Annotated in this window: 51 protein-coding genes and 1 riboswitch (2 of these 52 running past the window's edge); of the genes, 18 read left to right on the forward strand and 33 right to left on the reverse strand. The window is 73.1% G+C overall.

Translation table 11 applies throughout. The annotated features are described in order from the left end of the window. Positions 1-906, forward strand: partial view of a zinc metalloprotease gene (locus CP977_RS09280; protein ID WP_229991573.1) — the 3' portion only. 108 nt of this gene lie to the left of the window's left edge; 906 of the gene's 1014 nt are visible here — the last part of the coding sequence; its start codon lies off the left edge, out of view; it ends in the stop codon at positions 904-906. Positions 907-988: 82 nt separating this feature from the next. On the opposite strand, the gene CP977_RS09285 is transcribed toward CP977_RS09280, so the two are convergent. The 6 genes from CP977_RS09285 to CP977_RS09310 form a co-directional block, all read right to left on the reverse strand. After that, positions 989-1570: a dienelactone hydrolase family protein gene (locus tag CP977_RS09285; protein ID WP_062756522.1), complete on the reverse strand. Its 582-nt coding sequence runs from the start codon at positions 1568-1570 to the stop codon at positions 989-991. Positions 1571-1635: 65 nt separating this feature from the next. Next, a complete protein-coding gene (locus tag CP977_RS09290) occupies positions 1636-3222 on the reverse strand; it encodes a Na+/H+ antiporter (RefSeq protein ID WP_062756520.1) in 1587 nt (528 codons plus the stop codon). 79 nt (positions 3223-3301) lie between these two features. Next, entirely contained in the window at positions 3302-3769 is a 468-nt protein-coding gene (locus CP977_RS09295) for a GNAT family N-acetyltransferase (protein ID WP_062756517.1), read from the reverse strand. After that, positions 3766-4707 carry an RluA family pseudouridine synthase gene (locus CP977_RS09300; protein WP_062756515.1) on the reverse strand — a complete coding sequence of 314 codons (942 nt, stop codon included), beginning with the start codon at positions 4705-4707 and terminating at the stop codon, positions 3766-3768. Before CP977_RS09300 ends, CP977_RS09295 begins: the two co-directional genes overlap by 4 nt. 17 nt (positions 4708-4724) lie before the next feature. Then, a complete protein-coding gene (gene lspA / locus CP977_RS09305; RefSeq protein WP_062756513.1) occupies positions 4725-5309 on the reverse strand; it encodes a signal peptidase II in 585 nt (194 codons plus the stop codon). 132 nt (positions 5310-5441) lie between these two features. Then, positions 5442-6230 carry a TraR/DksA family transcriptional regulator gene (locus CP977_RS09310; RefSeq protein ID WP_152369899.1) on the reverse strand — a complete coding sequence of 263 codons (789 nt, stop codon included), beginning with the start codon at positions 6228-6230 and terminating at the stop codon, positions 5442-5444. 549 nt (positions 6231-6779) lie between these two features. Between CP977_RS09310 and ileS the strand changes: the two genes are divergently transcribed. Beyond that, positions 6780-9923, forward strand: coding sequence for an isoleucine--tRNA ligase (gene ileS, locus CP977_RS09320; protein WP_152369900.1), 3144 nt, complete (start codon positions 6780-6782; stop codon positions 9921-9923). Positions 9924-10093: 170 nt separating this feature from the next. Here the strand turns inward: ileS and CP977_RS09325 are convergent, their stop codons facing one another. The 16 genes from CP977_RS09325 to rsmH form a co-directional block, all read right to left on the reverse strand. Further along, positions 10094-11191, reverse strand: coding sequence for a DivIVA domain-containing protein (locus tag CP977_RS09325; protein WP_062756506.1), 1098 nt, complete (start codon positions 11189-11191; stop codon positions 10094-10096). A gap of 64 nt (positions 11192-11255) precedes the next feature. Beyond that, positions 11256-11546: a YggT family protein gene (locus CP977_RS09330; RefSeq protein ID WP_017238790.1), complete on the reverse strand. Its 291-nt coding sequence runs from the start codon at positions 11544-11546 to the stop codon at positions 11256-11258. 81 nt (positions 11547-11627) lie between these two features. Further along, positions 11628-12248: a cell division protein SepF gene (locus CP977_RS09335; protein WP_030205527.1), complete on the reverse strand. Its 621-nt coding sequence runs from the start codon at positions 12246-12248 to the stop codon at positions 11628-11630. Between the two features lie 122 nt (positions 12249-12370). Further along, positions 12371-13090, reverse strand: coding sequence for a YggS family pyridoxal phosphate-dependent enzyme (locus CP977_RS09340; protein ID WP_062756503.1), 720 nt, complete (start codon positions 13088-13090; stop codon positions 12371-12373). Next, positions 13090-13866: a peptidoglycan editing factor PgeF gene (pgeF, locus tag CP977_RS09345; RefSeq protein WP_152369901.1), complete on the reverse strand. Its 777-nt coding sequence runs from the start codon at positions 13864-13866 to the stop codon at positions 13090-13092. Before pgeF ends, CP977_RS09340 begins: the two co-directional genes overlap by 1 nt. Further along, on the reverse strand, positions 13863-15080 hold the full coding sequence (ftsZ, locus tag CP977_RS09350) for a cell division protein FtsZ (RefSeq protein WP_030205535.1): 1218 nt from the start codon (positions 15078-15080) through the stop codon (positions 13863-13865). Before ftsZ ends, pgeF begins: the two co-directional genes overlap by 4 nt. A gap of 278 nt (positions 15081-15358) precedes the next feature. Next, entirely contained in the window at positions 15359-16165 is an 807-nt protein-coding gene (locus tag CP977_RS09355; RefSeq protein WP_152369902.1) for a cell division protein FtsQ/DivIB, read from the reverse strand. 34 nt (positions 16166-16199) lie between these two features. Next, the gene (murG, locus tag CP977_RS09360) at positions 16200-17294 is read right to left on the reverse strand and encodes an undecaprenyldiphospho-muramoylpentapeptide beta-N-acetylglucosaminyltransferase (protein ID WP_062756495.1); all 1095 of its coding nucleotides are present in this window, start codon (positions 17292-17294) and stop codon (positions 16200-16202) included. 6 nt (positions 17295-17300) lie between these two features. Further along, on the reverse strand, positions 17301-18641 hold the full coding sequence (gene ftsW, locus CP977_RS09365) for a putative lipid II flippase FtsW (protein ID WP_062756493.1): 1341 nt from the start codon (positions 18639-18641) through the stop codon (positions 17301-17303). 55 nt (positions 18642-18696) lie between these two features. Further along, the gene (murD, locus tag CP977_RS09370) at positions 18697-20136 is read right to left on the reverse strand and encodes a UDP-N-acetylmuramoyl-L-alanine--D-glutamate ligase (RefSeq protein WP_062756491.1); all 1440 of its coding nucleotides are present in this window, start codon (positions 20134-20136) and stop codon (positions 18697-18699) included. Continuing rightward, positions 20118-21188: a phospho-N-acetylmuramoyl-pentapeptide-transferase gene (mraY, locus tag CP977_RS09375; protein WP_062756489.1), complete on the reverse strand. Its 1071-nt coding sequence runs from the start codon at positions 21186-21188 to the stop codon at positions 20118-20120. The genes murD and mraY overlap by 19 nt, the downstream gene beginning before the upstream one ends. Continuing rightward, on the reverse strand, positions 21185-22609 hold the full coding sequence (locus CP977_RS09380) for a UDP-N-acetylmuramoyl-tripeptide--D-alanyl-D-alanine ligase (RefSeq protein WP_109185751.1): 1425 nt from the start codon (positions 22607-22609) through the stop codon (positions 21185-21187). The genes mraY and CP977_RS09380 overlap by 4 nt, the downstream gene beginning before the upstream one ends. Before the next feature lie 4 nt (positions 22610-22613). Further along, entirely contained in the window at positions 22614-24305 is a 1692-nt protein-coding gene (locus tag CP977_RS09385) for a UDP-N-acetylmuramoyl-L-alanyl-D-glutamate--2,6-diaminopimelate ligase (protein ID WP_152369903.1), read from the reverse strand. Between the two features lie 16 nt (positions 24306-24321). After that, on the reverse strand, positions 24322-26307 hold the full coding sequence (locus CP977_RS09390; RefSeq protein WP_104860554.1) for a peptidoglycan D,D-transpeptidase FtsI family protein: 1986 nt from the start codon (positions 26305-26307) through the stop codon (positions 24322-24324). A gap of 7 nt (positions 26308-26314) precedes the next feature. Continuing rightward, positions 26315-26881, reverse strand: a complete 567-nt coding sequence (gene ftsL / locus CP977_RS09395; RefSeq protein ID WP_109185753.1) for a cell division protein FtsL — start codon at positions 26879-26881, stop codon at positions 26315-26317. Next, the gene (gene rsmH / locus CP977_RS09400; protein WP_062756482.1) at positions 26878-27834 is read right to left on the reverse strand and encodes a 16S rRNA (cytosine(1402)-N(4))-methyltransferase RsmH; all 957 of its coding nucleotides are present in this window, start codon (positions 27832-27834) and stop codon (positions 26878-26880) included. Before rsmH ends, ftsL begins: the two co-directional genes overlap by 4 nt. Positions 27835-28230: 396 nt before the next feature. On the opposite strand from rsmH, the gene CP977_RS09405 reads away from it, so the two are divergent. The 4 genes from CP977_RS09405 to CP977_RS09420 all read left to right on the forward strand — a co-directional run bounded on the left by CP977_RS09405 (position 28231) and on the right by CP977_RS09420 (position 33854). Then, a complete protein-coding gene (locus CP977_RS09405; RefSeq protein WP_152369904.1) occupies positions 28231-28794 on the forward strand; it encodes a beta-class carbonic anhydrase in 564 nt (187 codons plus the stop codon). 202 nt (positions 28795-28996) lie between these two features. Further along, positions 28997-30013: an AAA family ATPase gene (locus tag CP977_RS09410; RefSeq protein ID WP_062756478.1), complete on the forward strand. Its 1017-nt coding sequence runs from the start codon at positions 28997-28999 to the stop codon at positions 30011-30013. Beyond that, positions 30013-31365 carry a DUF58 domain-containing protein gene (locus CP977_RS09415; protein WP_062756476.1) on the forward strand — a complete coding sequence of 451 codons (1353 nt, stop codon included), beginning with the start codon at positions 30013-30015 and terminating at the stop codon, positions 31363-31365. The genes CP977_RS09410 and CP977_RS09415 overlap by 1 nt, the downstream gene beginning before the upstream one ends. Beyond that, positions 31362-33854, forward strand: a complete 2493-nt coding sequence (locus CP977_RS09420; protein WP_152369905.1) for a transglutaminase TgpA family protein — start codon at positions 31362-31364, stop codon at positions 33852-33854. The genes CP977_RS09415 and CP977_RS09420 overlap by 4 nt, the downstream gene beginning before the upstream one ends. Before the next feature lie 195 nt (positions 33855-34049). Here CP977_RS09420 and CP977_RS09425 read toward each other — a convergent pair whose 3' ends face one another. The 3 genes from CP977_RS09425 to CP977_RS09435 form a co-directional block, all read right to left on the reverse strand. Beyond that, the gene (locus CP977_RS09425) at positions 34050-34451 is read right to left on the reverse strand and encodes a DUF3040 domain-containing protein (protein WP_062756474.1); all 402 of its coding nucleotides are present in this window, start codon (positions 34449-34451) and stop codon (positions 34050-34052) included. A gap of 272 nt (positions 34452-34723) precedes the next feature. Further along, entirely contained in the window at positions 34724-35512 is a 789-nt protein-coding gene (locus tag CP977_RS09430; protein WP_152369906.1) for a methyltransferase, read from the reverse strand. Between the two features lie 65 nt (positions 35513-35577). Further along, positions 35578-36096, reverse strand: a complete 519-nt coding sequence (locus tag CP977_RS09435; RefSeq protein ID WP_109185755.1) for an SAV_6107 family HEPN domain-containing protein — start codon at positions 36094-36096, stop codon at positions 35578-35580. Positions 36097-36239: 143 nt separating this feature from the next. Between CP977_RS09435 and CP977_RS09440 the strand changes: the two genes are divergently transcribed. The 5 genes from CP977_RS09440 to CP977_RS09460 all read left to right on the forward strand — a co-directional run bounded on the left by CP977_RS09440 (position 36240) and on the right by CP977_RS09460 (position 42341). Further along, positions 36240-37193 carry an ATP-binding cassette domain-containing protein gene (locus tag CP977_RS09440; RefSeq protein ID WP_152369907.1) on the forward strand — a complete coding sequence of 318 codons (954 nt, stop codon included), beginning with the start codon at positions 36240-36242 and terminating at the stop codon, positions 37191-37193. Next, complete coding sequence (locus CP977_RS09445; protein ID WP_152369908.1) at positions 37165-39252, forward strand: YhgE/Pip family protein; 2088 nt, start codon at positions 37165-37167, stop codon at positions 39250-39252. Before CP977_RS09440 ends, CP977_RS09445 begins: the two co-directional genes overlap by 29 nt. A gap of 43 nt (positions 39253-39295) precedes the next feature. Then, a complete protein-coding gene (locus CP977_RS09450) occupies positions 39296-39904 on the forward strand; it encodes a TetR/AcrR family transcriptional regulator (protein WP_062756464.1) in 609 nt (202 codons plus the stop codon). Between the two features lie 321 nt (positions 39905-40225). Then, complete coding sequence (locus tag CP977_RS09455) at positions 40226-40864, forward strand: DUF4126 domain-containing protein (RefSeq protein WP_062756462.1); 639 nt, start codon at positions 40226-40228, stop codon at positions 40862-40864. A 43-nt stretch (positions 40865-40907) separates the two neighbouring features. Further along, positions 40908-42341 carry a phytoene desaturase family protein gene (locus CP977_RS09460; protein ID WP_183953173.1) on the forward strand — a complete coding sequence of 478 codons (1434 nt, stop codon included), beginning with the start codon at positions 40908-40910 and terminating at the stop codon, positions 42339-42341. A gap of 22 nt (positions 42342-42363) precedes the next feature. On the opposite strand, the gene CP977_RS09465 is transcribed toward CP977_RS09460, so the two are convergent. From CP977_RS09465 to CP977_RS09485, 5 genes are all read right to left on the reverse strand, one after another. After that, positions 42364-43173, reverse strand: a complete 810-nt coding sequence (locus tag CP977_RS09465; RefSeq protein WP_152369909.1) for a hypothetical protein — start codon at positions 43171-43173, stop codon at positions 42364-42366. 54 nt (positions 43174-43227) lie between these two features. Next, positions 43228-44145 (reverse strand): methylenetetrahydrofolate reductase [NAD(P)H], encoded by a 918-nt coding sequence (gene metF, locus CP977_RS09470; protein WP_062756456.1) that lies wholly within the window; start codon positions 44143-44145, stop codon positions 43228-43230. A gap of 181 nt (positions 44146-44326) precedes the next feature. Next, positions 44327-44980: a thiamine phosphate synthase gene (gene thiE, locus CP977_RS09475; protein ID WP_152369910.1), complete on the reverse strand. Its 654-nt coding sequence runs from the start codon at positions 44978-44980 to the stop codon at positions 44327-44329. 253 nt (positions 44981-45233) lie between these two features. After that, complete coding sequence (locus CP977_RS09480; RefSeq protein WP_053640476.1) at positions 45234-45599, reverse strand: Rv2175c family DNA-binding protein; 366 nt, start codon at positions 45597-45599, stop codon at positions 45234-45236. 77 nt (positions 45600-45676) lie between these two features. Further along, positions 45677-46909 carry an NAD(P)/FAD-dependent oxidoreductase gene (locus CP977_RS09485; protein WP_152369911.1) on the reverse strand — a complete coding sequence of 411 codons (1233 nt, stop codon included), beginning with the start codon at positions 46907-46909 and terminating at the stop codon, positions 45677-45679. Between the two features lie 93 nt (positions 46910-47002). Beyond that, positions 47003-47115, forward strand: a riboswitch (TPP riboswitch). On the opposite strand from CP977_RS09485, the gene thiO reads away from it, so the two are divergent. The 5 genes from thiO to CP977_RS09510 all read left to right on the forward strand — a co-directional run bounded on the left by thiO (position 47113) and on the right by CP977_RS09510 (position 52257). Further along, positions 47113-48312: a glycine oxidase ThiO gene (thiO, locus tag CP977_RS09490; RefSeq protein WP_152369912.1), complete on the forward strand. Its 1200-nt coding sequence runs from the start codon at positions 47113-47115 to the stop codon at positions 48310-48312. Its footprint overlaps the riboswitch before it by 3 nt. Continuing rightward, a complete protein-coding gene (gene thiS, locus CP977_RS09495; protein ID WP_079131239.1) occupies positions 48309-48548 on the forward strand; it encodes a sulfur carrier protein ThiS in 240 nt (79 codons plus the stop codon). The genes thiO and thiS overlap by 4 nt, the downstream gene beginning before the upstream one ends. A gap of 5 nt (positions 48549-48553) precedes the next feature. After that, a complete protein-coding gene (locus CP977_RS09500) occupies positions 48554-49348 on the forward strand; it encodes a thiazole synthase (protein WP_030205605.1) in 795 nt (264 codons plus the stop codon). Positions 49349-49452: 104 nt separating this feature from the next. Continuing rightward, positions 49453-51399: a Stk1 family PASTA domain-containing Ser/Thr kinase gene (pknB, locus tag CP977_RS09505; protein WP_183953175.1), complete on the forward strand. Its 1947-nt coding sequence runs from the start codon at positions 49453-49455 to the stop codon at positions 51397-51399. Positions 51400-51405: 6 nt separating this feature from the next. Beyond that, entirely contained in the window at positions 51406-52257 is an 852-nt protein-coding gene (locus CP977_RS09510) for a deoxyribonuclease IV (RefSeq protein WP_062756450.1), read from the forward strand. Between the two features lie 24 nt (positions 52258-52281). Here CP977_RS09510 and CP977_RS09515 read toward each other — a convergent pair whose 3' ends face one another. Then, positions 52282-52938 carry a sulfite oxidase-like oxidoreductase gene (locus CP977_RS09515; RefSeq protein ID WP_062756448.1) on the reverse strand — a complete coding sequence of 219 codons (657 nt, stop codon included), beginning with the start codon at positions 52936-52938 and terminating at the stop codon, positions 52282-52284. Positions 52939-53122: 184 nt separating this feature from the next. Here CP977_RS09515 and bfr point away from each other — a divergent pair, with 184 nt between their 5' ends. Beyond that, on the forward strand, positions 53123-53599 hold the full coding sequence (gene bfr / locus CP977_RS09520) for a bacterioferritin (RefSeq protein ID WP_062756446.1): 477 nt from the start codon (positions 53123-53125) through the stop codon (positions 53597-53599). Between the two features lie 27 nt (positions 53600-53626). Here bfr and CP977_RS09525 read toward each other — a convergent pair whose 3' ends face one another. Both CP977_RS09525 and CP977_RS09530 read right to left on the reverse strand, forming a co-directional pair. Then, entirely contained in the window at positions 53627-53887 is a 261-nt protein-coding gene (locus CP977_RS09525; RefSeq protein ID WP_062756444.1) for a (2Fe-2S)-binding protein, read from the reverse strand. A 122-nt stretch (positions 53888-54009) separates the two neighbouring features. Further along, complete coding sequence (locus tag CP977_RS09530) at positions 54010-55362, reverse strand: class II 3-deoxy-7-phosphoheptulonate synthase (RefSeq protein WP_062756442.1); 1353 nt, start codon at positions 55360-55362, stop codon at positions 54010-54012. 179 nt (positions 55363-55541) lie between these two features. On the opposite strand from CP977_RS09530, the gene CP977_RS09535 reads away from it, so the two are divergent. After that, positions 55542-57671, forward strand: partial view of an N-acetylmuramoyl-L-alanine amidase gene (locus tag CP977_RS09535; RefSeq protein ID WP_062757138.1) — the 5' portion only. 654 nt of this gene lie beyond the right edge of the window; only the first 2130 of its 2784 coding nucleotides appear in the window; it begins with the start codon at positions 55542-55544; its stop codon lies off the right edge, out of view.

The raw sequence follows: 57671 nt of genomic DNA on the forward strand, positions 1-57671 counted from the left end.
TCCCTCTCCGCCGAGGAGTGCGAGGACGGCGTCCACTCCGACTCCCACTCCGACGCCTTCTCCGGCGCCCGCAAGGCGCGCGGCGCCGACCAGCACGCCGCCGAGCCCAACGAGGTCTCGGCCGCCCAGGCCAAGGCCATGGACGCGGACCTCCGGAAGAGACTGTCGTCGCTCTCCCCGGCCGCGACCGCCAGTGCCGCCCGGGCCGCCGCCTCGGGCCGGGCCGCCGCCGTGGTCAACGTTCCCGTCTACTTCCACGTCATCCACTCCGGGACGACGGGCAAGCTCTCCGCCTCCGCCATCAACAGCCAGATCGCGGTCCTCAACGCGGCCTACGGCGGCCAGGGCACCGGCAACGCGAACACCAACTTCCAGTTCACGCTGGCCGGCACCGACTACACGAACAACTCGACCTGGTACAACCTGGCCTCCGGCTCCACCGCCGAGAAGCAGATGAAGCAGACCCTGCGCAAGGGCGGTGCGGGCGCGCTGAACTTCTACACCGCCAAGCTGAGCGGCGGCCTCCTCGGCTGGGCGACCTTCCCGTCCTCGTACAAGTCCCAGCCGAAGATGGACGGCGTCGTCGTCCTAGACGCCTCGCTCCCGGGCGGCTCGGCGGCCAACTACAACCAGGGCGACACCGGTACGCACGAGGTCGGCCACTGGATGGGGCTGTACCACACCTTCCAGGGCGGCTGCGGCGGCAGCGGCGACTCCGTCGCCGACACCCCGGCCGAGTCGAGCCCCGCGTACGAGTGCCCGACGGGCCGCGACACCTGCACCACGGCGGGCGCGGACCCGATCCACAACTTCATGGACTACACGTACGACTCCTGCATGTACCAGTTCACCGCGGGCCAGGTGTCCCGGATGAACCAGCACTGGACCGCGTACCGCGCGGGCTGACCGGCTCGGTACACACACCGGGGGCGCGACGGGAAGAGCCTCCCGCCGCGCCCCCGGCGCACGTCCGTACAAAGTTACGGAGTCACTCCGCGTCCGCCAGCTCCTCCAGGAACGCGAGCGCCACCGCCCAGGTCCGCTCGGCCGCCTCCGCGTCCCAGTCCGGCAGCTCCGGGTCCGTGTAGAGGTGCCCGGCGCCCCGGTAACGGTGGATCTCCACGTCCGCCCCGGCCCGGCCCATCCGGAGGTACCAGGCGGACAACCAGTCGTCCGTCTCGAAGGGGTCGGGCTCGGCCACGTGCAGCTGTACGGGCAGCTCGTCCACCGACGCGTTCGGCGCGAGGTCCGAGGTGCCGTGCAGGAGCAGCAGGCCGCGCGCCTTCTCGTCGCCGAGGGCCAGGGTCTGCGCGACCGACGCGCCCAGCGAGAGGCCGGCGTAGACGAGGCCGCGCTCCGAGTACGGGGCGGCGGCCAGGATCGCGCGCTTCAGGAGCTCGTCCTTGCCGATCTCGTCCCGCTTCGCCATGCCCTCCTCGACCGAATCGGTGGTCCAGCCGTCGAAGAGGTCCGGCGTCCACACCCGGTGCCCGGCCTCCCGCAGCCGGTCGGCCGCGGCCTCCACGGCCGGGCGCGGTCCGTACACCGAGTGGAAAAGCATGATGTCCATGGACGCCATCCTGCCACCCGCGGCGGACCGGCCCCGAAAGCCGGGCCCACCGCCGGCCGCCCCGCTCACCGCATGCTGCGCACGTCCAGCTGGCGCAGGACCCGGTCCACCACCTCGGGGTCGGCGCCCGGTTCGCTGCGCGCCGCCAGGACCTCGTGCCGGGCGGCCGACATCAGCTCCTTCTGGATGCGCTGCACCGCCTTGAAGCGGTCCACCCGCTCCGTGAAGGCGGCCCGCCGTTCGTCGTCCACCATGTCGGGGCTGATCCGCGCCCCGATGTCGAAGGCGCCGCGGTGGAGCCGCTCCTGCACCTCCTCCGGCAGGTCCTCGACCTCCTCGATCTCCTTGAGCCGCCGCTTGGCCGCCTTCGCGGCCCGGATCGCCAGCTCCCGCTCCAGGGCCCGCTCGGTCTCCGTGTCGGCCTTCACGCCGAGCCGCCGGACCAGGGCGGGCAGGGTGAGCCCCTGGAGGACGAGGGTGGTGAGGATCACGCAGAAGGCGATGAAGACGATCTCCGCGCGTCCGGGGAAGGGTTCGCCGTCGTCGGTGGTGAGCGGAACGGCGAGCGCGAGGGCCACCGAGGCCACGCCGCGCATCCCCGCCCACCACATGACGACGGTCTCCCGCCAGCTCACCGGGATCTCCTCGTCCACGTCCCGGAGCGTGTGCATCCGCTGCGCCAGCCAGGTGGCGGGCAGCAGCCACAGGAGCCGGACGACGACGACCGTCCCGGCCACGGCCGCGCCCCAGCCGAGCATCTCCAGGACGTGCCCGTCGGCGTACCCGAAGACGTGGACGACCTCCAGGCCGATGAGGCCGAAGGCGATGCCGGTCACGAGGGTGTCGACGATCTCCCAGAAGGTCTGCCCGGCGAGCCGGCCCATGACGTCGTCGGCGTCGGCCGCGTGCTCGGCCAGGAAGAGCGCGGTGACCAGGACGGAGAGGACGCCGGAGCCGTGCAGCTCCTCGGCGAGCACGTAGCTCACGAAGGGGACGAGGAGGGTGAGGCCGGTCTGGAGGGTGGCGTCGCCCAGGTATCCGATGAGCTTGTTGGAGAGCCAGCCGAGCCCCAGGCCGACGGCCACGGCGACGACGGCGGAGAGCACGAGCGCGCCGGCCGCCGCGGGCAGGGAGAAGGAGCCGCTGACGGCGGCGGCGATCGCCACGTGGTAGAGCACGATCGCGGTGACGTCGTTGAAGAGCCCCTCGCCCTCCAGGATCGACACGAGCCGGCGGGGCAGGCCGAGCGAGCCCGCGACGGCGGTCGCGGCGACCGGGTCCGGCGGGGCGACGAGGGCGCCGAGCGCGATGGCGGCGGCCAGCGGGATGCCGGGCACGAGCGCGTTGGCGACGGCGCCGACGGCGGCCGTGGTGACGAAGACCAGGGCCACCGCGAGCAGGAAGATGGGCCGCTTGTTGGCCGCGAACTGGCGCCAGGAGGTCCGCTGCACCGCCGCGTAGAGGAGGGGCGGCAGCACCAGCGGAAGGATGTACTCCGGCGGGATCTCGACGTTCGGTACGAAGGGCAGGAAGGCCAGCACGATCCCGACGAGGGTCATCAGGACGGGCGCGGGCAGCCCGAGCCGCTCACCGAGGGGGACGGTGAGCAGGGCGCCGAGGAGCAGCAGGAACAGCAGGGCCAATTGATCCACGGGCTCAGCCTGCCACGAACGCCCGTTTTCACACGTGTTGCCCCCGGCGGGCGCCGGGGGCGGCCGGAGAGCGGTGCGGCTACAGCGCCTTGCGCATGGCCCGGTGCGGAATGCCCGCGTCCGGGAACTCGGGGCCGTACGCCTCGTACCCCAGCCGCTCGTAGAAGCCGAGGGCGTGGGTCTGCGCGTGCAGGTCGACGGCGGTCAGACCCCGCTCGCGCGCCACGTCCTCGATGCCCCGGACCAGGGCCGCGCCGACCCCGAGGCCGCGCGCCGCCTTGGCGACGGCGAGCCGGCCGAGCGAGCCCACGGAGGCGTCGGCGCCGGTCTTGCCCAGCGCGTCGGCGCCGTGCAGCAGGCGCCCGGTGCCGAGCGGCAGGCCGTCGGCGCGGACCGCGAGGACGTGCACGGCGGTCGCGTCGTACGTGTCGTACTCCAGCTCCCGGGGCACGCCCTGCTCCTCGACGAAGACCTCGCGGCGGACCGCGAAGCAGGCCTCCCGGTCCTCGTCGCCCAGGGCCTCGCGGACGTCGTACGCGGTGGTCACCGGCTCTCCGCCTCGATCCGGTCCAGGGCCTTGCGCAGGTCCTCGGGGTAGGTGCTGGCGAACTCGACCCACGAGCCGTCGCCGGGGTGCTCGAAGCCGAGGCGGACGGCGTGCAGCCACTGCCGGGTCAGGCCGAGGCGCTTGGCGAGGGTCGGGTCGGCGCCGTAGGTGAGGTCGCCGACGCAGGGGTGGCGGTGGGCGGACATGTGCACCCGGATCTGGTGGGTGCGGCCCGTCTCCAGCTTGATGTCGAGCAGCGAGGCCGAGCGGTACGCCTCGACGAGGTCGTAGTGCGTGACGGAGGGCTTGCCGTCGGCGGTGACCGCCCACTTGTAGTCGTGCTGGGGGTGCCGGCCGATGGGGGCGTCGATGGTGCCGCTCATCGGGTCGGGGTGCCCCTGGACCAGCGCGTGGTAGCGCTTGTCGACCGTGCGCTCCTTGAACTGGCGCTTGAGCGAGGTGTACGCGTACTCGGACTTGGCGACCACCATCAGGCCGGAGGTGCCGACGTCGAGGCGGTGCACGATGCCCTGGCGCTCGGCGGCGCCGGAGGTGGAGATGCGGTAGCCGGCGGCGGCGAGGCCGCCGATGACGGTGGTGCCGGTCCAGCCGGGGCTGGGGTGGGCGGCGACGCCGATCGGCTTCATGATCACGACGATGTCGTCGTCGTCGTGGACGATCTCCATGCCCTCGACGGGCTCCGCGACGATCTGCACGGGCGCGGCCGCGCCCGGCATCTCGACCTCCAGCCACGCGCCGCCGCTGACCCGTTCGGACTTGCCGACGACGGAGCCGTCGACCTGGACCTTCCCTGCGGCGGCCAGCTCGGCCGCCTTCGTACGGGAGAACCCGAACATACGGGCGATGGCGGCGTCGACGCGCTCGCCCTCCAGGCCATCGGGAACGGGCAGCGTGCGGATCTCGGGACTCGTACTCACCCGTCGAGTATGCCTTGTCAGTCCTTGTGGACGGTCCCGTCCGGGTCCAGGCCCCGGAACGACAGGATCACGATGAGGATGCCGCCGCAGACGATCGCCGAGTCGGCGAGGTTGAAGACGGCGAAGTGCGCGGGGGCGATGAAGTCGACGACCGCGCCCTCGAAGACGCCGGGCGAGCGGAAGATCCGGTCCGTGAGGTTGCCGAGCGCGCCGCCGAGCAGCAGGCCGAGCGCGATGGCCCAGGGCAGGCTGTAGAGCTTCCGGGCGAGCCGGATGATCACGACGATCACGGCGGCGGCGATGCAGGTGAAGATGATCGTGAAGGCCTCGCCCATGCCGAAGGCGGCGCCCGGGTTCCGGATGGCGTCGAAGCGGAGCAGGTCGCCGATCACCCGGATCGGCTCGCGGCCCTCCAGCTTCTCGACCACGAGGATCTTGCTGCCGAGGTCGAGCAGATAGGCCAGGAGGGCCACCACGAACAGGGCGAGGATCCTGCGCCTGCCCCGGGGACGCTCGACGGGAGCCTCCGTGCCGTCGGAGGCGGCCGACTCGTCGGCCCCTGCTGAATCCGGCGTACCGATGATGCGCTCCGCCTCTGCCACGTGAGTGAGTCCCTCGACCTCGATGCCTGACCGTGCACCGAGGGTACGGCACAGGCGTACGAGAACGGCATCCGAGACCGCCGGTCACGCGGCGCCCGGGCGGCACGGGCCGGGCCCCGGGCGCCGCCCGCCTCAGCCGCGCCGCTCCTGCCGCTGCTTGTCCTCGACGCAGAGGGTGGCCCTCGGGAAGGCCTGCATGCGGGCCTTGCCGATCGGCTTGCCGCACACCTCGCACAGGCCGTACGTGCCGGCGTCGAGCCGCTCCAGGGCGTGCTCGGTCTGCTCCAGCATCTCCCGGGCGTTGGCCGCGAGGGCCAGCTCGTGCTCGCGGGTGATGTTCTTGGTGCCGGTGTCGGCCTGGTCGTCCCCGGCGCCGTCGCCCGAGTCCCGCATGAGGCCCGTCAGCTCCTCCTGGGAGTGGGCCAGCTCGCTGCGGAGCCTCAGCACCTCCGCCTGGAGACCGTCGCGGGCCTCGGCGACCTCCTCCGGCGTCCAGGGGTCCTCGCCCGGACGGACCGCGAGCTCACCGGCACGGGCCGGGGGCACCGCGGCCCCGTCCTCGACGGTCGTCACGCCACCCGCGGTCTTCTTCGCTGCCACCGTCCTGGCTCCTGTCTGCTTCCGCGCGGACGCCTTCCTGGCGGGCGCGCCCGGAGCGGCGGCGTCCTCGGCGGAGGCCGCCTCGGCGGGGGCCGCCGCTCCCGTCTTCTTCTCCACGACGGCCTTCTTGGCCGCCGCGGCCTTCTTCGCGACCGTCTTCTTCGCGGCCGCCACCTTCTTCGCGACCGCCTTCTTGGCGCCCGCCCTCCCGGTCCCCTTCTCCTCGGGGGCCTCCGGTTCCTCCGCGACCGTGGGGTGCCCGGCGACCGCCGTCCGTTTCCCGGCCGTGGTCTTCTTCGCGGCGGTCTTCTTCGCCACCATGTCGCGGCCCCTTCACATTTTGTGATCTTGCTCGCGAATCGTGCTGGGACGATAAATCGGCCCGGGGCCCGCGGCAACGGGGCACGCCGCCGTGCCCACCCGCCCCCGCTCCCCGCCGGGGCGGCCCGCTTCCGTTGTGCCCAGCTCCCCGGCCGGTTATCCGCCCCTCCCCTCCCCCACATGGCCCCACCCCGGGCCCGGCGGCCCCCGTGTGGCCATTCGGGTCACGGAAAACCGGTCCGCCCTCCTTCCCCGGGCGCCGTACACTGGGCCCAGCGAAAGGCTTGGATGGGGACGAGTAGCGTCGTACGCAGCCATGAGCGACCCGGGGACGGTGAGAGCCCGGGGGCGAGCCCGATGTGAAGCATCACCCCGGAGCCGCCGGAAGAAAGCCGCACCCCGGGGTGCGGCGACTAGACCCGGCGTCGCGACCCCAATGAGGGGGCTTCGGGCGGTCGCGCCCGGGGCCAAGGAGGGTGGTACCGCGGGAGCAGCGCTCTCGTCCCTCCGACGGAAGCAGAACCGTCCGTCCGGAGGAGAGTCCGCCGCATGACAGCGCCGCAGTACCGCCAGGTGCCCGCCCAGGTCGACCTGCCCGCCCTCGAGCACGCCGTGCTCGACTTCTGGCAGGAGAACAAGGTCTTCGCGAAGACCCTGGAGCAGTCCGAGGGCCGCCCCGAGTGGGTGTTCTACGAGGGCCCGCCGACCGCCAACGGCATGCCGGGCGCCCACCACATCGAGGCCCGCGTCTTCAAGGACGTCTTCCCCCGCTTCCGGACCATGCGCGGCTACCACGTGGCCCGCAAGGCCGGCTGGGACTGCCACGGCCTGCCGGTCGAGCTCGCCGTCGAGAAGGAGCTCGGCTTCTCCGGCAAGAAGGACATCGAGGCGTACGGCATCGCCGAGTTCAACGCCAAGTGCCGCGAGTCCGTGACCCGGCACACCGACGCCTTCGCCGAGCTGACGACCCGGATGGGCTACTGGGTCGACCTGGACGACGCGTACCGGACCATGGACCCCTCGTACATCGAGTCGGTCTGGTGGTCGCTCAAGCAGATCTTCGACAAGGACCTGCTGGTCCAGGACCACCGGGTCGCCCCCTGGTGTCCCCGCTGCGGCACCGGCCTCTCGGACCACGAGCTGGCGCAGGGCTACGAGACGGTCGTGGACCCCTCGGTCTACGTCCGCTTCCCGCTGACCTCCGGCCCGCTGGCCGGCCGCGCGGCGCTCCTGGTCTGGACGACGACTCCGTGGACCCTGGTGTCCAACACGGCGGTCGCCGCCCACCCCGAGGTCACCTACGTGGTCGCCACCGACGGCGACGAGCAGGTCGTCGTCGCCGAGCCGCTGGTGGACAAGGCGCTCGGCGAGGGCTGGGTCACCACCGGCGAGACCTTCACCGGCAAGGACATGGAGCGCTGGACGTACGGGCGCCCGTTCGAGCTGATCGAGTTCCCGGAGCCCGCGCACTACGTCGTCAACGCCGAGTACGTGACGACCGAGGACGGCACGGGTCTGGTCCACCAGTCCCCCGCCTTCGGCGAGGACGACCTCAAGGTCTGCAAGGCGTACGGCCTGCCGGTCGTGAACCCGGTCCGCCCCGACGGCACCTTCGAGGAGGACGTGCCGCTGGTCGGCGGCGTCTTCTTCAAGAAGGCCGACGAGAAGCTGACCGCCGACCTGGACGCGCGCGGCCTGCTCTTCCGGCACATCGCGTACGAGCACAGCTACCCGCACTGCTGGCGCTGCCACACGGCGCTGCTCTACTACGCGCAGCCGTCCTGGTACATCCGCACGACCGCGGTCAAGGACCGCATGCTCGCGGAGAACGAGGGGACGAACTGGTTCCCGGAGTCGGTCAAGCACGGACGCTTCGGCGACTGGCTGACCAACAACGTCGACTGGGCCCTCTCCCGCAACCGCTACTGGGGCACCCCGCTGCCGATCTGGCGCTGCGAGGACGGGCACCTCACCTGCGTGGGCTCGCGCGCCGAGCTGACCGAGCTGACCGGCACCGACCAGTCGGGCCTGGACCCGCACCGCCCGTACATCGACGCGGTCACGTTCGCCTGCCCCGAGGACGGCTGCTCCCTGGAGTCCGTCCGCGTCCCGGAGGTCATCGACGCCTGGTACGACTCGGGCTCGATGCCGTTCGCGCAGTACGGCTACCCGTACGAGAACAAGGAGCTGTTCGAGAGCCGCTACCCGGCGCAGTTCATCTCCGAGGCGATCGACCAGACCCGCGGCTGGTTCTACACGCTGATGGCCGTCGGCACCCTGGTCTTCGACAAGTCGTCGTACGAGAACGTGGTCTGCCTGGGCCACATCCTCGCCGAGGACGGCCGCAAGATGTCCAAGCACCTGGGGAACATCCTCCAGCCGATCCCGCTGATGGACCAGCACGGCGCCGACGCCGTCCGCTGGTTCATGGCGGCCGGCGGCTCGCCGTGGGCGGCCCGCCGGGTGGGCCACGGCACGATCCAGGAGGTCGTCCGCAAGACCCTCCTCACGTACTGGAACACGGTCGCCTTCCAGGCGCTGTACGCCCGGACGTCCGGCTGGGCGCCGAGCGCGGCGGACCCGGCCCCGGCCGACCGCACGGTCCTCGACAAGTGGCTGCTCTCCGAGCTGAACACGCTGGTGGCCGAGGCCACCGAGGCGATGGAGGCGTACGACACCCAGCGCACCGGCAAGCTCCTGTCGGCGTTCGTGGACGACCTGTCCAACTGGTACGTGCGCCGCTCCCGCCGCCGCTTCTGGCAGGGCGACAAGGCGGCCCTGCGGACCCTGCACGAGGTCGTGGAGACGGTCACGCGCCTGATGGCCCCGCTGACCCCGTTCATCACCGAACGGGTCTGGCAGGACCTGGTGGTGCCGGTGACCCCGGGCGCCCCGGAGTCGGTCCACCTGGCCACCTGGCCGGAGGCGGACGCGTCCCTGATCGACGGCACGCTCTCCGAGCAGATGCTGCTCGTCCGGCGCCTGGTCGAGCTGGGCCGCGCGACCCGTGCCGAGTCCGGCGTGAAGACCCGCCAGCCGCTCTCCCGCGCCCTGGTCGCGGCCAACGGCTTCGCGGCGCTCTCCCCCGAGCTCCAGGCCCAGATCACGGAGGAGCTGAACGTCTCCTCCCTGGCGTCCCTCTCCGAGGTCGGCGGCTCGCTGGTCGACACCACGGCCAAGGCGAACTTCCGGGCCCTGGGCAAGCGCTTCGGCAAGGGCGTCCAGGACGTGGCCAAGGCGGTGGCGGCGGCGGACGCGGCGGCCCTCTCCCTGGCGCTGCGTTCCGGCGAGGCGCCCCTGGAGGTGAACGGCGAGACGATCACCGTCACCCCCGAGGAGATCATCATCACGGAGACCCCCCGCGAGGGCTGGTCGGTCGCCTCGGACGCGGGCGCGACGGTCGCCCTGGACCTGGAGATCACCCCGGAGCTGCGCCGCGCCGGCCTGGCCCGCGACGCGATCCGCCTCATCCAGGAGGCCCGCAAGAACAGCGGCCTCGACGTCGCCGACCGCATCGCCCTGCGCTGGACCTCGGACTCCGAGGAGACCACGGACGCCCTGACGGCCCACGCGGCCCTCATCGCGGACGAGGTCCTGGCGACGGACCACGCCAACGGCGAGGCCGACGACACCTACGGCGCCCCGTTCACGGACGACTCCCTCGGCCTGACGTTCCGCCTCCGCAAGGCGTAACCGGCCCGACGAAGGCCCGGCACCCCGTCCTGGGGCGCCGGGCCTTCCGCTTCCCCCCGTCGTACCTCCCGTACGGCTCCGGACACGACGAAGGGCCGGCCCCCGGTTTCCCGGGAGCCGGCCCTCGTAGCCTGCCGACGGCTACGCGCTCGTCGCGCGACCGCCCGCCGTCAGTTGTCGTCCTCGTCGATGAGGAAGCCCCGCATGGGCGCCGGAGCCTGCTGCATCGGCTGCGGTGCCTGCGGACGGACCGGAGCCATCGGCTGGGTCATCGCCGGGGACATCTGCTGCTGACCGCCGCCGTAGGACGGGCCACCGCCCATGGACGGGCCGCCACCCATGGTGCCGCCGCCGTAGGACGGCGCACCGGCGCCGGCCGAGGCCATCGACGGGGCCGGCGGCAGGGAGGCCGCGGCCGGGGTGCGCGGCGGGGCGAGCGAGTCGTCGGCCTGGGTCTCGAGCTGGCGCAGCTGCGACTCCAGGTACGACTTCAGGCGCGTGCGGTACTCGCGCTCGAAGCCCCGCAGGTCCTCGACCTTGCGCTCGAGGGTGGCGCGGGCGGACTCCAGGGAGCCCATCGCGACGCGGTGCTTCTCCTGCGCGTCCCGCTCCAGGGCGTCGGCCTTGGCGCGGGCGTCCCGCTCCAGGCCCTCGGCGCGCGAGCGCGCCTCGCCGACGATCTTGTTGGCCTCGGAACGGGCCTCCGCGATCGCCTGGTCGGCGGTCTGCTGGGCCAGCGAGAGGACGCGCGCGGCGCTGTCGCCGCCCGGACCCTGCGCGGGCTGCTGCTGCATCTGCTGCGGGTGGCCCATCGGACCGCCCTGCATCGGGCCGGGACCCATCGGCCCACCCTGCATGGGGCCGCCCTGCATCGGGCCGGGGCCCATGGGCCCGCCCTGCATGGGGCCGCCCTGCATGGGGCCGGCGGGAAGCTGAGGAGCACCGGAAGGCAGCTGCGGCGGGCCCATCTGCGGCGGCTGCTGCTGGACCGGCGGTCCGGATATGGCGGCGGGTACCGGGGCCCCGGGACCGACGGGACGATCCTGCTGCTCCGGGGGCTTGCGCATGCCCTGCTGCTGCTGGTTCTGCGCGGCGGCGCGCGTCGCGGCGGCCAGCTTGGCGCGCAGGTCCTCGTTCTCGCGGAGCAGGCGGGTCAGCTCGGCTTCGACCTCGTCGAGGAAGGCATCGACCTCGTCCTCGTCATAGCCTTCTCGAAGGCGGACGGTCGTGAACTGCTTGTTCCGCACGTCCTCGGGAGTCAGCGGCATCTCTTCTTCACCTCTACGTAGTCGTCGGCAGTCGGCAAGACCGTACCGTCCACAGGCACCTCACTCACCTCGCGAAGCTGCTCACGATGGAGATCAGGATGTAGACGATGATCATCAGAACGAAGAAGGACAGGTCGAGTGCCACGCCCCCGAGACGCAGCGGCGGGATCAGCCGCCGCAGGAGCTTGAGCGGTGGATCGGTGACAGTGTAGGTGGCCTCAAGGACGACCACCATCGCCTTACCGGGTTGCCATGAACGGGCGAACTGGAAGACGTAGTCCATGACAAGCCGGACGATCAGGAGGACGAGGAAGCACATCAGCACGATGTAGACCACCTGTAGTGCGACGCCCATCCCGCGTTTCCCTCTCCCCTGGCTTGCGTGCTCTCGCTCGTCCGGCCGCCCTCGCGACCGGTCCGTCCGGTTCCTGTGTTCTCAGCTCTGGTTGAAGAATCCGCCCTCTGCGATCCGGGCCTTGTCCTCCGCCGTGACATCGACGTTAGCAGGCGACAACAGGAACACCTTCTGCGTCACGCGCTCAATGCTGCCATGGAGCCCGAAGACGAGTCCGGCGGCGAAGTCGACAAGTCGCTTCGCGTCCGTGTCGTCCATCTCCGTGAGGTTCATGATCACCGGGGTGCCCTCACGGAAGTGTTCCCCGATGGTACGGGCCTCGTTGTAGGTCCGGGGGTGCAACGTGGTGATGCGGTAGGGCTCCCGCTCGGACACGACCTTGGGCATGATCACCGGTGCGTTCTTCTCCAGGCTCGGGCGTTCGGGTGTGATGGATGCCACGGGGGCAATTCGGGCCGGACGTCCGCTTTCGGCGAGTACCGGGACGGAATGGGCGACCGGCTCCCGGGGGGCCGGGGGCTTCACCACGCGCACCGGTTCCTCGTGCTCCACCTGCCGCGGGGGGACGTGACGCCGGTCGCGCTCCGGCTCCGGCTCCAGCTCGGGTTCGAAGTCGTCGTCGGGGTCGAAGCCCCGGCCGTCGTACCCATCGTCCTCCACGAGGCCGAGGTAGACCGCCATCTTGCGCATCGCGCCGGCCATTCTCCGATTCCTCCGCTCTGTGGTGGATCGGCCTTGTCACCAAGTGCCGGCGATCCACGGGCCGTCCCGCCGTTCTGCGGAATGACCATATTTTCTGCTGTGGTCCGACTTGCTTCGCGACGTTACCCGAGCTTGGGGCGGACACCGAGTACCGCCGTACCGACGCGTACGTGTGTCGCCCCGGCGGCGACGGCCTCTTCGAGGTCTCCGCTCATCCCCGCGGACACCATGTTCGCAGCCGGACGGGTCGCGCGCAGGGCAGTCGACAAATCCATCAGCCGGTCGAACGCCGCGCGGGGCTCCCCGGCGTACGGGCCGGCGAGCGGGGCGACCGTCATCAGGCCGTCGAGCCGCAGCCCGGGCGCGTCGTCCACGGCCGCCGCCAACTCCTCGATCCCGTCGGGCGACACGCCGCCGCGGTCGCCCCGCTCGCCGGACTCCGCGTCGAGCGCGACCTGGATCAGGCAGCCGAGTTCGCGCTCCCTCTTCTCCGCCGCGGCGGAGAGCGAGGAAACGAGCTTCGATCGGTCGACGGACTGCACGACATCGGCATAACCGACCACCGACTTGACCTTGTTCGTCTGCAACTGGCCCACGAAGTGCCAGGTGAGGTCGAGATCGGCACAGGCGGCCGCCTTGGGCGCGGCGTCCTGGTCCCGGTTCTCGGCGACGTGCCGGACGCCCAGGCCGTGGAGGATTCTCACGTCGCTCGCGGGGTAGGTCTTGGTCACCACGATCAGGGTGACGTCCTCGCGCGCGCGTCCTGCGGCGGCGCAGGCGGCGGCGATGCGCGCCTCCACCCGGGCCAGGTTCTCGGCGAGTTCCGCCGTGCGGTCCGTCATCAGCTCTTTCCTGCCGGGGATCCGGGGGCCGCGCCCCGGGAGGACTCGACGTCCAACCAGACATATCCCGCGAGTCGCCCCGTGGCGCGGTCGCGGCGGTACGAGTAGTGGTCGCGGGACTCCAGGGTGCAGACCCCGGCGTCCTCGACGTCCCGGACCCCGAGCCGCGCGAGCTGCGCGCGCACTCCGGCGGCGACGTCGACGGCGGGGGTCCCCCAGGAGGTCTCCGCGGCGGCGGCCGGTTCGACGGCGGCGACCTCGTCGCGCATCGCCTCCGGCACCTCGTAGCACCGTCCACAGACGGACGGTCCGGTGCGGGCGGCGATCCGGGCGGGGTCGGCGCCCAGGCCGGTCATGGCCTCTACGACGGCCGGGACGACCCCGGCGACCATCCCGGGCCGCCCGGCGTGGGCGGCGGCCGCGACCCCGGCGACGGGGTCGGCGAGCAGGACCGGGACGCAGTCGGCGGTGAGGACGGCGAGGGCGAGCCCGCGCCGGGTGGTGACGAGGGCGTCGACGGAGGGGATCTCCGCGTCTCCCCAGGGGCCTTCGACCTCGGCGACGTCCGCGCCGTGCACCTGGTTCATCCAGACCACCCGGGCCGGGTCGAGCCCGAGGGCCCCGGCGGCGAGCGCCCGGTTGGCGAGCACGGCGCCGGGGTCGTCGCCCACCGCGCCGCCGAGGTTGAGCTCCTCGTACGGAACGGCGCTCACCCCGCCCCACCGGTCGGTGAAGGCGAAGTGCGCGCCGTTCGCGGCGGAGCGCCGTCCTATCACTTCAGGAAGTCCGGGACGTCCAGCTCCTCGGCCTGGCTGTCCGCGTACGGACGGGCCGGGGGGACCACCGGCGGGGCCGGGGTCAGCGGGGCCTCGTTGACGACCGGGGCCGGGGGCTCGACCGGCGCGGGGGCCGGGTCCTCGCGGGGGGTCACCGTGCCGAGGCCGCCCAGCGGGCGGGAGGTCTCGGTGGCGCGGGGCGCCGGGGCGGGCTCCTCGCGCTTGGCGGAGACCGAGCCGATGATGTTGTCCCGGCGGGCCGGCGGCTGGCCGCCGTCGAAGCCGGCCGCGATGACGGTGACCCGGACCTCGTCGCCGAGGGCGTCGTCGATGACGGCGCCGAAGATGATGTTGGCCTCGGGGTGGGCCGCCTCGCTGACCAGCTGCGCGGCCTCGTTGATCTCGAAGAGGCCGAGGTCGCTGCCGCCGGAGATGGAGAGCAGCACGCCGCGGGCGCCGTCGATGGAGGCCTCCAGGAGCGGCGAGGAGATCGCCATCTCCGCGGCGGCCACCGCGCGGTCGTCGCCGCGGGCGGAGCCGATGCCCATGAGGGCCGAACCGGCCTCGGACATGACCGACTTGACGTCGGCGAAGTCGAGGTTGATCAGACCCGGGGTGGTGATGAGGTCGGTGATGCCCTGGACACCGCTCAGGAGGACCTGGTCGGCCGACTTGAAGGCGTCGAGCACGGAGACCTGGCGGTCCGAGATCGAGAGCAGCCGGTCGTTGGGGATGACGATGAGGGTGTCGACCTCTTCGCGGAGCTCGGCGATGCCGTCCTCCGCCTGGTTGGCGCGGCGGCGGCCCTCGAAGGTGAACGGCCGGGTGACCACGCCGATCGTGAGGGCGCCGAGCGAGCGCGCGATGTTGGCGACGACGGGGGCGCCGCCGGTGCCGGTGCCGCCGCCCTCGCCGGCGGTGACGAAGACCATGTCGGCCCCCTTGAGGACCTCCTCGATCTCCTCGCGGTGGTCCTCTGCCGCCTTGCGACCGACGGCCGGGTTCGCCCCGGCCCCGAGGCCGCGGGTGAGTTCACGGCCGACGTCGAGCTTGACGTCGGCGTCGCTCATCAACAGCGCTTGCGCGTCGGTGTTGATCGCGATGAACTCGACGCCCTTGAGACCGACCTCGATCATTCGGTTGATGGCATTGACACCACCGCCGCCGACACCGATGACCTTGATGACTGCGAGGTAGTTCTGCGGTGCTGCCACGTCGAAGGCCTCTCGCCTCGAGTTACGTGTCGCCACCGCGCGGTTGGCCGCGCTGCGACGACGGATGCCGATTGGGACGGTCCGAAACGCCGACCCAAACCCTAACGTTGAAGTTTAGGGTTACCAGTGTCTCTGTTCGCTGGACTCTTCCGAACAGGACACTAAGTCGACAAGCGGCGCACGTTCAACGAACACGCCGAACCTCCCGTTTTTCTTTTCACCCTATGTGATCACCCGTAGCGCTGGCCAACCAGGGTGCTGGCCAGCGGTGATGCGCGTCAACTCCCCGACGAGGCGGGTGCCGTTGGAGCACTTACATCGAAGTGCCCCGCTTTGGGAGCGGCCTTCATGAGGGCGGTGAGGACCCGGGCCTTGACCGGCCCGTGCTCGCCGCTGCCCCAGAGGACGGTGCGGCCGCCGGTCAGTTCGACGGTGATGGAGTCGTACGAGGCGACGCGGACGACCCGGGCGTCCCGGGCGACCTCCGCCGGGAGTTCGCCCCGGACCCGGACCGCCTCCTCGAGCAGCCGGTCCGCGCCGAAGCGGCGCAGGCTCGGGGAGGCGGCGGCGTCGAGGACCAGCAGCGGGACGCCCCGGGGCGCGGTGGCGACGGTGGCGAACCGGACGCCGTTCGCGTCCACTTCGGTGAACTTTCCGCCCTTTTCGATGAGCAGGACCGGTTTCCGTTCCGTCACTTCGAGTCCGATTCCGTGCGGCCAGGACCGCACGACCTCGATCGACTCGATCCGCGGCAGCAGTCGCCGGGTCCGGGCCTCGATCGCGTCGGTGTCGACGGAGGCGAGGGGGGCGCCGAGCGGGACGGCGGCGGCCTTCTCGACCTCGGCCGGGGTCAGGACCCGCGTGCCGGAAGTCTTCACACGTTCCACACGGAACCAGTCCGAGCCGTAGAGCGCCCAGACCGCACCGGCGACGACCGCGGCGAGGCCGAGCGCGGAGAGCAGGAGGCGGGGCGCGGGCGCCCGGAACCTGCGATTCCGGGCACCCGGCCGGGACGGGCCGCCGTCCGACGACCCCTTCGACCCGCGTGCGCCGCTCTTCTCGGCGGTCGTCGGTGCGGTTGCCACCCGGCGCCTCCTGCCTTCCGTCCGGAGCGCCGCGCTACGCCTGACGGCGGGCGGCGATCGCCTCGTACACCATGCCGACGAGCAGGTCGTCGGCGTCCCGGCGGCCGAACTCGGCGGCGGCGCGGGACATCTCGTACAACCGGTGCGGATCGGCCAGTACGGGCAGGACGTTGCCCTGCACCCACTGCGGCGACAGCTCCGCGTCGTCGACGAGGAGCCCGCCGCCGGCCTTGACCACCGGCTGGGCGTTGAGCCGCTGTTCGCCGTTGCCGATGGGCAGCGGGACGTACGCGGCGGGCAGTCCGACGGCGGAGAGCTCGGCGACGGTCATCGCGCCCGCACGGCAGAGCATCATGTCGGCCGCGGCGTACGCGAGATCCATCCGGTCCACGTACGGTACCGGTACGTACGGCGGCATACCGGGCATGTTGTCGACACGCGGCACCTCGTTCTTCGGGCCGACCGCGTGCAGGATCTGGATGCCGGAGCGCTGGAGGACCGGGGCGACCTGCTGGATCACCTCGTTGAGGCGCCGGGCGCCCTGCGAGCCGCCCGAGACGAGCAGCGTCGGCAGGTTCGGGTCGAGCCCGAACGCGGCGCGCGCCTCGGGGCGCACCCGGGCCCGGTCGAGGGTGGCGATGGTGTGCCGCAGCGGGATGCCGATGTAGCGGGCGTCACGGAGCTTGCTGTCCGGGGTGGCGACGGCGACCCCGGCCGCGTACCGCGAACCGATCTTGTTGGCCAGGCCGGGCCGGGCGTTGGCCTCGTGGACCACGATCGGCACCCCGAGCCGCTTGGCGGCCAGGTAGCCGGGCAGCGCCACGTAGCCGCCGAAGCCGACCACGCAGTCCGCCCCGGTGCGCTCCAGGACCTGCTCGGCCGCCTTGATCGTGCCGCGCAGCCGTCCGGGGACGGTGATCAGCTCGGGGGTGGGCTTGCGGGGCAGCGGTACGGCGGGGATGAGGGCCAGCTCGTAGCCCCGCTCGGGCACGAGCCGGGTCTCCAGGCCCTTCTCCGTGCCCAGCGCCGTGATCCCCGTGCTGGGGTCCTGCCTGCGCAGGGCGTCCGCGAGGGCGAGCGCGGGCTCGATGTGGCCGGCGGTCCCCCCACCGGCGAGTACGACATGCACCGAAATTCACCGCTCTCCGGACGGGCGCTTCTTGACGCGCCGTCGCATCGACTTCCATCTCTTCCCGACCCGCTTGCCCCAGCCGGGGCGGCGCATGGCCAGGGCCGCTTTCGCGGCGGGTTCCTGTCGCGCGAAGGCGATGAGGAGCCCGACGGCGAACATGGTCGGCAGCAGGGCCGACCCTCCGTAGGAGAACAGCGGGAGCGGGACACCGGCGATCGGCAGCAGGCCGAGCACCGCACCGATGTTGACCACGGCCTGCGCCGTGATCCAGGTGGTCACACCTCCCGCGGCGAACCTCACGAAGGGGTCCTCCGTGCCTCCGGCCACGCGGATACCCGCATAGCCTAGAGCCGCGAACAGGGCGAGTACCGACAGCGTCCCCGCGAGGCCCAGCTCCTCACCGGCGACCGCGAAGATGAAGTCGGTGTGCGCCTCGGGCAGTTGGCCCCATTTCTCCACGCTCGCACCGAGCCCGGATCCGAACCATCCGCCCGACGCCAGAGCATAGATTCCGTGCGCGGCCTGGAGGCAGGGGGCTCCCTCGCCGCCGGGGTCGGACGCGCCGATGCACTGGAAGCGGTCCATCCGGTGCGGGCTGGTCCTGATGAGCAGCGTCCCGAGGGCGCCGGCCACCGCGAGCACCCCGACGAAGAGCCGGGTGGGCGCGCCGGCCGTCCACAGCAGGCCGAAGAGGATCGTCGTGAGGACGATCGCGGTGCCCATGTCCCCGCCGAGCATGATGAGTCCGAGCAGCATGAAGGCCACCGGGACCAGCGGCACCAGCATGTGCTTCCACTGGGTGAGCAGCTTCATGTCCTGCTTGCGGGCGAGCAGGTCGGCCCCCCACAGGATCAGCGCCAGTTTGCCGAACTCGCTGGGCTGGAGCATGAACGGGCCGCCCAGCGAGATCCAGTTCTGGTTGCCGCCGATGTTGTGCCCTATCCCGGGGATCTGCACGAGGACCATCAGGAAGACCGCGCCGACCAGGATCGGGTAGGCGAGCGCCCGGTGCAGCTTCACCGGCATCCGGGAGGCGGCCAGGAGCAGTCCGGTGCCGAGGAGCGCGGCGAGGAACTGCTTCCGGAAGAAGTACGACGGCACCAGCTCGTAGCGGAGCGCGGTGATCATCGAGGCGGAGTAGACCATCACGAGCCCGAGGCCGGTGATGAGCATCCCGGCGCCGATGATCACGTAGTACGCCGTGAGAGGGCGGTCCCAGGCCTTCCTGGCCCGCTCGTGGAGCCCGCGGACGCCTCCGCCGCGCGGCCGCCGCGGGGGCGCGGGAGTCCGCCCCCCGCCGCGTGCGGCGGAGGGCCGGCGCGTTCCGGCGGTCTTGCTCGGCATGGTCGCCGTCCCCTCCGGTCGTGTCCGGTGCGGCCGGACCCTCCCACTGGTCGGGTCAGGCGTCCCCGGTGGCGGCGAGGGCGCGGACCGCGTCCGCGAAGGCCTCGCCGCGCGTGTTGTAGTTGGTGAACATGTCCATCGAGGCGCAGGCCGGGGCGAGCAGGACCGTGTCCCCGGGGCGGGCGAGCCGGGCCGCCTCGCGGACCGCCTCGGACATCGCCCCAGTGTCGGTCCGGTCGAGGTCGACCACCGGGACCTCCGGGGCGTGTCGCGCCAGGGCTTCGCGGATCAGGGCCCGGTCGGCGCCGATCAGGACGGCCCCGCGCAGCCGCTTCGCGGACTTCCGGACGAGTTCGTCGAAGGTCGCGCCCTTGGCGAGGCCGCCGGCGATCCAGACGATCGGGTCGTAGGCGGCCAACGAGGCTTCCGCGGCGTGGGTGTTGGTGGCCTTGGAGTCGTCCACGTACGTGACTCCCCCGACCTCCTCGACCAGTTCGATGCGGTGCGGGTCGGGCCGGAAGGCCTTGAGGCCGTCCCTTACGGCCTTGGCGTCGACGCCGAAGGCGCGGGCCAGGGCGGCGGCCGCGAGGGCGTTGGCGATGTTGTGCGGGGCCGGGGGCTGCACGTCGGCGACCTCGGCGAGCTCCTGGGCGTTCTTCTGCCGGTTCGGGGCGAAGGCCCGGTCGACGAGGAGGCCCTCGACGACGCCCAGTTCGGAGGGGCCGGGGGTGCCGAGGGTGAAGCCGATCGCGCGGCAGCCCTCCTCGACGTCGGCCTCGCGGACCAGGTCCTCGGTGACCTTGTCGGCCGTGTTGTACACGCAGGCGACCTGGTTGCCCTCGTAGATCCGGCCCTTGTCGGCGGCGTACGCCTCCATGGAGCCGTGCCAGTCGAGGTGGTCGGGCGCCAGGTTGAGGACGGCGGCCGAGTGGACGCGGAGCGAGGGCGACCAGTGGAGCTGGTAGCTGGAGAGCTCGACGGCGAGCACGTCGTACTCCTGCTCGCCGAGGACGGCGTCGAGGAGCGAGACGCCGATGTTGCCGACGGCGGCGGTCCGCAGTCCGGCCGCCTCCAGGATGGAGGCGAGCATCCGCACGGTCGTGGTCTTGCCGTTGGTGCCGGTGACGGCGAGCCAGGGGGCGGCTCCGGGGCCCCGGAGCCGCCAGGCCAGCTCGACGTCGCCCCAGACCTCCACGCCCGCCTCGGCGGCGGCCGCGAAGAGGGGCTTGTCGGGGCGCCAGCCGGGGGTGGTGACGATCAGCTCGGTGCCGGTCGGCAGGGTGTCGCCGTCGCCGAGGCGGACGGTGATGCCCTCGGCCTCCAGTGCGGCGGCCTGGGCCCGGGAGCGCTCGTCGTCGCCGTCGTTGACGACGGTCACGCGGGCGCCGAGGCCGTGGAGGACGCGGGCGGCCGGGATGCCGGAGACGCCGAGTCCCGCGACGGTGACCTGCTTGCCGTTCCAGTCGAGCCGCTGTGTCACTTGTCCGCTGCCCATCCCGCGTAGAAGAGACCCAGGCCCACGATCACGCACATGCCCTGGATGATCCAGAACCGGACGACGACCAGGACCTCGGACCACCCCTTGAGTTCGAAGTGGTGCTGGAGGGGGGCCATCCGGAAGACGCGCTTGCCGGTCATCTTGAACGAGCCGACCTGGATGACCACGGACATCGTGATCAGCACGAACAGGCCGCCGAGCAGCGCGAGGAGGAGCTCCGTACGGGAGCAGATGGCGAGGCCGGCGAGGGCGCCGCCGAGGGCGAGCGAGCCGGTGTCGCCCATGAAGATCTTGGCGGGCGAGGTGTTCCACCACAGGAAGCCGAAGCAGGCGCCCATGAGGGCGGAGGCCACGACCGCGAGGTCGAGCGGGTCGCGGACCTCGAAGCAGGCGTTCGGGTTGGTGAGGGTCAGCGCGTTGGCGCAGGACTCCTGGAACTGCCAGAGCCCGATGAAGGTGTACGCGCCGAAGACCATCACGGAGGCGCCGGTGGCCAGGCCGTCCAGACCGTCCGTCAGGTTCACGCCGTTGGACATGGCCAGGATCATGAAGAGCGCCCAGACCACGAAGAGCACCGGGCCGATGGTCCAGCCGAAGTCCGTGATGAAGGAGAGCTTCTCGGAGGCCGGGGTGAGCCCGCGCGAGTCGGAGAACTGGAGCGCGAGCACCGCGAAGGCGATGCCCACGATCAGCTGTCCGGCCATCTTCGCCTTGGCCCGCAGACCGAGCGACCGCTGCTTGACGATCTTGATGTAGTCGTCGAGGAAGCCGACCAGGCCCATGCCCGCCATCAGGAAGAGGACGAGCACGCCGGAGTACGAGACGGGTTCACCGGTGATGACCTTGGCCAGCGCGTACGCGATGAGCGTGGCCAGGATGAAGGAGATGCCGCCCATGGTGGGCGTGCCCTTCTTCCCGGCGTGGCCGCGCGGGCCGTCGTCCCGGATGAACTGCCCGTACCCCTTGCGCGCGAGCAGCTTGATGAGCAGCGGGGTGCCGATCAGGGTCAGGAAGAGCCCGATGGCCCCCGCGAAGAGGATCTGCCTCATCGGCCGGTGACCTCGCCCTCGGTGTCGAGGAGAGCCAGGGCGACCTGTTCGAGACCGACCGACCTGGAAGCCTTCACAAGGACGACGTCCCCCGGGCGCAGCTCACTGCGCAACAGGTCGACCGCCGCCTGCGCGTCGGACACGTGCACCGACTCCTCACCCCACGAACCCTCGTTATATGCGCCCAGTTGCAGCCAGGACGCTTCCCTGTCCCCGACCGCCACGAGCTTGCTGACGTTGAGCCGGACGGCGAGCCGTCCGACCGCGTCGTGCTCGACGAGCGATGCGTCCCCGAGCTCGGCCATCTTGCCGAGCACCGCCCACGTACGGGCCCCCCGGGCCTGTGCGGCCCGGCCCATGGCCGCGAGCGCGCGCAGGGCGGCCCGCATGGACTCGGGGTTCGCGTTGTAGGCGTCGTTGACGATCGTCACGCCGTCCGGACGCTCGGTGACCTCCATGCGCCAGCGCGACAGGGAGCCGGCCTCGGAGAGCGCGGTGGCGATCTCTTCGACAGGCATGCCCAGCTCGTGCGCGACGGCGGCCGCGGCGAGCGCGTTCGACACGTGGTGCTCACCGTACAGGCGCAAGGTCACGTCGCTGCACCCGGTGGGTGTGTGAAGGCGGAAAGAGGGCCTCCCGGTCTCGGTGAGGTGGACGTTCTCGGCACGTACGGCCGCTTCGTCCGCTTCGCCGAACAGGGTCACGCGGGCCTTGGTGCGGTCGGCCATCGCGCGGACGAGGGGGTCGTCGGCGTTGAGGACCGCCACGCCCCCCTCGGCCTCGGTGGGGAGCGACTCGACCATCTCGCCCTTCGCCAGGGCGATCTGCTCCCGGCCGCCGAACTCGCCGATGTGGGCGGAGCCCACGTTGAGGACGAGGCCGATGCGGGGCGGGGTGAGGGTGGTGAGGTAGCGGATGTGGCCGATGCCCCGGGCGCCCATCTCCAGGACCAGGTGCCGGGTCTCGTCGGTCGCGGTGAGCGCCGTGAGGGGCAGGCCGATCTCGTTGTTGAGCGAACCGGGCGTCCACACGGTGGGCGCGTGCCTCTCCAGGACCTGGGCGATCAGGTCCTTGGTGGAGGTCTTGCCCGCCGAGCCGGTGAGGGCGACGACGTCGGTGCCGAGGCGTTCGACGACGGCGCGGGCGAGGGCCCCGAGGGCGGTCTGGACGTCGTCCACGACGATCGCGGGCACGCCGACGGGGCGGGCGGCGAGCACGGCCGTCGCACCCGCCTCCACGGCGCGCCGCGCGTAGTCGTGGCCGTCGACGCGCTCACCGGCGAAGGCGGCGAAGAGGCTGCCTTCCCGCACCTCGCGGGAGTCGATGACGACGGGCCCGGTGATCCGGGCGGCCGGATCCGGTATGTCGTGCGCCTGCCCGCCGACGATTTCGGCGATCTCGGCGAGGGAGAGGGCGATCACTGCTTCATCCCTGACTGTTCTGGTGACTGGCTTCGGCACTGCCGCCCGACGGGGCGGTCCGGGCCTTCTGTTCGAGGATCGCGGCGCGCAGGACCTCGCGGTCGTCGAAGGGGCGGACGGCCCCGGCGATCTCCTGGCCCTGCTCGTGGCCCTTGCCCGCGACCAGGACGGTGTCGCCCGGCCGGGCGCGGGCGACGGCCGCGGCGATCGCGGCGGCGCGGTCGGCGAGGACGAGGACCTCGCCGCGCTCCTCCGCCGGGACGGCGGCGGCGCCGGCGAGCATGGCGGTGAGGATGGCGAGGGGGTCCTCGGAGCGGGGGTTGTCCGAGGTCAGGGCGGCGGTGTCGGCGAGCCGCGCGGCGGCGGCGCCCATCGGTCCGCGTTTGGTGGTGTCCCGGTCGCCGCCGCAGCCGATGACCACGTGCAGCCGGCCCTCGGTGACCTCGCGCAGGGAGCGCAGGACCGATTCGACGGCGTCCGTCTTGTGCGCGTAGTCGACGACCGCGAGGTACGGCTGTCCGGCGTCGACGCGCTCCAGGCGTCCGGGGACGCCGGGGACGGCGGCGACGCCCTCGGCGGCGGCCTTCGGGTCGAGGCCGGCGGCGGCGAGGACGGCGATCGCGGCGAGGGTGTTGGCGACGTTGAACGGGCCGGGCAGCGGGGCGGTGGCGGCGATCCGCTCGCCCCCGGGGCCGACGGCGGTGAACGTCGAGTCGTGGGAGCCCAGGACGAGGTCCTCGGCACGCCAGTCGGCGTCGGTACGGCCCTCGGCGGAGAAGGTGAGGACCGGGACGCCGGCCTCCTCCACGAGCCTGCGGCCGTACGCGTCGTCGAGGTTGACCACGCCCAGGCGGCTGCGCTCGGGCGTGAAGAGCCCGGCCTTGGCCCGGAAGTAGTCCTCCATGTCGGAGTGGAACTCCATGTGCTCCGGGCTGAGGTTGTTGAAGACGGCGACGTCGAAGACGCAGCCGTCGACCCGGCCGAGCACGAGGGCGTGGCTGGAGACCTCCATGGCGACGGCCTCGACGTCCCGTTCGCGCATGACGGCGAAGAGGGCCTGGAGGTCGGTGGCCTCGGGGGTGGTGCGCTCGGACTTGACGCGCTCGTCGCCGATCCGCATCTCGACGGTGCCGACGAGTCCGGTGCGCCGTCCGGCGCCGCGCAGTCCGCCCTCCACCAGGTAGGCGGTGGTGGTCTTGCCGGAGGTGCCGGTGATGCCGATCTTCAGGAGGTCGGCGCCGGGCCGTCCGTAGATCTCGGCGGCGAGTTCGCCCATCCGGCCGCGCGGGTCCTCGACGACCAGGACCGGCAGGCCGGTGGCGGCGGCGCGTTCGGCGCCCGCCGGGTCGGTGAGGATCGCGGCGGCGCCGAGTCCGGCGGCCTGGGCGACGAAGTCGGCGCCGTGGAGGCGGGCGCCGGGCAGGGCGGCGTACACGTCGCCGGGGCGCACGGCCCGGGAGTCGTGGGTGATGCCCGAGACCTCGGCGTCTCCCGGGGGGTCGATCCCCAGGTGCGCGGCCAGGTCGCCCAGGGGTGTCGGGCGGACCCGCTCCGGCCGTGGCGGGGTGGTTCGGTACTGATCAGCGTGTGGCACGGCGGTGAGCGTACCGGGCCCACCCTGTGGGGGGCCAAAAGAGGCCGGGGCCTCGCCGGAGTTCGATTTCCGGTTCCCGGAATGGGGGGTGATCGTTGTCACTGGTGCTCCCGGAGTGTCACGGGGTGGGGTCGAAGGTGACCGGCAGTCGGGCGGGCGGGCTGCCCGTGGGGGCGATGTGGAGGGTCTTGAGGGCGAACTCCATGACCTTCTTGTAGATGGGTCCGCAGATCTGGCCGCCGAAGTAGCTTCCCTTGGTGGGGTTCTGGATGGCGCAGTAGACGGTGACGCGCGGCGCGTCGGCGGGGGCGAAGCCGGCGAAGGAGGCGGTGTAGCCCTTGTAGCGGCCGAGTTCGGGGTCGACGCGGTTGGCGGTGCCGGTCTTGCCGGCGACGCGGTAGCCGGGGATCGCGGCGCGGGTGCCGGTGCCCTCCTCGTCGTCGACGACGGACTCCAGCATGGCGGCGAGGGTCTTGGCGGTCTTCTCGCTGACGACGCGGGACTCCTCGGGCCGGGGGGCCGGGGCGAAGCGCCCGTCGGGTCCCCTGGTGCCGCGCACGAGGGTGGGGGCGGTCCGTACGCCTCCGTTGGCGATGGTCGAGTACACGGAGGCGGCCTGCATGGCGTTGACGGAGAGGCCCTGGCCGAAGGGGATCGTGTACTGCTGCGAGGTGGACCAGTCCTTCGGCTTGGCGAGGATGCCGGGGGTCTCCCCGGGGTAGCCGAGGCCGGTGGGGCTGCCGATGCCGAACTTGCGCAGGTAGGAGTGGAGCACCTCGTTGGACCCGGCCTGGGTGGTGCCGAGCCGGCCGGTGGCGAGGATGGTGCCGATGTTGCTGGACTTGGCGAGGACGCCGTTGAGGGTCAGGTACCAGGTCTCGTGGTCGACGTCGTCCTTGAAGAGCCGGTCGCCGCGGTGGAGCCGGTTGGGGACGGTGACGTGGGTGCCGGGGGCGGCCTTGCCCTCCTCCAGGACGGCGGCCATGGACATGACCTTGCTGGTGGAGCCGGGCTCGTAGGCGTCCTGGAGGGCGGCGTTGCCCATGGCGGCGGCGTTGGCGGCGGAGAGGTCGTTGGGGTCGAAGCCGGGGGCGTTGGCCATGGCGAGGACCTCGCCGGTGCGGGTGTCCTGCACGATGACGTAGCCGCGGTCGGCCCTGGACTTCTCCACCTGCTCGGTGATGGCCTGCTGGGCGGCCCACTGGATGTCCCGGTCGATGGTCAGTTCGATGTTCGTGCCGGGGACGGCGGGGGTGCCCCGGGAGCCGGCGGTGGGCACCTGGCGGCCGCCGGACTGGGTGAAGCGGATCTTGCCGTCCTTGCCGGCGAGGTCCTCGTCGAGCATGGACTCCAGACCGCCGGCGCCCCGGCCCTCGGCGTTCACGTAGCCCAGTATCCCGGCGGCGAGTTCGCCGTTCGGGTAGACGCGCTTGGTGCTGGGCTCGCTGAGGATGCCGCCGAGGAGGTTGATCCCGTTGCCCCCGGCGGAGGGCTGGGACTTCTGCCCGTAGACCTTCTTGAGGTCCTTGATCTGGTTCCACACCTGCGGGGTCTGCTTGCGGGCGAGGAGGGTGTAGCGGGACTTGGGGGTGCGGAGCTTCTTCGCCAGTTCGGCGGGCTGCTTGCCGAGGATGGGGGCGAGGAGGGCGGCCGCCTGCTCGGGGGCGTCCGCGACCTTGCTCTCCTCCGGGGTGAAGAGCTTGGGGTCGGCGGTGATGTCGTACGCGTCGACGCTGGTGGCGAGCGCGATGCCGTTGCGGTCGGTGATCTCGCCGCGCTCGGCGGAGAGCGTGTACTCCTGGAAGCGGTACTTGTCGGCCTTGGCGGCGTACGCGTCGGCGTCGACGGCCTGGACCTGGAGCAGCCGGACGACGAAGACCAGCATGACGAGGGTCAGGCCGAGGGAGACCAGGCGGAGCCGGGGCCGGGGGTTGCCGAGCTTGATGGTCCGGGGCCGGCGGGCCGGGGGCCGGGGCGCGGTCCGCTTCGCGGCCGGGCGCGGCGCCCGAGTCCCGCCGGAGCCGGGGGCCGCCTGGGCGGGCCGGGGGCGGGCGGGCCGGGCGGGGCCGGGGACGCGGCGGCGCGTGGGCTCCTTGGGGGGCACTGCTCGGTCACCTGCCGGAGGTCGTGGGAGCGGTTGCGGGCGGGGCGGACGCGGTCGGGCCGCCGGCGGTGCCGGTGGGGCCCGTACCGGCGGTCGCGGGGGTGCCGGCCGGCGTGCCCGTGCCCGTCGGCGGCCCCGGGGAGGCCGTGGCGGCGGGCGGCGCGCCCGTCGTGGCGGAGGCCGTCGGCGTCGGGCTCGGCTTCGGGAAGGGGGCGGCGGAGGGGCGGCCGAGGACCTTGCCGTCCGGGCCGAGGAAGGCGGGGCTGCCGCCGGGGACCATGCCGAGCTCGCGGGCCCGCCGCTCCAGGGCGTCGGGGGCCGCGTAGTGGTCCACGTCCCGCTGGAGCGCCTGCTCCTCGTCGGTGAGCTCGGTGGTCCTGTTCTTCAGCTCGTTCAGCTCGAAGGAGCCCTGGTTGAGCGCCGAGTTCAGCAGGAGCAGGCTGATCAGGCCGCCGCCGAGCAGGACGACGACGAGCAGGACGAAGGGGGTGCGGGCGGCCGTGCTGGGCCCCGACGGCATGAGCCGTCCGAGCCGCGCGGCCCGCCCTTTGAGCGGCCCCTTCGCCGTGCTCACAGGACGTCTTCCCGGATGCGCTCGGCGCCCCGCAGCCGGGCCGGTGCGGCGCGCCGGTTCTCGGCGACCTCCTCCTCGGTGGGCAGTTCGGCGCCGCGGGTGAGCAGCTTGAGGCGGGGCTGGTACTTCTCGGGGACGACCGGCAGGCCGGGCGGGGCGGTGGTGGCCGCGCCGGCCGCGAAGACCTGCTTGACGATCCGGTCCTCCAGGGACTGGTACGAGAGGACGGCGATCCGGCCGCCGACGGCGAGGGCCTTCACGGCCGCCGGGACCGCCTTCTCGACGCTGTCGAGTTCGCGGTTGACCTCGATGCGCAGGGCCTGGAAGGTGCGCTTGGCCGGGTTGCCGCCGGTGCGCTTGGCGGCCTGGGGCAGGGCGTCGCGGATGAGTTCGACGAGCCGGGCGCTGGTGGTGAACGGCTCCTTCTCGCGCTCGCGCACGATCGCGGAGACGATCCGCTTGGCCTGCTTCTCCTCGCCGTACGCGCGCAGGATGCGGACCAGTTCGCCGGGCGGGTAGGTGTTGAGGACCTCGGCCGCGCCGATGCCGGTCGACTGGTCCATGCGCATGTCGAGCGGGGCGTCCTGGGCGTAGGCGAAGCCGCGGTCGGCCTCGTCCAGCTGCATGGAGGAGACGCCCAGGTCGAAGAGGACGCCGTCCACCCCCGGGATGCCGAGCCGGTCGAGGACCTCGGGCAGCTCGTCGTACACCGCGTGGACGAGGGTGGCCCGCTCCCCGTAAGGGGAGAGCCGTTCGCCGGCGAGCCGCAGGGCCTCCTTGTCCCGGTCGAGGGCGACGAGCCGCACCTCGGGGAACCTCTTCAGCAGGGCCTCGCTGTGGCCGCCGAGCCCCAGGGTGCAGTCGACGACGACCGCGCCGGGGCGCTCCAGGGCGGGGGCCAACATGTCCAGGCACCGCTGGAGCATCACCGGGACGTGTCGGTCGTTGCTCAATGCGCCCTCTCAATTCGGGCACGGGGGCACGTACCGCCGGGTCCCCGCCCGCTCGCCGGGGAGAAGCGGTCGTCCGGCGCCGGAGGGGCGCGTCGGCCGACCGGCGAGCGGAAGGAGGCCGAGCCGTGGGTACCGCCGCGCACACGGGGGAGAAACCGCGGAAATCGCTCGTTGTCTCCGTGAACTTCGCGCCACTTTAGTCCACGGGACCCGCCGGTCAATCAACCCGCTGGCGCGTCGCACGGCCCCGGCGGTCCCGGCGGACATTCCGGGCGGCTCACTCGTTCGGAGCGCGCCGCTCCCCTCCTGTGGATTACCTCACAACAAGGTTCATTGACGTTCTTTGTCCCCTCTCACAGCGGGCCGCGGGGGGCGGTGCCCGTTAACGTCTGAACCATGACGACCTCCGCGCACCCCGCCGCCGAAGCCGTACCGACCGCTTCCACGGTCACCGACCGCCTCGTCGAGGCGAACGAACGCTACGCCTCCGACTTCACCGACCCGGGGATGGACGCGCGCCCCGTGCTGCGCGTCGCCGTCGTCGCCTGCATGGACGCCCGTCTCGACCTGCACGCGGCCCTCGGCCTCGAACTCGGCGACTGCCACACCATCCGCAACGCGGGCGGCGTGGTCACCGACGACGTGATCCGCTCCCTCACCATCAGCCAGCGCGCCCTGAAGACGCGCAGCGTGGTCCTGATCCACCACACCGGCTGCGGTCTGGAGTCGCTCACCGAGGAGTTCCGGCACGAGCTGGAGATGGAGGTCGGCCAGCGTCCGGCCTGGGCGGTCGAGGCCTTCCGCGACGTGGACCAGGACGTCCGGCAGTCGATGCAGCGGGTGCGGACCTCCCCCTTCCTGCTGCACACCGACGACGTGCGGGGCTTCGTCTTCGACGTGACGACCGGCCTGCTGCGCGAGATCGACCCGTCGGACGCCCCCTCCGCCGACCAGGCCTGACGACCGGGCCCAACCGGCCGGACCTGGTCGACCGGGCTCGGCCGGCCGGGCTTAACGGTCGAAACTCCGGCATTTCCTCCGTACTTGCCGGCAGCCGAGTGACACGACCCGGCCGCGCCAACAAGAATGCCCGGGTGGACACCCCCCGAACATCCTGCCGGGGGCAGGTGTCCGTGTGTTTCGGAAGGCCGAGGAGGGCCGGGTGACGACCTATGACGATCGAGCGAGCCTCACTGATCTGACCGCCACTGCGGAGCGCGTCCGCAGGTCGGTGGAGAGTGTGATCGAGGGCAAGCCCGAGGTCGTACGGCTTTCGCTGACCGTGCTGCTCGCCGAGGGACACCTCCTGATCGAGGACGTCCCCGGCGTCGGCAAGACCATGCTGGCCAAGACCCTGGCCCGGTCCATCGACTGCTCGGTGCGCCGCATCCAGTTCACCCCCGACCTGCTGCCCTCGGACGTCACGGGCGTGTCGATCTTCGACCAGCAGCGCCGGGAGTTCGAGTTCAAGCCGGGCGCGATCTTCGCCCAGATCGTGATCGGCGACGAGATCAACCGCGCCTCGCCGAAGACCCAGTCCGCGCTCCTGGAGTCCATGGAGGAGCGGCAGGTCACCATCGACGGGCAGACGTACGAGCTGCCCAGCCCGTTCATGGTGGTGGCCACGCAGAACCCGGTCGAGATGGAGGGCACCTACCCGCTGCCCGAGGCCCAGCGCGACCGCTTCATGGCCCGGGTCTCCATCGGCTACCCGAGCGCCGAGGCCGAGTTCCAGATGCTCGACGTGCACGGCGCGGTCAACCCGCTGGACGACCTCCAGCCGGTCGCGCACGCCCACGACGTCCTGAAGCTGATCGAGGCGGTGCGCGCGGTGCACGTCGCCGACTCCGTACGCCGGTACGCGGTCGACCTGGTCGCCGCCACCCGCACCCACCCCGACCTGCGGCTCGGCGCCTCCCCGCGCGCCACGCTCCACCTGCTGCGGGCCGCCCGGGCCTCCGCCGCGCTCAGCGGCCGCGAGTACGTGCTCCCCGACGACCTGCAGGCCCTCGCCGCGCCCGTCCTCGCCCACCGGCTGCTCCCGACGGCGCAGGCCCAGCTGAACCGCCGCACCGCCGAGCAGGTCGTCCACGACATCCTGCAGCGCACCCCCGTCCCGGCCGCGGCCCCGCCCGCCGGGCCGCTCTACGGCCAGCAGCCCGGCGCCCGGCGGCTGTGATGGCCGGCACCGCCGTGCCGGACGGGCCGCGGGGCGACGACGACCGGGGCGGACTGCGGGCCGCCCTGAGCGGCCTCACCACCCGCGGCCGGTCCTTCCTCGCCGCCGGGGTGGCCGCCGCCGTCTGCGCGTACGTCCTCGGCCAGGCCGACCTGCTGCGCGTCGGACTGCTGCTCGCCGTCCTGCCGCTGATCTGCGTCCTCGTGCTGCACCGGACCCGCTACCGGGTCGCGACCTCGCGCCTGCTCACCCCCCAGCGGGTGGAGACGGGCACCGAGGCCCGGGTCCGGCTGCGGATGGAGAACGTCTCCAAGCTGCCCACCGGACTGCTCATGCTCCAGGACCACGTGCCGTACATGCTGGGGTCCCGGCCCCGCTTCGTCCTCGACCGGGTCGAGGCCGGCGGGCGGCGCGAGGTCTCCTACCGGGTCCGCTCGGACCTGCGCGGCCGCTTCCCGCTCGGGCCGCTCCAGCTGCGGCTGAGCGACCCCTTCGGAATGTGCGAGCTGACCCGCTCCTTCAGCGCGTACGACACCCTCACCGTGGTGCCCAGGACCGAGGCCCTGCCGCCGGTCGAGCTCTTCGGCGAGGCCGCCGGGTACGGCGAGGGGCGGCAGCGCACGCTCGCCCTCGCCGGCGACGACGACGTCATCCCCCGCGCCTACCGCCACGGCGACGACCTGCGCCGGGTGCACTGGCGCTCCACCGCCCGCTACGGCGAGCTGATGGTCCGCCGCGAGGAGCAGCCGCAGCGGGCCCGCTGCACCGTCCTGCTCGACACCCGCGGGGTCGCCTACCGGGGCGCGGGCCCCGACTCCGCCTTCGAGTGGGCGGTCTCCGGCGCCGCCTCCGCGCTCGTCCACATGCTGGAGCGCGGCTACACGGTCCGGCTGCTCACCGACACCGGCAGCGCGTTCCCCGGCGAGGGCGCCGAGGGCTTCGGCGGGGCGGTGCAGGACCCGGCCGACTCGGCCGGCCTGATGATGGACGCCCTCGCGGTCGTGGACCACTCCGAGGGGGCCGGTCTCTCGCGCGCCTCCGACGTGCTGCGGGCCGGCGGCGACGAACTGCTCGTCGCCTTCCTCGGCGACCTCGACGAGGAGCAGGCCTCGTTCGTCGCCCGGGCCCGGGGGCGCTCCGGCGCGGCCGTCGCCTTCGTCCTGGACTCCGGCGCCTGGCTGAACGGCCGTCCGGCCCCCGGGGCGGCCGGGGACCGGGTGCGGCAGCTGCGCGAGGCGGGCTGGACGGCGATCGCCGTGCCGCCCGGGGCGCGGCTCGCCGACCTGTGGCAGCAGGCGGCCGGCGTCCGCGCGGAGGCCGCCGCCGACACCCCCTACGGAGGATGGGCATGAGCGGGCGCGCACGGCTGACGCTGGTCTCCTGGGCCGCCACCCTGATGGCGGCCGGGGCCCTGCTCCCGCTGGTCAGACCGGCGACCTGGATCTTCACGGCGGCCTTCGTGCTCGCCCTGGTGAGCGGGGCGGGCACGCTGGCGCGGCGGGCGCCGCTCGCCGCGCCGGTGACCGTCCTCGCCCAGACGGCGGTCGCGCTGCTCGCGCTGACCGCGGTCTTCGCCCACGAGCAGGCGGTCCTCTGGCTCCTGCCCGGTCCGGAGGCCGTGTCGCACGCCGTCGACCTGTTCCGGGCGGGCGCCGAGGACGTCGGGCGGTACGCGGCCCCCGCCCCGGACACCGAGGGCATCCGGTTGATGCTGGTCGGCGGCGTGGTCGTGATCGGGCTCCTGGTGGACGCCCTCGCGGTCACCTTCCGCAGGGCGGCCCCGGCCGGTCTGCCGCTGCTCGCCCTGTACTCGGTGGCGGCCGGTCTCTCCGGCGGCGGCGCGGGCCGGCTCTGGTTCCTCCTGGCGGGCACCGGCTATCTGCTGCTGCTCCTCGCCGAGGGCCGGGACCGGCTCTCGCGGTGGGGGCGGGTCTTCGGCGGCGCCCAGCGCACCGGCCGGCCCGGCACCACCGTCGGCAGCGGTGCCCAGAGCTTCGCGCCGGTCCGCACCGGGCGCCGGATCGGGGCCGTGGCCCTGGGGGTCGCGCTCGTGGTGCCGTTCGCGCTGCCCGGTCTGAGCGGCGGCCTGCTCGCGGGCGGCGGGGGCGGCGAGGGGTCCGGGGGCGCCGGCAAGGGAGGCACGATCTCCACCGTGAACCCGCTGGTCTCCCTCCAGGACGACCTGCGCCAGCAGGAGGACCGGGAGGTCCTGCGCTACCGGACCAACGCGGTCGACACCAGCGGCATGTATCTGCGGCTGGTCGCGCTCGACCAGTTCGACGGCCTCTCGTGGAAGTCCTCGGTCCGCCCGGTCGTGGACGTGCCGGAGCGGCTGCCGTGGCCGGAGGGGCTCGCGCAGGACGTCCGGGTCACCGAGGTGACCGGCAACTTCGTCGCCTCCGGGAACTACGAGCAGAAGTGGCTGCCGATGCCGTTCCCGGCCTCCCGGGTGGACGTCGAGGGGCGCTGGCGGTACGAGCCGGCCGGCCGGATGCTGGTCGGCGACGACAAGCAGACCACCCGGGGCGCCCGCTACCAGGTCACCAGCCTGGACGTGCGGCCGACGGCGGAACGGCTGGCCGCCGCCGGGCCCGCCCCGGAGGAGCTGCGCCGCGAGTACACCAAGGTGCCCTCGTCGCTGCCGGGCGACGTGAAGGCGACGGCCCTGGAGGTCACCCGGGACGCGCGCAACGACTACGAGCGGGCCGTGAGGCTCCAGGACTGGTTCGCCCGGGACGGCGGCTTCCGCTACGACGTGGACGTGCAGTCCGGCACGGGGGCGCAGGCGGTCTCCCGTTTCCTGAAGGACAAGGAGGGCTTCTGCGTCCACTTCTCCTTCTCGATGGCGGCGATGGCCCGCACGCTCGGGATCCCTGCGCGGGTGGCCGTGGGCTTCATGCCGGGCACGGCGCAGAGCGACGGATCGGTGTCGGTCGGCATCCGGGACGCGCACGCGTGGCCGGAGCTGTACTTCGAGGGGGCGGGCTGGACGCGGTTCGAGCCGACCCCGCAGCGGGGCTCCACCCCCTCGTACGCCCGGGAGACCACGCCCTCGGGCTCGGCCACCGGGCCCGCGCAGCCGCAGCAGAGCGCCTCGGCGCAGCCGTCCGCCGCGCCGAGCGCCGCGGAGAGCTGCACGCCGCAGATGCGCAGGCTCGGGGAGTGCGGTCCGGAGCAGGCGGCGGTCGAGGCGGCCTCGGACGGCTCCGGTCCGGACCTGATGGGCACGGTCCTGGTCGTCCTGGGCGTGGCCCTGGTCCTGGTCCTGCCGCTGCTTCCGCTGTTCTGGCGGAGCAGGGCCCGCGCCCGGCGGCTGGGGCCGGCCGGGTCGTGGGACGCGGAGGAGGCGGCGGCCGTGCCGTCCGGACCGGCGCCCGCGGACGGGAGGCCCGGGCGGTCCTCGGCGCGGGGTGCAGGGGGGACGGCGGCGCGGACGCTCGCGGTCTGGCGGGAGATCAACGACACGGCCTGGGACTACGGGGTCGAGCCGGACGAGTCGCGGACGCCGCGCGCGGCGGCGGCGCGGATCGTGCGCCTGGGCGAGCTGCGGGGCGAGTCCGCCGACGCGGTGCACCGGGTGGCGCGGGCGGTGGAGGAGGTGCTGTACGCGCCCCGGCCGCAGCCGGTCGCGGGCCTGGCCGAGGAGGCCGGGCGGGTCCGGGCGGGCTTCCACGCGGGCGCGAACCGCCGCACCCGTCTCCGTGCCCTGCTGGCCCCCCGCTCGGCGGTCCGGGTCCGCTGGGCGGCCTCGGCCCGCTGGGCGTCGGCGACGGCCCGCTGGTCGGAGCGCCGCGAGGCCCTGACGGCCCGCTTCCGGCGGGCACCGCACGGGGCGGGCTGAGAGAGCCGAGAAGAAGGGGGAGGCCCATGAGGGCCTCCCCCTTCTTCTCGTACTGCTCGTACTGTCACGGGCCGGCGCCACGGACGAGCCCCGGAGCGGGCCGACACGGACGAGCCCCGCAGGGCCGCTGCGCTCGGGAGCGCGGCTCTGCGGGGCTCGGTCGCCGGGGGTGCGGGGCTTCCGCTCAGGGGGCCGTCAGTGGCCGCCGCCCTGTTCGTCGCGGCGGCGCTGCCACCGCTCTTCGATCCGGTTCATCATGGGGCGTCGCTGCCGGGTCTGACGGCCGCCGGCCGCCGTTCCACCCGCAGCCTGCTGCTCACCCGGCTTCGGCGCCTTGCGCCATCCGGTGACCGCCAGGACCGCGCAGCCCAGCATGACGAGGAATCCCACCACGCTGATCCAGATCTGCTGTGCGACCATTCCGGCCATGAGGAGCGCGATACCCACCAGGAAGCCGGCGACTGCCTGGTAAACCCGTCGCCGGGTGTACGTACGCAGTCCGCTTCCCTCGAGCGCTGTCGCGAACTTGGGATCTTCGGCGTACAGCGCTCGCTCCATCTGCTCGAGCATTCGCTGCTCGTGCTCCGAGAGCGGCACGGAGTCCTCCTAGTCGTCGGCCGCGGGGGCGACCGGTTTGCGGCCCTTTCAGGATAGGCAGGGAATCGCCCCCGTGAAACCCGCCCACAATGCCGAATAGCCAATCCGGGCCGCCATGCGGATCGGTTGCTGAGGCGTTGATTCCCCGGGGCCCCGTCCGTCATGCCGGATGGTGTCCCCCGATCATACGGGGCCGGGGCCCGGACCGGGCGTGCTGTGGCGTACTCCATGGAGCGCCGCGGCCCGAACCGCCGAACGGGTGGCCTCCCGGATCAGGCCCGCTTCTCGCCGAGGACGTGCAGCTGGGTGGCGACGGCGTGGAAGGAGGGCAGTTCGGCGGCGGCGGCCTCCAGCTTGAGGAGGGCCTCGGCCGCGCCCGGCTCGGTGTCGACCAGGACGCCGGGGACGAGGTCGGCGAAGACCCGGACGCCGTGCACGGCGCCGACCTCCAGGCCGGCCCCGTCGGCCAGCTCGGCCAGCTGCTCGGCGGTGAAGCGCCGGGGCACGGGGTCGCCCGCGCCCCAGCGGCCCGCCGGGTCGGTGAGGGCGTGCCGGGCCTCGGTGAAGTGCCCGGCGAGGGCGCGGGCCAGGACGGCGCCGCCGACCCCGGCGGCGAGCAGGCTGAGGCTGCCGCCGGGCCGGAGCGCGGCGACCGCGTTGCGCACGCCCTCGGCGGGGTCGTCCACGTACTCCAGGACGCCGTGGCAGAGCACGGCGTCGTACCCCTCGCGCCCGACCACGTCGAAGAGGCCCCGGACGTCGCCCTGGACGCCGCTGACGAGGTCGGCGACGCCGGCCTCGGCGGCCCGGCGCTCCAGCGCGAAGAGCGCGTTGGGGCTGGGGTCCACGACGGTGACCCGGTGGCCGAGGCGGGCCACCGGCACCGCGAAGTTCCCGGAGCCGCCGCCCGTGTCGAGGACGTCGAGGGCGTCCTTCCCGGTGGCCTCGACCCGGCGGTCGAGGGCGTCCTTGAGGACGTCCCAGACGACGGCGGTGCGCAGGGAGGCGCGCGACGGGCGGGAGGTCGCCTCTCGACCGAAGGCGGGGGAAGGGTCCGGCACGGCTGTTGACTCCTCGGTGACGGGTACGGACCTCCCACCCTATGGCCTCGGTCGCGCCTTTCGGATCATCCTCCCGAGTCGTCGTCCCCGGGGCCGCGGGGCAGCACCGGGCGGAGGGCGAGCAGCCGCTCGACCAGGCGGGAGAAGTGCTCGGCGTCCCTGAGGAGGTCGTCGGCCTCCCTGGGGGTGGCGGCGCTCGTGATGCCCGCCTCGGCGCGGGCCCTGCGCGGCGCTCCGGCGGCGAAGTGGGCGCTCCACTCGGCCAGCTCGGGTGCCAGCTCGGCGAGCAGCTCCCAGGCGGTCCGTATGCGCTCCTTGCGGCGGGGTACGGGGTCGGGCGTGCCCCGGGCGGCGAGCACGGCGGCGGCGGCGCGCAGGGCGGCGAGGTGGGCGGTGGCGTACCGCTCGTGGGGGCGGTCGAGGGCGGCGGCCTCGGCGAGTCCGGCGCGGGACTTGGCGAGGAGGTCGAGGGCGGCGGGCGGGGCGGCGGTGCGGCGGGAGACGGGGTGGATGTCGGAAGCGGGTCCGGGGTGCGCGGGAACGGGGTGGCGCCCGGGCGCGGCTGCCGTGGACGGATGTGCCATGACGAAGCCTCCTGTCGTCGCGTGACGGCGTTGCGGCCGTATGTGTTCATCGTGCCCACCCCCACTGACAATCACGCTGACCTGCGGTTTTGCGAAGGAGTTCGCTACAGGGGTAGTTTTTGAACTGACCGGTCAGTTCAAAAATGGGGAATGGGGGTGGGCCCGTGGGCGCGGAAGCCGGGGAACAGCCGCACGGCGCCGCCGTCGTCGCGGACGGCTTCGGACTGAAGGGACCGCGGGGCTGGGCCTTCCGGAAGGTGACCTTCCGGGCGGAGCCGGGCTCGCTGGTGGCGATCGAGGGACCGTCGGGCTCGGGGCGCACCTGTCTGCTCCTCGCGCTCACCGGCCGGATGCGGGCCAAGGAGGGGCACGCCGAGGTCGGCGGCCTCCCGCTGCCCCGGAGGATGGCCGCGGTGCGCCGGATCAGCGCGCTGGGCCAGGTCCCCGGCGTCAACGAGTTGGACCCCGCCTTCACGGTCGCGGAGCACCTGCGCGAGCGGGCGCTGCTCCAGCGCCGCTTCGACGGCTCCGTACGGGCGCTGCTGCGGCGCCCCGGCACGCGGGCGGCGGAGACCCGGGCCCGGATCGAGGAGGCCGTGGCGGCCGCGGGGCTCGACCTCGACGCCCTGCCGAAGGGCGGGCGGACCTCCGTACGGGACCTGGAGCGGCTCGAAGCGCTGCGGCTCTCGATCGCCCTCGCCCTGATCGGGCGCCCCCGGCTGCTCGCCGTGGACGACACGGACCTGAAGCTCTCGGACGCGGCCCGGACCGAGGTGTGGGAGCTCCTGCGCTCCCTGACCGCGTCCGGGACGACCGTCCTCGCCGTCTGCAGCGAGGCCCCGGAGGACGCCCTGCGGATCACCACGCTCGCCGCGGAGGAGGTCGGGGAGCCGGAAGCCTCCGAGGAACACGAGGCACCGGAAGCCCCGGAGAAGACCGAGACGCCCGAGGCACCGGAAGCCCCGGGAAAGACCCGGGCGGACCGCACCGGCACCGGCACGGAAACCGGCACCGATACCGATACCGACACCGACACCACCGCGTCCACGACCGAGGAGGGGGCGGACGATGCGCTCGCCGAAACTGGCCGCTCTTGAGCTGAGGCGCTTCGGCAGGGGCAGGCTGCCGCGCGCCGCGCTCGTCGCGGTCCTGCTGCTGCCGCTGCTGTACGGCGCCCTGTACCTGTACTCGTTCTGGGACCCGTACAGCCGGCTCGACAGGATCCCCGTCGCCCTCGTCAACGAGGACCGGGGCGCCACCGCCGACGGCAGGCGGATCAACGCCGGCGACGACATCACGAAGGGGCTCCTGGAGAGCGAGACCTTCGCGTGGCACCGGGTGAGCGACGAGGAGGCGCGCAAGGGCGTCGAGAACGGGACGTACTACCTGTCCCTGACCATGCCCGGCGACTTCAGCACGCGCATCGCCTCCAGCTCCGGCGACTCCCCCGAGACCGGCGCCCTGCGGGTGCGGACGAACGACGCGAACAACTACATCGTCGGGCAGATCTCCCGGACGGTCTTCTCCGAGGTGCGCGCCGCGGCCTCCACCAAGTCCTCGCGCACCTTCCTCGACAAGATCTTCATCTCCTTCTCCGACATCCACGACGCCACCGAGAAGGCCGCCAAGGGCGCGGCCGACCTCAAGCAGGGCGTGGACAAGGCCAAGAAGGGCTCCAAGAGCCTGGCGGACGGCCTCGGGGACGCCAAGACCGGCAGCGGCGACCTGGCCGAGGGCCTGAAGAAGCTCGACAAGGGCGCCAAGGAGCTGGAGAGCGGTTCCCGCAAGGTCGCGAACGGCACCCAGTCGCTCGCCGACAAGGTGAACGGCACCGCCGACAAGGTCCGCCCCTACCTGGCGAACAACGGCAGGTCGATCCGCGACACGGCCCGGCTGGTCTCCGACTCGGCCACCGCCGTCCAGCACAACCTGGACGTCCTGGTGAAGCGGGGCCCCCAGCTCCGCACCGCCGCGCACAAGGCCGACGCCGAGCTGGCCACCCTGCACCGCGAGGAGTGCGTGGAGGCCCCGGAGCCCGACGCGCGCGCGTGCAAGGTCCTCCAGCGGGCCGCGGTCACCGCCGGCGACGTGGCCGTCATCGCGGACGACGTGCACGAGCTGACCAAGGACAGCAACGGCGACCTGAAGACGCTGAACGCGCGCCTGGTCACGCTCAAGAAGCAGGCCGACGAGCTGGCCGCCCGCGCCCCGCACCTCGACCAGGACGTCGCGGACGCCATCCGGAAGATCAACGAGCTGAACGCGGGCGCCAAGAAGGTCGCGGCCGGCGCGGAGAAGCTGCACACCGGCATCGGCGAGGCGAAGACCGGCTCGGTGAACCTCGACGCCGGCGTCGGCAAGCTCAAGAAGGGCGCCGGCGATCTGGACGGCGGCCTGTTCAAGCTGGCCGACGGCTCCGGCGAGCTGGCCGGCGGGCTGCGCGACGGGGTCGGGCAGATCCCGGACTACGACCAGCAGGCCCGCGACAAGCGCACGGAGGTCATGGCCGACCCGGTGCGGCTCGCCTCCCAGTCGATGCACAAGGCGCCGAACTACGGCACCGGCTTCGCCCCGTACTTCATCCCGCTCTCCCTCTGGGTCGGCGCGATGGTCGCGTACATGATCATCCAGCCGCTGAACCGGCGCGCGCTCGCCGCGGGCGGCTCCGCCTGGCGGATCGCCCTCGCGGGCTGGCTGCCGGTGGCGGCGATCGGGCTCCTCCAGGTCGCGGCCCTGATGTCGGTGCTGCACTGGGGCCTCGGCCTCCAGATGGCGCGGGCGGCCGGCACGGTCGGCTTCCTCGCCCTGGTCACCTGCTGCTTCACCGCGATCGTCCAGTGGTTCAACGCCCGCTTCGGCGCGGCGGGCCGGATCCTGGTGCTCGCCGCCCTGATGCTCCAGCTGACCTCGGCGGGCGGCACCTACCCCGTCCAGACCAGCCCGGCCTTCTTCAACGCGATCCACCCCTTCCTGCCCATGACGTACGTGGTCGAGTCGCTGCGCCGGCTGATCACGGGCGGCGGGCTCGAACCCGTCTGGCAGTCCTGCGCGGTCCTGGCGGCGTTCACCCTGGGCGCCCTGGCCCTGACCGCCGTCTCGGCCCGCAGGCGGCAGGTCTGGACGCTGGACCGGCTCCACCCCGAACTGACCCTGTGAGACGGGGCCGGCACCACCCGTGACACCTGTGAGAATCGACCCCATGGACAGCAGCAGCACCCGACGCCAGGCCACGCGCGCGAAGCTCTACGAAGCGGCCGTCACGCTCATCGCGGAGCAGGGCTTCTCCGCGACGACGGTGGACGAGATCGCCGAGCGGGCCGGCGTGGCCAAGGGCACGGTCTACTACAACTTCAAGAGCAAGACCGAGCTCTTCGAGGAGCTGCTGCGCCACGGGGTGTCGCTGCTCACCGCCTCCCTGCGCTCGGCGGCCGAGGAGACCGCCGGGCGCGGCGGGAGCCGGGTCGACGCGCTGGACGCGATGATCCGGGCGGGCCTCGTCTTCATCGACCGCTACCCGGCCTTCACCCAGCTGTACGTGGCCGAGCTCTGGCGCACCAACCGGGCCTGGAACTCCACGCTCCTGGTGGTCCGCCAGGAGGCGGTCGCGGTGGTCGAGGGGGTACTGCGCGAGGGGGTCGAGGCCGGGGAGCTGAACGAGGAGATCGACGTCCAGCTGACGGCGGCGGCGCTGGTCGGCATGGTGCTCGTGGCGGCGCTCGACTGGCAGGCCTTCCAGAGCGAGCGCTCCCTCGACGACGTCCACGCGGCCCTCTCCCGGCTGCTGCACGGGCGGGTGGGCGGCCGCTAGGAACACCGGGCACGCGCACGCGTGGGCACGGAAAAGCACCCGGGCACGGAAGAAGCCGGTGCGGTGGGGCTCGATCCCCCCGAGCCTCGCCGCACCGGCTTCCCGTCGCACCCCCCGTACCGGAAGGCGCACCCCCGTGCCCCCGTGCCTTCCGTCACCGGCAGGTGCGCGGCCCCGTTCCGCCGCCCCGTGCCGGCGGTTCCGGAGCCGCGCCCCTTCCGTGGGCTCCACTCTCTCCTCCGCGCCCCGCCGGGCCCATCCGCGCGCCTACTCATCTCGCGCCCTAGGTACGGATACTCAGTCCTGGTTACGATCGCGGGCGTGTCCGTACTCCCCCTGGTGTTCACCAGCGGCTGGGCGAGCGGGATCAACGCGTACGCGGTGGTCCTGCTGTTCGGCCTCTTCGGCGCGACCGGGCTGACCGACGAGGTGCCCGAGTCCCTGCAGCGCACCGACGTCCTCGTCGTCGCGGGCGTGCTGTTCCTGTGCGAGGCGGTGGCGGACAAGATCCCGTACGTCGACTCGGTGTGGGACTCCGTCCACACCGTGATCCGGCCGGTCGCGGGGGCCGTGGTCGGCGCCCTGCTCGCCGGGCAGGACGGGTCGCTGCCGGAGCTGGCGGCGGCCGCGGTCGGCGGTTCGACGGCCCTCCTGAGCCACTTCGTCAAGGCGGGGACGAGGATGGCGGTCAACACCTCGCCGGAGCCGTTCTCGAACGTCGGGGTGAGTCTGGCGGAGGACCTCGGGGTGGCGGCGGTCGTCACCTTCGCGCTCTTCCATCCGGTGGCCGCGGCGGTCGTCGCGGGCGTCCTGCTGCTCCTCGGCCTGGTGATACTGGTCTTCCTCGCGCAGCGGATCCGGCGCTTCCTGCGCCGCAGGTCCCAGCGCCGGGAGGAGAAGCGGATCGCCGCCGGGACCCGTACCCCTCCCCCGCCCGACGACGGGCCGCGGCGCCCCTGACCTCTCCCCGGGGGTGTCGGAGGGGCCGGATAGGCTCGCCGGCATGGCACGGATTGTGGTGATCGGCGCGGGACTCGGCGCCATGGCGGCGGCGGCCCGGCTGGCCGTGGCGGGCCACCGGGTGACGGTGTACGAGCAGGGGGCGACGTACGGCGGCGCGGTGGGCCGGTTCGCGCGGGACGGCTTCGCCTTCGACACGGGCCCGGGGCTGCTGCACCTGCCCGCCGTCTACCGGGACCTGTTCGTGAAGACCGGCAAGGAGCCCCTGGAGGAGTGCGTCGCGCTGACGCAGGTCGACCCGGCGGCCCGTCACGTCTTCGCCGACGGTACGCGCGTGGACCTGCCGAACGCCTCCCGGGCCGGCACGGTCGCCGCCCTGGACGCGGCGCTCGGCGCGGGCGCGGGCGAGCGCTGGGGCGACTTCCTGACCCGGGCCCGCGAGGCCTGGGACCGCACCCGCCGGCCGCTCCTGGAGGAGCCGCAGCCGGCCGACCCGGCGCCGCTCGCCCGCGAGCCGTACCCGGCCCCCAAGGCGGGCCTGCTGCGCCGCCCCACGAGGACGCTGGCCCAGGTCGGGGCGCGGGAGCTGCGCGATCCCCGGCTCGCCGCCCTGCTCGACGCGTACGCGTGGGCGTACGGCTTCGACCCGGCCGACGCCCCGGCCTCGGCCGCCGTCCTGCCGTACATGGAGCAGACCTTCGGCAGCTGGTACGTGGCCGGGGGCCTGCGGGCGCTGGCCGACGCGGTGTACGAGCGGTGCCGGAAGCGGCGGGTGGAGTTCGTCTTCGACACGCCGGTGGTGGACGTCCTGGAGAAGGACGGCCGGGCGGTCGGCGTGTGGCTGGACGGGGGCGGGGAGGTCGCGGCCGACCACGTGGTCTCCGGGGCCCCCGTGCCGGCGCTCTACCGCGACCAGGTGGTGGAGTGGGAGCGCGGCGAGGACTGGCCCCGCCACCAGGTGCTCGGCACCGGCCGGGTGACGGTCTGTCTGGCGCTGCGCGGCGCGCGGGAGGCGGACGCGGTCCACCGCACGGTGGTGCACGCGGAGGGCGACCGTCCGACGGTGACCGTGCTGCGCCCGGACGACCCGGCGCTGCGGCCGGACGCGGACCACGAGTCGGTGACGGTCACGGCGACCGTCCGCACGACCCCGGGGCAGGAGTGGGAGGCGTTCGCCGACCGGATGGTCGAGGCCGCCGGACAAGCGGTGCCGGGCCTGCGGGACCGGCTGCTGTGGCGGCACGTCCGCACCCCGGAGGACGTACGGCGTGACACCGGCGCCGCCGAGGTGCCCGGGCCCGCGCTCGCCGGGTCGGACGGACGGCTGCTCCCGGCCGCCAACCGCTCGCCGCTGCCGGGCCTGTACTTCGCGGGCGGCTGGTCCCACCCGGGCGGCGGGCTCGCCCACGCGGGCATGTCGGGCGCGCTGGTGGCGGGGCTGATCGTGGAGGGCGCGGACTTCCGCGGCTCGCAGTGACCTTCCGCGGGCCGCGCGGGCCTCAGTACCGGTACTGCTCGTCCTGGTGCGGCTCGTGGCCGTACGGCCCCGGCGCCCGCTGCCCCGGGTCCGGCTCGGTGTCGCGCTGCTGCGGGACCCAGACCCCGCCGGGCGGGGTGTCGTAGGTGTACGAGGGGGCGTAGGGGTCGCCGTAGTACGAGCCGTACTGCTGGGCGTCCGTGCCCGGGCCGATGTACGGGTCGGAGTAGGCGGCGTACTGCTGCTGCCCGGCGGCCCCGTAGTCGTACCCCTGCTGGTGGACGGGCTGCTCGTACCCCTGCTGGTCGTGTCCCGCCCCGTAGGGGGCGTAGGCCGCCGGGTCGTATCCGGCGTCGGCGGGGGCGGTGTCGTGGTCGGTGCCGTAGACCCCGTACTGGCCGGTGTCGTCGGGCATCGGCAGCGGCTCGTAGACCGCCGTGCTCTCGGCGGCCGTCTCCGGGTGCTCCCCGGGGCCGTGGTGGCCGGCGCCCGGCTCGTCGTACGAGAGGTCGGTGACCTCCAGGGTGGGCCCGGCCTGGGCCGGCGCGCCGGACCTGCGGCGGCGGCTGGCGCCCGGGTTGCCGCCGATCGCCCAGCCGGTGGAGAAGCCCCGGCGGAACGAGAGCGTCACGTAGGTCTGGCCGACGGCGAAGGCGAGCGCGCCGGCGACGATCACCGGGACCGAGGGCAGCAGGACGCCCAGGACCACGAAGAGGAAGCCGCAGAAGGCGAGCACGCGCCAGCGCAGCCGCGCCTTGTACTGGAGGAGCACCTCCCCCAGCAGCCACAGCGCGACCACGCCGAACGCGATGTAGAGGACCGTCCACCCCATGCCCCGCCGCCCCTCTCCACGGTCACCGCCGCGGGTCGGGGCGGGTACGACCGGTCACGACTGCTGGTGCAGTCCGAGATTCTCGTAGATCTCGAGCGTCGCGGTGGAGCTGTTGAGCGTGATGAAGTGCAGCCCGGGGACGCCCTCGGACAGCAGACGCGCACAGAACTCCGTCGCGAACTCGATACCGATGGAGCGTACAGCGGCGGGATCGTCCTTGACGGCGAGGATGCGCTCTTTCACGCGCGCAGGGAAGGCGGCGTTGCTCAGCTGGGGCAGCCGGTCGAGGGTCTTGACGTTCACGACGGGCATGACCTCGGGGATGATCGGGGTCTCGCAGCCCGCCTTGACCACGCTGTCGCGCAGCCGCAGGTAGTTCTCCGGGTCGAAGAACATCTGGGTGATGGCGTAGTCGGCGCCGGCGCGGCACTTGTCCACGAAGTGCCGGATGTCCGTGTCCCAGTCGGTGGACCGGGGGTGCATCTCGGGGAAGGCGGCGACGCCGACGCAGAAGTCGCCCGACTCCTTGATCAGCCGGACCAGGTCGGCCGCGTACCGGACGCCCTCCGGGTGCTCGATCCACTCGCCCAGCGGGTCGCCCGGCGGGTCGCCGCGGAGGGCGAGCATGTTGCGGATGCCGGCGTCGGCGTACTGGCCGAGGATGTTGCGCAGTTCGGCGACGGACTGGCCGACGGCCGTGAGGTGCGCGACGGGGGTGAGGGTGCTGTCGGAGGCGATCTTCTGGGTGGCCTTGACGGTGCCGCCCCGGGTGGTGCCGCCGGCGCCGTAGGTCACGGAGACGAAGCTGGGGCCGACCGCCTCGACCCGGCGCATGGCCCTCCAGAGGCTCTGCTCACCCTTCTCGGTCCGGGGCGCGTAGAACTCGAAGGAGTACGACGTGCCGCCGGAGGCGAGGATGTCGCGGACCGTGCGGGCACGGTCCGAGCGGACGGAAGCGGTACCAAGGGCCATACCGGCAGGTTAGACGCGGCGTGGCGGGCCGCGTGCGGGTTGTCCGAACCGTGGACAGTTTTTCGGACACATTCCGGACCGCCCGGTCCGGGCGCGTCCGGATCCGGTCCGTGCCGGTCCGGCCGGTGCCGGGCGTGTCCCGGTCGCGTCCGGCCCGGCCCGCGTACCGCCCGGGCGTGTCTCAGCCCTCGACGCGCTCCCGGACCCGCTTGGCGAGGGCGGCGGTCGCGGCGGCCGGGTCGTCGGCCTCGGTGATCGCCCGGACGACGACGATCCGGCGCGCGCCCGCGTCCAGGACCTCGTCGAGGTTGGTCCCGTCGATGCCGCCGATGGCGAACCAGGGGCGGTCCTGGGCCAGACCGGCCGCGTACCGCACGAGGTCGAGACCGGGCGCGTACCGGCCGGGCTTGGTGGGGGTGGGCCAGCAGGGGCCGGTGCAGAAGTAGTCGACGCCCGGTTCGGCGGCGGCCGCGGCCACCTCGCTCTCGGCGTGGCAGGAGCGGCCGATCAGTACGTCGTCGCCGAGGATCGCGCGGGCGGCGGGGACGGGCAGGTCGCCCTGGCCGAGGTGGAGGACGTCGGAGCCGGTGGCGTGGGCGACGTCGGCCCGGTCGTTCACGGCCAGGAGCTTGCCGTGCCGGCGGGCGGCGTCGGCGAGGACGGCGAGGTGCTCCAGCTCCTCGGCGGCCTCCATGCCCTTGTCGCGGAGCTGTACGACGTCCACGCCGGAGGAGAGCACGGCGTCGAGGAAGGCCGGCAGGTCGCCCTGGCGCTTCCGGGCGTCGGTGCACAGGTAGAGCCGGGCGTCGGCGAGCCGTTCGCGAGGCGTGGGCATGGGTGGGTCCCCCCGTCGGTGTCGCCGGCGCCGCGGCGACCGGTCGTGGGGACCGGCCGCCGGGGCGCCCGCTGATGGTGTTTCGGTGCGTGCGCCGAACGGCGGACGCCGGGCGGCGCGCGTCGGGTGTGGTGCGCGTCGGGTGGTGCGCACCGCTAGCGCGCGTCAGGCGGTGCGTACCGTCGAACGCACGTCGGGCGGTGCGTACCGTCGAGCGCGCGTCGGGCACTGTCCGTGCCGTCGGGCGGCCGGGTCAGACGGCGAGCGCCTGGGCGCGGCGCTTCACCTCCGTGCCGCGGTTCTCGCCGAGCGCCTGCGCGGGCGTGCCCGGCAGGCTCTCGTCCGGAGTGAAGAGCCACTCCAGCATCTCCTCGTCGGTGAAGCCGTCGTCCCGCAGCAGGGTCAGGGTGCCGGTGAGGCCCTTGACGACCTTGTCGCCCTGGATGAAGGCGGCGGGCACCTGGAGCGCGTTGTTCTCTCCGCGGCGCACGGCGATGAGCTGGCCCTCCTTGACCAGCTGCCGCACGCGCGTCACCTCGACATCGAGCATCTCCGCGATGTCGGGCAGGTAGAGCCAGGCGGGGACGAGAGCATCGATCTTTGCGTCAATCTCGGTCACGTGACAAGCCTGCCATCCCGGACCGACAGCCGGTAGTCGGGCCCGGGAGGTGTCACGCCGATCGGACGAAACGCCCCCTACCGGACCGCCGCCTTCAGGGGTACGGAGGGGTCCGCCGCGCGGGCCGGGTCGACCGGGACGGCGGCCTCGATCAGCTTCCGGCCCTGGGCCAGGTCGCGGGGGCGGCCTACGGCGAGGAGGGCGACCGGCACCCCGGCGCGCAGCCAGAGCACCGACCAGGCCTCGGCCGCCGGGTCGCCGCGCCACAGCAGCTCGTCCGCGCCCGCGTGGTGCCCCGCGTACTGGACGAAGCGCCCGAACTGCTCGGACCAGAAGTACGGCACGGGGTCGTACGGACCGGTGTCGGCGCCGGTGATCGCGGCGGCGACCGCGCGCGGGCCCTGGAGGGCGTTGTCCCAGTGGTGGACGAGGAGGCGCTCGCCGTAGCGGGCGGAGGGGAAGGAGGCGCAGTCCCCGACCGCGTACACGTCGGGCAGGGAGGTGCGCAGCCGGTCGTCGGCGGTGACGGCGCCGCTCGGGTCGAGGGCGATGCCGGAGCCGGCGAGCCAGTCGGTGGCGGGGCGGGCGCCGATGCCGACGACGACGGCCTCGGCGGGCAGGGTGCGGCCGTCGGCGAGGCGGACCAGGCCGGGTTCGACGGCGTCCACGCGCGCGTGGGTGAGGAGTTCGGCGCCGTTCGCCCCGTACCACTCGGCCATGGGGGCGGCGACCTCGGCAGGCAGGGTGCCGGCGAGCGGGAGGTCCGCGGCCTCGACGACGGTGACGGCGCAGCCGGCCCCGAGCGCGGCGGTGGCGAACTCGGCGCCGATCCAGCCGGCGCCGACGACCACGACGGCGTGGCGGCGCTCCAGGACGGGCCCGAGGCGCACGGCGTCGTCGAGGGTGCGGAGCAGGTGGACGCCGGGGACGCCCTCGGAGCCGGGCAGGGTGACCGGGTGGGCGCCGGTGGCGATCACCAGGGTGTCGTACGGGACGGGCCCGGCCTCGGTGTCGACCTCGTGGTCGGCGGCGCGCAGCCCGGCGACGTCCACGCCGAGCCGGAGTTCGACGTCCAGGTCCTCGAAGTCGACCTCGAAGGCGGAGCCCTCGGCCTTTCCGAGGAGGACCGCCTTGGAGAGCGGGGGCCGGTCGTAGGGCTGGTGGGGCTCGGCCCCGATGAGGGTCACGGGACCGGTGAAGCCCTGCTCGCGCAGGGCGACGGCGGTCTGGACGCCCGCCATCCCGGCGCCGACGACCACGACGCGCCGCCCGGCCTGCTGCTGCCCACGGGTCTGCTTCTGCTCGCTCACACCGCCACCTTACGTACCTGACGGCCCGTCAGGAGGGGTGGGGTCGGCGGCCCCCTCGTGACGGACGCGGGGCGGAAGCTAGTCTGGCGGGCGTAAAGCACTCGCGGGAGCCCGGACGCACCGGGCTGAGAGGGAGGCTGGCCGGCCTCCGACCGTACGAACCTGATCCGGGTCATGCCGGCGAAGGGAGGGGCTGGACGCCCATGCGTTCTTCCGACACACCGAGATCCCCCGATGCCCGGAAGGCCTACGACGTCCTCGTCGTAGGGGGCGGGATCATCGGCCTGGTCACGGCCTGGCGGGCCGCGCTGCGCGGGCTGCGCACCGCCGTCGCCGACCCCGAGCCGGGCGGCGGGGCCGCGCGGGTCGCGGCCGGGATGCTCGCCGCCGTCACCGAGCTGCACTACGGCGAGGAGACCCTGCTCGGGCTCAACCTCGCCTCCGCCGCCCGCTACCCGGCCTTCGTCGCCGAGCTGGAGGAGGCCACCGGCCTGGACGTCGGCCACCGCGCCTGCGGCACCCTCGCCGTCGCCCTGGACGCCGACGACCGGGCACACCTGCGCGAGCTGCACGCCCTGCAGACCCGCTGCGGGCTCGCCTCGGAGTGGCTGAGCGGCCGCGAGTGCCGCCGTCTGGAGCCGATGCTGGCGCCGGGGGTGCGCGGCGGCCTGCGGGTCGACGGCGACCACCAGGTGGACCCGCGCCGGCTCGCCGCCGCGCTCGTCGTCGCCTGCGAGCGGGCCGGGGTGGTCTTCCACCGGACGCTCGCGGAGCGGCTCACGGTCTCGGGCGACCGGGCGCGCGGCGCGGTCCTCGCCGGGGGCGAGGAGCTGGAGGCGGAACAGACCGTGCTCGCGGCGGGCAGCCTGAGCGGGCGGTTCGCGGGCGTGCCGGACGAGGTGCTTCCGCCGGTGCGCCCGGTGAAGGGCCAGGTCCTGCGCCTGCGGGTGCCGCCCGCGTACGCCCCCTTCCTCTCCCGGACCGTCCGGGCCGTCGTCCGCGGCAGCCACGTCTACCTGGTGCCCCGCGAGAACGGCGAGCTGGTCGTCGGCGCCACCAGCGAGGAGCTGGGCTGGGACACCACGGTGACGGCGGGCGGGGTGTACGAGCTGCTGCGCGACGCCCACGAGCTGGTGCCCGGGATCACCGAGCTGCCGCTCACCGAGACCCTGGCCGGACTGCGCCCCGGCTCCCCGGACAACGCGCCGCTGCTCGGCCCCACCGCCCTGCCCGGCCTGCACCTGGCCACCGGCCACTACCGCAACGGGGTGCTGCTCACCCCCGTCACCGGCGACGCCCTGGCCGAGGCACTCACCACGGGCGCCCTGCCCGACGAGGCGCGCCCCTTCTCCCCCCGCCGTTTCTCCCCCGCCCCTCCCGTACGTCAGGAGCAGCCCGCATGAGCGCGAACCCGCCCACCAACGACGTGACCGCGACCGTGACCGTGTCCGTGAACGGGGAGGCCCGCGCGCTCTCCGGCCCCGTCTCCCTCGACGCCCTCGTCGCGACCCTGACCGCGGCCCCCTCCGGGGTGGCCGCCGCCGTCAACGAGGCGGTGGTCCCGCGCGGCGAGTGGGCCTCGACGCTGCTCGGCGACGGGGACCGGGTGGAGGTCCTCACCGCGGTGCAGGGGGGCTGAGCGCGATGTCCGACGACGTGTTCGTCCTGGGCGGTACGGAGTTCTCCTCCCGCCTGATCATGGGCACCGGCGGGGCGCCCAGCCTCGACGTCCTGGAGCGCTCCCTGGTCGCCAGCGGCACGGAGCTGACCACGGTCGCCATGCGGCGCCTGGACCCGACCGTCCAGGGCTCGGTCCTCTCCGTCCTGGACCGGCTCGGCATCCGGGTCCTGCCCAACACGGCGGGCTGCTTCACGGCCGGCGAGGCGGTCCTGACCGCCCGGCTCGCCCGGGAGGCGCTCGGCACCGACTGGATCAAGCTGGAGGTCGTCGCCGACGAGCGGACCCTGCTGCCGGACGGCGAGGAGCTGCTGAACGCGGCGGAGACCCTGGTCGACGACGGCTTCACCGTCCTGCCGTACACCAACGACGACCCGGTCCTCGCCCGGAAGCTGGAGGACGTGGGGTGCGCGGCGATCATGCCGCTGGGCTCCCCCATCGGCTCCGGGCTCGGCATCCGCAACCCGCACAACTTCCAGCTGATCGCGGAGCGGGCCGGGGTGCCGGTGATCCTGGACGCGGGGGCCGGGACGGCGTCGGACGCGGCGCTCGCGATGGAGCTGGGGTGCGCGGCGGTGATGCTGGCGTCGGCCGTCACCCGGGCGCAGGAACCGGTCCTGATGGCCTCGGCGATGCGGCACGCGGTCGAGGCGGGCCGGCTCGCCCACCGGGCCGGCCGCATCCCGCGCCGCCACTTCGCGGAGGCGTCGTCGCCGGTGGAGGGCCGGGCGGACCTGGACCCGGAGCGCCCCGCCTTCTGAGCCCGGGGCGCCCGCCTTCCGGGCAGCGTCGCGCTCGTCACAGGTGTGCTGCGGTCCGGGGCGGGCGCACCGGACGCGTGTGCGCGGCTCGTAGACTCGTCGCCGTGGACACGACCCTTCAGGACCCCCTCGTCGGGCGGCTGCTCGACGGCCGCTACCGTGTCGACGCGCGCATCGCCGTCGGCGGGATGGCCACGGTCTACCGGGCCGTCGACACCCGCCTCGACCGCGTCCTCGCGCTCAAGGTGATGCACCCGCAGCTGGCGACGGACGCCGCCTTCGTCGAGCGGTTCATCCGCGAGGCGAAGTCGGTGGCCCGGCTCGCCCACCCCAACGTCGTCGGCGTCTTCGACCAGGGCGCCGAGGGCGCGTACGTCTACCTGGCGATGGAGTACGTGCCCGGCTGCACCCTGCGCGACGTGCTGCGCGAGCGGGGCGCGCTGGCGCCCCGGGCCGCGCTCGACATCCTGGAGCCGGTGCTCGCCGCGCTGGGCGCCGCGCACCGGGCCGGTTTCGTGCACCGGGACATGAAGCCGGAGAACGTCCTGATAGGGGACGACGGCCGGGTGAAGGTCGCGGACTTCGGTCTCGTACGGGCCGTGGGCTCGGCGACCGCCACCACCGGCTCGGTCCTCGGCACGGTCTCGTACCTGGCGCCGGAGCAGATCGAGCACGGCACCGCCGACACCCGCGCCGACGTGTACGCCTGCGGCGTCGTCCTGTACGAGATGCTGACCGGCGCCAAGCCGCACGCGGGCGACACGCCCGCCCAGGTGCTCTACCGGCACCTGAACACCGACGTGCCCGCGCCCTCGGCCGTCGTGCCGGGCCTGGCCCCGGAGCTCGACGGCCTGGTCGCGGCCGCCGCGGCCCGCGACCCCGAGGCCCGGCCGCACGACGCCGTCGCCCTCCTCGGCCTGGTCCTGGAGGCCCGCGCCGCGCTCACCGACGGGCAGCTGGACGCGGCACCCCCGCAGGCGCGGTCCGAGGCCCGGGACACCGCCGACGACCGGACGAGCGTGATCGCCCGCGCCGTCCCGGCCGAGGAGCGCACCAGCGTGATCGACCTCCCGCTGCCCGAGGAGGCCGACGTCCGGCAGGTGGCGCACACCGGCCGGATGCCGGCGCCCGAGCCGCCCGCGGGACCCACCGGGCGGCGGCTGCCCCCGCGCGGCCCGCTGCTCGTGCTCGCCGCCGTCCTGCTCGTCCTCGGCCTGGGCGCCGGGGTCTGGTACATCAACACCGGCCAGTTCACCCGCGTCCCGGCCGTCCTCGGCCAGACCGAGGCCGCCGCCACGCAGCGGATCACCGACGCCGGGCTGGAGGTCGGCACGACGAGGCGCGCCTTCAGCGACGTGTACGAGCGCGGCACCGTCATGGCCGTCGATCCGGCTCCGGGCGAGCGCCTGCGGGACAACGGCACGGTCGTCCTCACCCTCTCCCGGGGCCCGCAGATCGTGAAGGTGCCCAACCTCAGGGGCAGGCCGCTCGCGGAGGCGAAGCAGGCCCTGGAGAAGGAGGGCCTGGTCGCGGGGGTGGTCAGCCGCGAGTTCAGCGACTCCGTCGCCCGGGGGGCCGTGATCGGCTCCGACCCCGAGCCCGGCACCGAGCGCGCCCCCGACTCGGCGGTCGCCCTGGTCGTCAGCAAGGGCTCCCCGATCGACGTCCCCGACGTCACCGGCGAGACCGTCCCCGACGCCACGGCCGCGCTCCAGAAGGCCGGGCTCACCGTCCGGGTCGCCCCCGAGCGGATCAACTCCCCCGAGGAGGCCGGTTCGGTCGCCGCCCAGTCCCTCGCGGAGGGCAGCCGCGCCGCCGAGGGCGACACCATCACCCTCACCGTCTCCAAGGGCCCCGCCCTGATCGAGGTCCCCGACGTGACCGGCGAGAAGACCGAGGACGCGCGCGCGGCCCTGGAGGAGGCGGGTTTCGAGGTGAAGCTCAGGAAGACCTTCCCGTACCTGGGCGACACGGTCTCCGGCCAGTCCGTGGCGGGCGGCTCCACCGCCCCCGAGGGCTCCGTGATCACCCTCACGATCAAGGGACTGTAGACACCCATGCGCAACCCCGTCGGCGGCCACGTCCCCGTGGCCGGCGGTCTCGCCACGGTCGGCCTGGGCTACGCCCGCGAGCTGGGCGCCGAGACCGTGCAGGTCTTCGTCGCCAATCCGCGCGGCTGGGCCACCCCGGTCGGCAACCCGGCCCAGGACGAGCGGTTCCGGGCGGAGTGCGCGGAGGCGTCGCTCTCGGCCTGGGTCCACGCCCCGTACCTGATCAACTTCGGCTCGCACACCGAGGCCACCGCGGAGCGGTCGGTGGAGTCGCTGCGGCACTCGCTGCGCCGGGGCCGGGAGATCGGCGCGAAGGGCGTGGTGGTGCACACCGGCTCGGCGACCGGCGGCCGGCCGCGCGAGGTGGCGCTCGCCCAGGTGCGGGAGCGGCTGCTGCCGCTGCTCGACGAGCTGACGCACCCGGACGACCCGGACCTGCTCCTGGAGTCGACGGCCGGACAGGGCTCCTCGCTCTGCTCGCGGACCTGGGACTTCGGCCCGTACTTCGACGTCCTCGACCGCCACCCCAAGCTGGGCGTCTGCCTGGACACGTGTCACGTGTTCGCCGCCGGGCACGACCTGACGGGCCCGACCGGGGCGGCGCGGACCCTCGACCTGCTCGTGGAGACCGTCGGCGAGGGGCGGCTGAAACTGATCCACGCCAACGACTCCAAGGACGTCGTGGGCGCCCACAAGGACCGGCACGCGAACATCGGCGCCGGCCACATCGGTGAGGACGCCTTCCGGGAGCTGCTGCGCCATCCGGCGACGGAGGGGGTGCCGCTGGTCATCGAGACGCCCGGCGGCAAGGAGGGGCACCGGGCGGACGTGGACCTGCTGAAGAAGCTGCGCCCCTAGAAACGCCCCCGGGGGCCGGCGGGGTCAGAGCTCGGGGCCGTCCCCCGGCTCCTCCTGGTACGAGTAGCGCTGCTCCCGCCACGGGTCGCCGAGGTTGTGGTAGCCCCGCTCCTCCCAGAAGCCGCGCCGGTCGGCGGCCATGTACTCCACGCCCCGGACCCACTTCGGGCCCTTCCAGGCGTACAGGTGGGGGACGACGAGCCGCAGCGGGAAGCCGTGCTCGGCGGTGAGCAGCTCCCCGTCCTTGTGGGTGGCGAAGATCGTGCCGTCGGAGGCGAAGTCGGCGAGCCGCATGTTGGCGCTGTAGCCGTACTCGGCCCAGACCATCACATGGGTGACCTGGGGCGCGGGCGGGGCGAGCTCCAGGACCGTGCGGGCGGGGACGCCGCCCCATTCGGCCCCGAGCATGCTGAACTTCGTGACGCAGTGCAGATCGGCCGTGACCGTGGCGAACGGGAGGGCCGAGAACTCCTCGTGGTTCCAGCAGCGCTTGTCGCCGTCGGCCGTCGCGCCGAAGACGCGGAACTCCCAGCGGTCCGGCTTGAACTTGGGGACGGGCCCGTAGTGGGTGACCGGCCAGCCGCGCTGGATCCGCTGTCCCGGCGGCAGATCCGCCGGAAGGCCCGGCGAACGATCCGGCCGATCCGCTTCCCGGTGTGCTCCGCTCTCCGGCTGACCCATGTCATCCATGGTGACAGACCGCAAGGGGTGGTCATGACCAGGCGACGACCCCGCCGGCCCTCATCGGGGCAACTCACACTAAGCCTGCACTTACTGGACGCCCCCCATTCGGGGTGCGAGGATGCCGCCATCCTGCCCAGTTACGGCGTAGACACACAGCGTGGAAGTGGAAGGAGCCTCTGCGATGCAGGGCGACCCCGAGGTCCTCGAGTTCCTCAACGAGCAGCTGACCGGCGAGCTCACCGCCATCAACCAGTACTGGCTGCACTACCGCATCCAGGACAACAAGGGGTGGACGAAGCTCGCCAAGTACACCCGTGAAGAGTCCATCGACGAGATGAAGCACGCGGACAAGCTGACCGAGCGCATCCTGATGCTCGACGGCCTGCCCAATTACCAGCGGCTCTTCCACGTGCGGGTCGGCCAGACCGTCACCGAGATGTTCCAGGCGGACCGCCAGGTCGAGGTGGAGGCGATCGACCGCCTCAAGCGCGGGATCGAGGTCATGCGCGCCAAGGGGGACATCACGTCCGCCAACCTCTTCGAGGAGATCCTCGCGGACGAGGAGCACCACATCGACTACCTGGACACGCAGCTGGAGCTGATCGAGTCCCTGGGCGAGGCGCTCTACATCTCGACGCTCATCGAGCAGCCGAGCTGAGCCCCTCCCCGGACCGGACGGCCCGGGTCAGGCGGCTTCCCCGAGCGCGGTGACGGGGGCGACGGCGGTCTCGGCCGCCAGGGCGGGAACACCCCGGTCCACCAGCTCGCGCCGGGGGCAGTTGCCGCGTCCGAGAATGGCCTGAATGCGACGGACGCAGGAACCGCAGTCCGTTCCGGCCTTGCAGGCGGAGGCGATCTGGCGGGGCGTGTGGGCGCCCGCGTCGGCGTGCTCCTTGACCTGCTTCTCCGTGACACCGAAGCATGAGCAGACGTACACGCGGTTCACCTCCCGCCGAGATCGATTAGGCTAACCTAACCTTACCCGGCGGGCCGGGGCCGTGAAAGACCTGAAAACGACGATGGGGCGCGGATCACAAGGATCCGCGCCCCGTCGTCGTAGGAAACCACTTACTGATCGCGGTACATCTCCGCCACCAGGAACGCCAGGTCGAGCGACTGGCTGCGGTTCAGGCGCGGGTCGCAGGCCGTCTCGTAGCGCTGGTGCAGGTCGTCGACGAAGATCTCGTCGCCGCCGCCCACGCACTCGGTGACGTCGTCGCCGGTGAGCTCGACGTGGATGCCGCCGGGGTGGGTGCCCAGCTCCTTGTGGACCTCGAAGAAGCCCTTGACCTCGTCCAGGACGTCGTCGAAGCGGCGCGTCTTGTGGCCGGAGGCGGCCTCGAAGGTGTTGCCGTGCATGGGGTCGGTGACCCAGGCGACGACCGCGCCGGAGGCGGTGACCTTCTCGACCAGCTCGGGGAGCTTGTCGCGGACCTTGTCGGCGCCCATGCGGACGATGAAGGTCAGCCGGCCCGGCTCGCGGTCCGGGTCGAGGCGGTCGATGTAGGTGAGCGCCTCCTCCGACGTGGTCGTCGGGCCCAGCTTGATGCCGATCGGGTTCGCGATCCGCGAGGCGAACTCGATGTGGGCGTGGTCGAGCTGGCGGGTGCGCTCGCCGATCCAGACCATGTGGCCGGAGGTGTCGTACAGCTTGCCGGTGCGCGAGTCCGTACGGGTCAGGGCGCCCTCGTAGTCGAGCAGCAGCGCCTCGTGGGAGGCGTAGAACTCGACGGCCTTGAACTCGGCCGGGTCGGTGCCGCAGGCCTTCATGAAGTTCAGGGCGTTGTCGATCTCGCGGGCGAGCGCCTCGTAGCGCTGGCCCGAGGGGGACGACTTCACGAAGTCCTGGTTCCAGGCGTGCACCTGGCGCAGGTCGGCGTAGCCGCCGGTGGTGAAGGCGCGCACCAGGTTGAGCGTGGAGGCGGAGGCGTTGTACATCCGCTTCAGGCGCTCGGGGTCCGGGATGCGGGCGGCCTCGTTGAAGTCGAAGCCGTTGACGGAGTCGCCGCGGTACGTCGGCAGGGTCACGCCGTCGCGGGTCTCGGTCCCCTTGGAGCGGGGCTTGGAGTACTGCCCGGCGATGCGGCCGACCTTCACCACGGGCACGGAGGCCGCGTAGGTGAGGACGGCGCTCATCTGGAGCAGCGTCTTGAGCTTGGCCCTGATGTGGTCGGCGGACACGGCGTCGAAGGCCTCGGCGCAGTCGCCGCCCTGGAGCAGGAACGCCTCGCCACGGGCGACGGCTCCCATCCGGGCGCGCAGCTGGTCGCACTCGCCGGCGAAGACGAGCGGAGGATACGACTCGAGGTCCGCGATCACATCGCGCAGAGCCTCGGCATCGGGGTACTCGGGCTGCTGCGCCGCGGGCAGGTCTCGCCAGGTCGCCTCGGCGACGGCGTGGGAATCAGCGTTCACGGTCACACGGACAACATTACGGGGTTCTTCGTCCGGTCCTGTCCCACCGACCAGTGGCTGAGACGACTGCCCGGAATGTCGGTCGCTGATCTTCATGCCGACCGGTGGTGTTACCCTCGGGCCCGTTTCTCGACAACACCGTCGAACGACAACACGGTCGAACACAGTTGAACACAGGGGTGGGCGTGAGCCAGAGGCACCGCAGGGACTTGAAGAAGAAACGTCTCCTCTATGGAGCGGTGGCCGCGGTGGCCGCCACGGCCGCGATCGGCACCCTGGCGGTCGCCTCTCCGAACCTCCTGGGCTCGGCGGGCGACGACGGGCCGGGCCGGGACGCCTCGCTCCAGGAGCAGTTCGCGAGCGCGGCACGGGAGTTCGACGTGCCGCAGAGCGTGCTGATGGCGGTGTCGTACCAGCAGACCCGCTGGGAGTCGCACGACGGCGAGCCGAGCACCACCGGCGCGTACAACGTGATGGGGCTCACGAAGGTCGAGCCCGAGGACGTCGCGCAGAAGGTCACCGACGAGCAGATCGACCACTTCAACGGCAGCGGCCGGCCTGAGATCGAGAAGAAGTTCGACCGCGAGCAGGTCCGGCGCATCCTGGAGAAGGCGCTCGTCGACACCGACGACCCCCGGCTCCACACCCTGGACGAGGCCGCCGAACTGATCGACAGCCCCACCGAGAGCGTCCAGAACGACACGGGCGCCTCCATCCGGGCCGGTGCGGCACTGCTCGCCGAGTACCAGAAGCAGGCCGGCGCCGAGCTGTCCGACGAGCCGGGCGACTGGTACCCGGCCGTGGCGCGCTACAGCCAGTCGCCGGAGAAGAAGGGCGCCGACCTCTTCGCGAAGCGCGTCTTCCGGTCCATCGAGAAGGGCGAGCGGGCGGTCACCCTCGACGGCGAGTCGGTCGCCCTGCCGGCCGACCCGTCGGTCGAGCCGGTCAAGCCGGCGAACGTGCCGCTGGCGGCGAGCTTCGCGAGCACGGCGACGACCCCGACCCCCGAGTGCCCCTCGGGCCTGAACTGCACCTTCACGCCCGTCCGCACGGACCCCGGCGGCGCGCGCAACTACACCCTCGGCGACCGTCCGAACCAGGGCGTGGACATCCGCCAGATCGTCATCCACGACACCGAGGGCCCCTACCAGGGCTCGCTCGACGCGCTCACCAACCCCAAGGGGTCGGGCAGCGCCCACTACCTGATCCGGGCCCAGGACGGCCAGGTCACCCAGATGCTGGAGAACAAGCAGCTGGCGTGGCACGCGGGCAACTGGACGCACAACATGCACTCCATCGGCGTGGAGCACGAGGGCTACGCCATCAAGGAGGGGAGCTGGTACACCGAGCCGCAGTACCGTTCCTCCGCGGAGCTGGTGAAGTTCCTGGCGGCCAAGTACGGCGTGCCGATCGACCGCGAGCACATCATCGGCCACGACGAGGTGGCGCTCCAGACGGACAACCGCCTCAGCAGCCTCCACTGGGACGCGGGCCCGTACTGGGACTGGAACTACTACATGTCGCTCCTGGGCGCCCCGCAGGGCGACAAGGGCGCGGGCGGCCTGCTCCGGGCCGGCCAGGTGGTCCGGGTGGTGCCGCCGTTCACCACGGCGAACCAGCCGAAGCTCAGCACCGGCGGGAATGCCGTCCCGGCGCGCCCGTCCAACTTCGGCTACCTCTACACCTCCCCCTCGACGGGCTCGGCGACGCTGACCGACCCGTACTTCAGCTCCCTGTGGACCGAGGGCTCCAACTACGGCAACAAGGTGCGCGCCGGCGGCCTCTACGTGGTGGCCGAGGCGCAGAACGACTGGACGGCGATCTGGTACGCGGGCAAGAAGGCCTGGTTCCAGAACCCCGGCGGCCAGTACACCGTCCCGGTGTCCGGCGCCACGACCGTGAAGATCCGGTCGGACCTCTCCTCCGTCAAGGTCTTCGGCCGCTCCTTCCCCGAGACCGCCGCCTACACCGCGGCGAACCTGGAGGCGCCGGGCGACGAGAACGCCCCCCTGTCGAAGTTCTCGTTCGCCGCCGGCCAGGCCTACGTCAAGGCCGGCCCCGCCGTCGCGGGCGACGACTGGTTCGGCTCGGCCCAGAAGAACGTCGTCGGCTCCACGATGTTCGTGCCGATCCGCTTCCACCACAAGGTCGTCTGGGTGAAGCAGAGCGAGGTCACGGAGGCCGCCGGCGCCGCGCCCGTCCGCACGGACAACCGCTACAACGTGATCGCCCGGGACACCTCGGGCGGCCTCTGGCAGTACCAGGGCACCGGCAGCGCCACCGCCCCGTTCCTGGCGCGCTACCGGGCCGGGAGC

The sequence above is a fragment of the Streptomyces cinereoruber genome, from assembly GCF_009299385.1.
Taxonomy (GTDB): domain Bacteria; phylum Actinomycetota; class Actinomycetes; order Streptomycetales; family Streptomycetaceae; genus Streptomyces; species Streptomyces bikiniensis.

Coding starts and splice junctions, on each gene's coding strand:
- CP977_RS09285 (WP_062756522.1), bottom strand. CDS start 1,570: ATGGACATCATGCTTTTCCACTCGGTGTACGGACCGCGCCCGGCCGTG.
- CP977_RS09310 (WP_152369899.1), bottom strand. CDS start 6,230: ATGGTGGCGAAGAAGACCGCCGCGAAGAAGACCACGGCCGGGAAACGG.
- ileS (WP_152369900.1), top strand. CDS start 6,780: ATGACAGCGCCGCAGTACCGCCAGGTGCCCGCCCAGGTCGACCTGCCC.
- CP977_RS09325 (WP_062756506.1), bottom strand. CDS start 11,191: ATGCCGCTGACTCCCGAGGACGTGCGGAACAAGCAGTTCACGACCGTC.
- CP977_RS09330 (WP_017238790.1), bottom strand. CDS start 11,546: ATGGGCGTCGCACTACAGGTGGTCTACATCGTGCTGATGTGCTTCCTC.
- CP977_RS09335 (WP_030205527.1), bottom strand. CDS start 12,248: ATGGCCGGCGCGATGCGCAAGATGGCGGTCTACCTCGGCCTCGTGGAG.
- CP977_RS09340 (WP_062756503.1), bottom strand. CDS start 13,090: ATGACGGACCGCACGGCGGAACTCGCCGAGAACCTGGCCCGGGTGGAG.
- ftsW (WP_062756493.1), bottom strand. CDS start 18,641: ATGCCGAGCAAGACCGCCGGAACGCGCCGGCCCTCCGCCGCACGCGGC.
- murD (WP_062756491.1), bottom strand. CDS start 20,136: ATGGGCAGCGGACAAGTGACACAGCGGCTCGACTGGAACGGCAAGCAG.
- mraY (WP_062756489.1), bottom strand. CDS start 21,188: ATGAGGCAGATCCTCTTCGCGGGGGCCATCGGGCTCTTCCTGACCCTG.
- CP977_RS09405 (WP_152369904.1), top strand. CDS start 28,231: ATGACGACCTCCGCGCACCCCGCCGCCGAAGCCGTACCGACCGCTTCC.
- CP977_RS09415 (WP_062756476.1), top strand. CDS start 30,013: ATGGCCGGCACCGCCGTGCCGGACGGGCCGCGGGGCGACGACGACCGG.
- CP977_RS09420 (WP_152369905.1), top strand. CDS start 31,362: ATGAGCGGGCGCGCACGGCTGACGCTGGTCTCCTGGGCCGCCACCCTG.
- CP977_RS09435 (WP_109185755.1), bottom strand. CDS start 36,096: ATGGCACATCCGTCCACGGCAGCCGCGCCCGGGCGCCACCCCGTTCCC.
- CP977_RS09440 (WP_152369907.1), top strand. CDS start 36,240: ATGGGGAATGGGGGTGGGCCCGTGGGCGCGGAAGCCGGGGAACAGCCG.
- CP977_RS09445 (WP_152369908.1), top strand. CDS start 37,165: ATGCGCTCGCCGAAACTGGCCGCTCTTGAGCTGAGGCGCTTCGGCAGG.
- CP977_RS09450 (WP_062756464.1), top strand. CDS start 39,296: ATGGACAGCAGCAGCACCCGACGCCAGGCCACGCGCGCGAAGCTCTAC.
- CP977_RS09460 (WP_183953173.1), top strand. CDS start 40,908: ATGGCACGGATTGTGGTGATCGGCGCGGGACTCGGCGCCATGGCGGCG.
- CP977_RS09465 (WP_152369909.1), bottom strand. CDS start 43,173: ATGGGGTGGACGGTCCTCTACATCGCGTTCGGCGTGGTCGCGCTGTGG.
- metF (WP_062756456.1), bottom strand. CDS start 44,145: ATGGCCCTTGGTACCGCTTCCGTCCGCTCGGACCGTGCCCGCACGGTC.
- thiE (WP_152369910.1), bottom strand. CDS start 44,980: ATGCCCACGCCTCGCGAACGGCTCGCCGACGCCCGGCTCTACCTGTGC.
- thiO (WP_152369912.1), top strand. CDS start 47,113: ATGCGTTCTTCCGACACACCGAGATCCCCCGATGCCCGGAAGGCCTAC.
- thiS (WP_079131239.1), top strand. CDS start 48,309: ATGAGCGCGAACCCGCCCACCAACGACGTGACCGCGACCGTGACCGTG.
- CP977_RS09500 (WP_030205605.1), top strand. CDS start 48,554: ATGTCCGACGACGTGTTCGTCCTGGGCGGTACGGAGTTCTCCTCCCGC.
- CP977_RS09510 (WP_062756450.1), top strand. CDS start 51,406: ATGCGCAACCCCGTCGGCGGCCACGTCCCCGTGGCCGGCGGTCTCGCC.
- CP977_RS09515 (WP_062756448.1), bottom strand. CDS start 52,938: ATGGGTCAGCCGGAGAGCGGAGCACACCGGGAAGCGGATCGGCCGGAT.
- bfr (WP_062756446.1), top strand. CDS start 53,123: ATGCAGGGCGACCCCGAGGTCCTCGAGTTCCTCAACGAGCAGCTGACC.